This window comes from Carboxydothermus islandicus (assembly GCF_001950325.1).
Classification (GTDB): Bacteria; Bacillota; Z-2901; order Carboxydothermales; family Carboxydothermaceae; genus Carboxydothermus; species Carboxydothermus islandicus.
Map to the genome: position 1 here is coordinate 1 of NZ_BDJL01000049.1, position 43,719 is coordinate 43,719.

Consider the following 43,719-nt stretch of genomic DNA (forward strand, 5'->3'; position numbering starts at 1 on the left):
CTTCATTCCCGAAAAGACAGGTGACTCTTCAATTTTCCAGCGCAGATACAACGATACAAAAACCAAAATTAAAGAAAGAATAAACGGTATCCGCCAGCCCCAGGCCGCCATAGCTTCCTTGCCCAACATAAAATTCAAAAGAAGTATGACAGCATTTGCTACAACCACAGCTAATGGTGCCGCTGCCGAAGTCCAGCTACCATAATAACCTCTTTTTTCTTGAGGAACATATTCAGCAACCAATGAAGCTGCACCACCCCAGGCACCACCTATAGATAACCCTTGAATTACTCGCATTAAAAAGACTAAGACTGATGCTGTAACCCCAATTTGAGCATATCCTGGAAAAATACCTATCAAAGCCGTTGCTGAGCCCATTAAGAGTATAGCTGTCATAAACGTTGCCTTACGCCCAATACGATCACCCATGGCTCCAAATAGTATAGCCCCAAGCGGTCGAATAAAAAGACCTACGGCAAACGCCATAAATGCTGTTAATGTCTGGGCTATTGGATCTCCTTTGGGAAAATAAACAGCTGCCAAATACGTTGCCATAAAACCGTAAATAAAGAAATCGTACCATTCAATCATAGTACCAATTGTGGAAGTAGCTACTACTCGGTTAATCAAACTTTGCGTAATTGCCGGTGGGCTAATAATTTCATTTTTTGCTTCCAAGGCCATTTTTCAATCCCCCCAAAAAATATTTTAGGTTTAATTCTGATGAGGTGATAATTTTACTCTTTAAACCCACACCCCCTTTTTTAAGACTTCTGACTAAGATTTTAAAAAATATTTTAAATTAAAGGCATTTTTTCCGTTAAATATCGAAATTCACCATCGAAGTGCTTTTTTTATGATTTTATTATGTATTTTCAATGCTGGTAATTTTAGGTTAACGGTTTAACGCTGTTTTTAACCGTTGACCAAAAAAAAAATAAACCCTCTGATTAACGCAGAGAGTTTACAGGTTTAGAATACCTACTCTTTGTAGTTATTCCAAAATTTTATGCATTATATTAAAGGAATTTATCGGTTTTTGGCGTATATATTTTAGCGAATAAAAATTTAAAAAAGGAGGAGGAATATGCAGAAAAAGTACTACTGGCTTACTTTTTTGGGAGGCTTGATAATTGGAGGGCTTGCTTTACTGCTTTCCAAGTACGGCAACCCGGCCAACATGGGAGTTTGTGTTGCGTGTTTCCTCCGGGATTTTACCGGTGCCCTTGGATTGCACGCCAACGCTAAAACCCAGTACTTGCGTCCGGAAATTTTAGGTTTTGTGCTGGGATCTTTCCTTCTTGCAAAGACTAACCGGGAGTTTAATCCTGTGGGCGGCTCCGCTCCGGTAATCCGGCTTTTGCTCGGTATTATTGCTATGTGGGGCATGCTCGTTTTCCTGGGCTGCCCCTTAAGGGCAGCTATTCGTCTGGGAGCCGGTGACTTTAACGCCATCCCCGGTATCTTAGGACTTATCGCCGGAGTTTGGACCGGCACCTTATTTATCAGGCAAAACTTTACCCTCGGACGGGCAACTAAAGTTCCCCGAACCCAGGGTTATGCCTTTCCCTTGTTGTTCCTGGCTTTAACTGTACTTGTTCTCACATTCCCCACCTTGTTTTTGGCAAGTAAAGAAGGCCCAGGAGCCTCCCATGCTCCGGTACTAATCTCCCTCATTGCCGGATTAGCGATTGGTGGGCTTGCTCAAAAATTCAGGCTCTGCATGGTTGGAGGAATCCGGGATTTTATCTTGTTTAAAAATTACCGTCTCCTCCTATCCTTTGCGGGAGTTGTGTTATCAGTATTTGCAGGTAGCCTTTACTTGGGTACCTTTAAACCCGGATTTACCAATCAACCGTTAGCCCACACCGAAACCTTATGGAACTTCCTCGGTTTGTATGTGGCCGGCTGGGCCGCAGTGCTTTTAGGGGGCTGCCCATTGCGGCAGTTAATTTTAACCGGTGAAGGCAATACCGATGCGGCCATAACAGTAGTAGGTCTTATGCTGGGAGCGGCTTTAGCCCATAATTTTGGTATCGCCGCTTCCCCCAAAGGGGTTACTGCTGCCGGAGTTACCGGGATTATTATTGCTCTGGCGGTACTATTAACGGTAAGCATAGCTTTTAGCGAAAAACTACGCACCGTCTTTGGCTTTTCCAAATCCAGTACCAAAACCGCCTAAAAAGGAGGGATTCAATGAAAACGGTGGATGTCCGGGGACTTTTATGTCCGGAACCGGTTTATATCGTCCGGGAACATTTAAGTTCAGGTACCGACCCGGTAACGGTTCTTTGCGAAAAACATTCCCGGGAAAATCTTTTATGGCTTGGAGAAAACTTAGGCTGGCAAGCCGAAGTAGAGGATCTTTTAGATGAGGTTCGGATTATTTTCCGCAAGGGTTAGCCATGACTTACTCAGTAATCCTTTTTGATAACCTCTACCAGGTTTTATGTACAAAAAAGCTTTTAGAAAACCTGGGAATTAAATACGAAATACTGCCGGTTCCCTTCGAGTTAAAAGCCGATTGCGGTAGCTGTATTTTTGTAAAAAACTTAACGATAAATGAACTTGAAGTACTTCTTAACAGTCACAATATCATTTATAGCAGCATTGAAACTTATCATGTTAAAAAAGAAATTTTTTAAGGGCGAGAATTTTCGCCCTTTTTTTATTAAAATAGAAAATAAATGCCAGGAGGTTTTAAAATGTTAAAATTTCCGCCGTTCGCCACTACCGCCATGGGAATTATGCCCCATACTAATATTGATGAGGCAATTTCTCTTGCCTTATCACTGGACATTCCCTTTTTCCCGGAACTGCCCAAATTAAGCTTTTACGAAGACATGTACGCTCAAGCCTCGCAAAATTTTCCCGGAATTATCATTGACATGGAAAAAGAAAAAATTTTCCTGGACACCGAGGTATTTTTCGCCGAATTATTAAACTTTCTCGAAAAAGCCGAAGAAAATCCCGAAGTTTTTGACCTTACTCATCCCTACTCCTTAACCTACGAAAAATTTTTAGAAAAAGATTTAAAAGCTTATCCCGGAGTACGCGGCCAGTTAATCGGCCCCATTAGCTACGGCTTGAAAATTGCCGATAAAAACCTCACCCCCATCCTTTATAATGATGAGGTAAAAGAGTTTCTCTTTTACTTTTTAGCCAGAAAAGCCAACATTATGTACCAAAAGTTACGGCAAAAAAACAACCAGGCGTTCATCTGGTTTGATGAGCCTGGCCTCGATGCCGATACCCTGGTAACCCGCACCTTCTAAATCACAATGAAGTAAGAGATAAGCTAAGAAATTACTTTTTGTGATAAAATACCCATTAGGGAGGGAGAAGGAGAGATGGCTTTCATCCTTTTTGACCTGGACGGAACCTTGCTTCCTTTAAATCTTGACTATTTTTTAAAGCTTTATATTCAGGAAGTAAAAAGTTACGTCAAGGGTAAGTTTGACCCCGATCTTACTGTTAAGGCTATTTTAAAAGCTACCGAAGAAATGGTGAGGAACACCGGAGAAAAGCTAAATAGCGAAGTTTTCTGGGAGTCTTTTGACCGAATTTACCCGGGTACCGCCAATCTTCGCTGTGTTTTTGAAGATTTTTACCGCACATCTTTTAAAAACATTGGCAATTATTTTAAACCCCACCCCCTGGCAAGACCCATGATACGCTATCTTTATAAAAAGGGCCATACATTAGTTCTGGCTACCAACGCCCTTTTCCCTAAAAGTGCCATCATCGAAAGGCTTTACTGGGCAAATTTATCCCCTAAATATTTCCGTTTTATTACCCATTACGACAATATGCACTACTGCAAGCCAAATCCCAACTACTACAAGGAAATTTTAGAAAAAATTAAAGCCCGGCCCGCTGACTGCCTGATGGTAGGTAACGACTCTACCGAAGATTTAGTAGCAAAAGAGCTGGGAATTAAAACTTTTCTTTTAAAAGATTACGAGGTAAAAAGAGAAAATCCCCGCATGCCCGATTACGCCGGGGATTTTTACGAGTTGTACCGGTTTATAAGAGAAAATTTTTAATTCGGGTAACTCCCTTTTTGGAGGTTTGGAAAATTAGAAGTTGGATTTGGTTATTTAAGAATGTATTTGGGGTCTTTTTGGACCTTCAAGACTTCCTGCCGTTTTTCTTCAAACCCTTCCCGACCTAAAAGGGCATAGGTAGCCTTCTTCCCTTCCTCCACCCCGGGCTGGTCAAAAGCATTAATGTCAAGATATTCTCCCATAAAGGCAATTTTAGCCTCTAAGAAATAGAGAAACTCGCCCACCGTATAGGGATTTACCTCCGGGAAAATTACGGTATAGTTTGGTCTTCTCGCTTTCAAGAGAGCAAATTCGGTGGCTTTTTTCTCCGCTATAATCAGCTCGTTTAAAGTATGCCCACCCAAAAACTTTAGTTCAGCATACTGCGGAAAATCCGGAGGAATCACCACCGTATTCCGGTAACGTTCTACTTCCAAGAAAATCAGGAGTTTATCAAAGGGCCCTTCGGTATAAAGCTGGACCTGAGAATGCTGGTCAGTAACCCCCAGGGCTTTAACCGGGGTTTGTCCTACAAAAACCTCTTCTCCCCGGCGGTTTAACCTTTTCCCGATACTCTCCCCGAGTAATTGAGCATACCAGTCGGCCATATATTTTAAGCTGTCGGCATACGGCATCATTACCGCCATATTTTTTCCCCGCTCCAAGAGTAAAACGTGAATGGCAGCCGCCAGACCCGCCGGGTTTTCCCAGAGGTTTTCCCGTTCGCACCTTTCCGCCATCTCCCGGGCTCCTGCTAAAAGTTCCCGGATATTAATACCCGTAACCGCTGCCGGCAAAAGTCCTACAGGGGTGAGTTCGGAAAAACGTCCGCCTACATTAGAAGGAATGGCAAAGGTTTTTACCCCAAGTTCCCGGGCCAAAGCCCGCAAGTTACCTTTTTCCGGGTCGGTGGTAAAAATAAGATGGTCGGTAAAACGTTCCCCAACTTTTTTCTTTAAAAGCTCCGTAACTATTAATAACTGGGATAAGGTTTCGGCTGTAGCCCCCGATTTGGTAATAACGTTAAATACGGTCTTTTCCGGTTCAATTACTTTTAAAAGCGAAGCCATCCGCTCGGGATCAATGTTATCTTCCACGTAAAATTTAGGTCCTCCCCGAAGCTCCTCAGGAAGCTCATTATAGCGTAAATTGTTTAAAGCGGTATGTACCGCCAGCGGCCCTAAAGCCGAACCGCCAATCCCCAGGACTACAAAGTACTTAAACTTTTCCCGGATCTCCCGGGCAGTTTTTTCAATTTCGGCTACTTCTTCTTCCGGAAGGTATGGCAGGTGAAAAAAGCCAAGTTCATTTTTTTCTTTTTTTTCGCGCAAGTTTAAAAAGGCTTTTGTAAACTTATCTTCAAAATTATCTATGTCCCGTTCAACTAATTTTTCATTTTGCAAAAGGGGATGAAAAACGTTATTAAAATCAATTTTTAGTGCCAAATCTTACCCCTCCATTAATTATTAATGTTACACCAAGATTATTTTACCCCAATTATTTGGCATTTTAAAGAAATTACATGCTAAAATAGTGATAGGAAAAGAGGGATTTAAATGGCCAAAGATTTATCAATTAAACTTGGAACTTTTTCCGCTCTTTCCCACAAAAATTACCGATTGTTTTTTTTCGGTCAGGCTTTATCTTTAATCGGTACCTGGATGCAGTCGGTAGCCTTATCCTGGCTTACCTTAGAGCTTACCCGCTCCCCCTTTCTTCTGGGGATACTGTCCGCCATGCAGTTTGCACCGATGACTTTTTTGTCGGTAGTTGGTGGGGTGGTTGCCGACCGTTTTCCAAAAAGGTCCATCCTTTTAATCACCCAATCCTTTATGATGGTTCTCTCCGGGCTTTTAGCCGGCCTCACCTACTTAAATTTAGTAAGTTACTGGCATCTTTTACTTATCGCTTTTGGCCTGGGAGTTGCCAACAGTTTTGATATGCCCACCCGGCAGTCCTTTGTTATCGATTTAGTCGGATCCGAAGACTTAACCAACGCCATCGCCTTAAACTCAACCATATTTAACTTAGCCCGGCTTTTGGGTCCGGGATTGGCCGGTTTAGTCTTAGCCAAATACGGTTCCGCTACCTGTTTCTTTATCAATACTTTAAGCTTTTTAGCTGTTCTTACCGGACTATTTTTGATGGATAATCTGCCAGTACAAAGAAAAAGCTCTTCTTTTTCCCTTAAAGAAGATTTACAGGAAGGGTTTCGCTACCTTATTAAACATAAGACTTTACTCAAGGCTATTTTAACTGTTTCCGCATTAAGCATTTTTGCTATGAATTTTAGCGTTTTAATTCCCATTTTAGCCAGAATTGATTTAAAGCTTCCCGCAGAGATGTTTGGCTTTATGATGTCGTCCTTTGGCTTTGGAGCTCTTATGGGTGCCCTGTCGATGGCAACTTTCTCCAAAAGGCTCAATTTGGATAAAGTAATTAAAATTAGTGCTTTCTTAATGGCTTTCTTTCAACTGGCAATGCCCTTAGCCAAAAAACCCCTACCGGCAATGGTATTGTTATTTTTAACAGGCTATTTTACCATCGCTTTTAATTCCGGTAGCAACTCTTATCTGCAAAAAAATGTAAGTGACGCCTACCGCGGCCGGGTTATGAGTATTTATACCACCGTTTTCGCCGGCTTTGCTCCCCTGGGAAGCCTTTTTGCCGGAAGTGTCAGCCAGTATTTAAGTGCCTCCGGAACTTTTGCTGCCGGCGCAATAATAGCTTTAATTCTTATCCTGCTGATTAATTTAAGTCCGAAAAGGAAACCATAAATCCGAAAAGGATATTATGGTTTCTTTTTTTAATATTTTATTATTGACATATGTTCATTATTCCGTTATACTTAATAATGAAATTATGTTCATAAAGGAGGTGCGGCATGCCGCGTCCAACAAAATGCCGCCATGTAGGTTATTTATCACCGGTCAAGTATTTTAAGCCTGCAGGTATACCCACAACGGAACTTGCCGAAATTACCCTGACCCAGGAAGAAATGGAGGCGATAAGGCTAAAAGATCTTTTAGGCCTGGAGCAAATAGAGGCCGCAGAAAAGATGGGAATTTCCCGGCCGACTTTTCACCGGATTTTAAAAACGGCCCGGGAAAAAATCGCCCGAGCTCTTATTCTCGGCTATGCTTTAAAAATTGAAGGAGGAAGCTTTACCTATAAAAATCCAGAGGAGGAGAAAAACATGAAAATTGCTGTAGCGTCGGTTACCGGAAAGGATGTCAGCGCTCATTTTGGTAGCGCTCCCAAATTTGTTATTTTTACCGTGGAAGACGGAAAAATTGTGGGAAGTGAAATCTTGGAAAACACCTTCCACGGCCCCCATCACCATCATCCACCCCATCACCACCACGAACACGGCCACGGCCACGGTGGAAGCCACGCCCGGATTCTCGAAGCTTTTGCCGGGGTAAAGGTGGTAATTTCGGGCGGTATGGGCTGGCGGATGCAGGAAGACTTAAAAGCCCACGGCATAACCCCGGTTTTAACTACGGAAAAGGATGCCCAGAGGGCCGTGGAAAAATATTTAGAAGGTACCCTCGAGACCTTTGAGGGGAGCTGTTAAAAAGTTTTTCGCGATGGACGGGAATGGCAAATATAACAAAAGTTTGAAACATTATTCCAAAATGTTATTTCCTATTTTCTGTTGCTTTATATATAATAATGTATAGAACCAAGAACAAGAAGGGGTATTAATGCGTGAGCTGGTCTTTTTAACTTTCCCGTCCATCCATCATCTCCTGCAATTGGAAGATATTTTGAAAGAAAAATCTTTTAAATTCCAGATGATTCCTCTACCGCGGGAAATTCGTTCCGACTGCGGAACATGCCTCTTAATTGAAAAAGAAGCAGTGGAAAACATCCTTATTTTGGCCCAAAAGCAAGGAATTCCGGTAGAAGGAGTTTATCCGGTTACCGATGAAAAAAAAATCCGATTTTACCAAAGACTTTTATCTTTGATGTAAAAGGGGCTTACTCCAACCAGAGGAGTAAGCCCCTTTTAACTTTTATTGATGGCACTTGCTACAGAACTTAGACCGGTCATGGCAGGTAACACACAGTTCAGAGCCATACTGTCCCACTGCTAATCCATGACGTGTTAACCAATTTTCTGTATGTCCAATCTTGCTATGGCAACTGTTGCAGGTGGTTTTATTAGTATGACAGGTGTTGCATTTTGCCGGATTTTTGGCGTATTCGCTGCTGTGTTTGGCAAAAAATCCCGAAGCATGGGTGTAATTATTATGGCAACTGCTACATTCGGTTTTGCTGTGGCAGGTATAGCAAGTAGTGCTTCCCCTGGTTAAAGCTGTAGCTCCATGGGTTGTAGTCTTAAAGCTACTGCTATGGGGCATCGGTACCTTATGGCAGCTGTCGCAGGTTGATTTAGTATGACAGGATCCATAACAGCTACTTGTTCCTTTTGCCAGCACCGTCTTACCATGGGTTGAAAGCCACTTCGCCGGGTGAGGCATCTCTACTTTATGACAATTGCTGCATTCGGTCTTGGTATGGCAGGAGTAACAATCGACGTTTTTATTTTGCAGGGTAAACTTACCGTGATCCTTAGTCCATGTAGTAGGATGGGGGATTTCCACCTTGTGGCAACTAATACAGGTTTGTGCCTTACCACCTTCCACCGGTTTTTCGTGACAAGTATTGCATACCTTTACATCGGAAACCTTATGGTTTTGGGCCCAGCCTGTCGGGTGCGGCATTGCTACACCATTGTGGCAGGCATTACAGTATTTTTCCTGTCCCAAATCCCCGGTATGACAGGTAGTACAAGAAGCCAAATCTTTTTTGGCTTCCGTCCCATGAGCTGCAATCCACTTAGCATCATGGGTCTGCGGCTTCATAGTTGCCCTATCCTGATGGCAGCTTTCACATTTGGTTGGGCCCTTTTTCTCCTGGTGGCAATCAAGGCAATCCTGCATTTTCAGGGTCTTGGGAGTACCATGTACTAAATCGCCATGACAGGTTACACATTCTAAATCATTTTTACCAGCGTGCAACTCATGGCTAAAAGTAATAGCTGTCGGCCCGGAAAGCTCATTTAATTTATGGCAGGATTCACACCGCCTATTTGGAACTTCCCCCTTGCCTTTAATTTCTTCGGGTTCAGGTTTTTGGGTTAGTTCCACTGCTACCTGTTTAAGCCCGCCAAGTTTTACTTTCATAAGTCCCACAAAGCCCGGATCCCGGTGGCAGGCCATACAGTCGCTTTCAGCATGATTTGACTTCTCCCAGGCCGCTACATACGGCTTCATCGAATGGCAGGTGTTGCAAAACTCCGGCTTACTGGTTTCGTGAATGGCAACCGGAGTTACCACCGCTAAAATTACCGCCGCAATAACTATTATCCAGACTAACCTCTTTTGCATCGTCTCACCCCCTTTCTCCCATTTAATTCGACATTTCTTGGCAAAAATCCTTTAATGCCAACTCATTTTCAGGGGTTTAACGTAAAATGCACCCAAAGAAAAGAGGGGCTGTTAACCCCTCTCTTTATCCTTCTCTATCTGCCGGACTTACTTGAGATAAGACTTTAAGACATAGCCGGTATAAGTTTTGGACCCGACCTTTACCTGGACTTTATAGTAGCTGCCCGACGCACTTACATAAGTTACTTTAGTGCCCGCCTTCAGGGTAGTTAATTTCTTGGCTTTGGTAGATGCTGTCTGGTAGAGATAAGTGGTCTTGGTTACCGTATAGGTCTTAACCGCCGGAGTTGTGGCAATTTTTCTGGCCCCGTAGAGGATCGGGTCCCCTTTGTAACCAAGAGCTTTCCAATCAAGGATGCCCCGGTTGCTGTGGCAGCTGGTACAGGAGAGCGCCTGGCTTGCGGGCTTTACTTCATGGTACAAGCCCATGTACCGCTCGGCATATACCCACTTAACCGGACTTACCAAATCCACGCCAAACCATTCTTTATAACCCCTTGTAATTCCACCCAAGGCATCACCGGTCATAAAGACGTAGCCAGCTTTAGCCGGGAAGAACTTTCCGGTGACCGGGTCGAGGGGCAGCTTAGCGTAATGGTAGCGGAAGGGATAAATCTTGGCCTTGGGATCGTTTATTGAGCCAACCGGTGCAAATAAAGTTACGTAATCGGGTTTGGTTGTTTTATTAGGAGCATACTTGTTATCTTTATTAAATACCGCCGGTACATCGGTTTGCTGGCCATAGGAAATGCCGTTCCACCACAGGTAAACCGGCTTTAAGTTTTGTCCCCGTTCAATCTTGGGTTCATAAAGGGCTTTGGCTGCCGAATATTCCGCTTCCGACCAATCCCGGAAAATATCTGTCGATTTGGTAATAGCGTATTCAGTAACGTGACAGGTGGTGCAGTCAATGCTCTTTACGTGGTTATTCAAGGTAGCCCCCAGGGGACCTTTATGAACCGAAGCAGTATGGCAGTTTTCACACCGGACGTTGTAGTTTAACTCGTTGGTCCGTAAATCCACTCCCCTACCGGCAATCTTATGGTTTTCGGTCTTATGGCAGCTAATGCATTTTACCCCCTTGCCCATGTGAACATCAACTTTCGCCGGATCGGTCATGTGGGTCGATTCCAGATCCCCGCGTTTATTATTATCGCCTCCACCGGCAAAGGCATGGCACTGGAGGCAGTTTTTATTATCCGGGGTTTTGGTAATCGTTTTTAAGGCAGCAGTAATATCAACTGTTCCTGCTGGAACGTTCGCTTTTTTCACATAGGCAATATCAATTACCGCCGTATTGGGAAGGAAGTAGAACTTGCCATCCTGCCCGTAAACTACAGCCTTTAAGTTTCTGTTGTACTTGGAATAATCGGCGTGGCAGAGCAAGCAATCCACATTTTCCTTATCTTTTTCCTCATCAATTTTGTCCGGACGAGCCCCCATACCAATATGGCACTGAACACAGCCCCCGTTTACATCAACTCCGTTTTTATTGGTTAAAATACCAATAAAGTTAATGTCCGGGGTAATGCAGAAATCGTTTAAACCCCCGAGTTTCCCTACCGGCTTATCGGCGGGCCAGGGTTTACCGGCAGCATCAATCAGGTTTACCGGTTTGCTCTGCCAGGTATAGTGGTCCGAGTGAATCACATCGTTTACCTGCTTGGGGTGGCAGGGTAAACAGGACTTGGACCCCTCATACTTTTGAATAAACATCGAGTGGTCCATGGCTGCCAGGGCGGTACCGCTAAAAAGAAGTACAAACGCCGCCAGCAAGATAAAGATTAAGCTTTTCCTCCTCATCACATCACCTCTCCTTTGGTTTTTATTAATACCGGAGAGGGCAAGGCGATAAATAAGCCTTACTTATCGCCCAGCACCTCCCGGGATTAATCGCTGTAAGAGGTCTTTAACTTGCACCATTTTTCTTTTATATGCTTTTTTCGACTTTTTTTTGTATTTCCCTGCTTATAGTGGTATAAATTTTATTTATATTCATAAAATGTTTAAAACTCTTTTTCTCTTGACATTACGCTATTTTTAGTAGATATTTTTTAGAAAAATTACTTTCCTTTTTAATAAAAAGCCTTAATAAAAAAACTTACCATTAGCCGGTAAGTTTTTTTATAATAATCGTTTATAATTAGCTTAGACCAATTCCCGCCTCAATTTTTTTCTTTAGCGTACATTTGCAGAACAATTAACTTTCCCTTCTCCCAAAAAACTTTAACCGTTTCAGTTAGAAACTCATTGGAAATTCCCAGAGTAGTCCCCCCGGATAACTTAGCTCCCACAATGGAATATTTGGCCCCTTCAATGGTCAGACCGGTAACTTCTCCGGTAAGGGAAATAACCGAAAATAACTGTCCCGGTTTCCCTCTTAAAGTAAGGGGATTTTTATTTAGATAACCGATAAAATCGTGACCATACCAGGTAACGGGGCAGCTACATCTACCAAGGAGCATTAAATTGGCAAAAAAATGGTCGCTTCGTCCCCCGGAGCCTCCTACCACTACAATCCCGGAAGCATCCAGCTCCTGAGCTTTTTGCACCGCTGCTTCCAAATCGGTAAAATCTTTTTCGGCAGGGTAAATGTTAAGCCTAACCCCTTTTCTTTTAAACTCCTCTAACAGGCTTTTCGGTAGCGAGTCCATATCCCCCAGTAAAAGATCGGGTATGACCTCCGGGGGCAAAAGCCTTGCCCCACCATCAGCCACTATTAAATAATCCTCCGGGGTTAAATCCGGTAAAAAACCGGGGGCCTCACCCCCGGCAAAAATTATAACCCGCATTTACGTCACCTTCCGCAAGCGCTCAAAGATTTTCAGGAAATAAACCGCCCCCAGGGTTAAAATTAATTCCGGCAGCAGGTAACTACCGTTATAAATCGCCGAATAAACCCAGGGGTTCTGGCCTTCTGGGGCATAACTTGCAAAAAACACCGCCCCGGATATGAGGTGAGCCAAAAACCGCCCGGCAATTGCCAGTACTACACCGGGATAAGGCGACTTTTTGGCAAAAAGTCCCGCCAGGCCAAGGGCCCCAAAAGCCACCGGATAATCCAAAAGAAACTGCACCGGATGGACGAAATACGGTTCAATTAAATACTGTAACAAACCGTACAAGACCCCCACCAGTACCCCCGGTAAAAACCCTTCGGTATAAGCAAAATAAACTACCGGCAGCATGGATAAGAGCGTTACCGAACCACCCTGGGGCATTTGCCAGATTTTAATGAAGCTTAAAACCACGGCAAGAGCTAAAGCAAGTCCCCCGCGGGTCACCACCCGCAAGTCTAAACCTTTCATTGAACACCCTCCTTTTCCCCGGCCACCAGACAAAAAAGCCCGCCTCCGGCAAAGCGGAAAACGGGCTTATCTTTCCTTTTCCCCACTTTCCCTACGCCGGTATTACCCGGATCAGGTTCAAAGGGTTGGGAGAACTCTCCCTCTCAGCCGGCTTTACCCGGCACCCCCAGTGGCCGTTAGTATTTTTTTACAATTATAACCGCTAAAAATCATTCTGTAAAGACTGATTTTCTAAAAGAAACAAAGTTGCCCCTAAAAGCTGGTCCGACTCGTCCTCTTCTAAAAGCTTGGCCGCCATTTCCAGATAGGAAGCCGGTACCCCTTTGTTAATGGTATCCCGAATTTTTTTCGCAATTTTTTTAAACCGGGCTTCTTCCAGATCCACCGGCTCCGGCAGTCTTTCCCGCTTTAAACGTTTATTGATGGCTTCTTCTATGGCTTTTAAAAGCTTTTTTTCCCGGTAGGTAATCAGGGTAATGGCCTTTCCTTCCCTGCCCGCCCGGCCGGTGCGCCCAATGCGGTGGATATAGCTTTCCGGGTTCTGGGGAATGTCGAAATTGATCACGTGGGAAACATCGGGAATGTCAAGCCCCCGGGCGGCCACGTCGGTAGCCACCAGAAGTTCGGTTTTCCCGGCTTTAAAGCTTTTAATGGTCTGAGTGCGTTCCCGCTGGCTCATATCCCCGTGCAATCCTTTAGCGGCATAACCCCGGAAATTTAATTGTTCTACCACTTCGTCCACCCGTTTTTTTGTCCGGCAGAAAACTATAGCCTGGGTGGGCAACTCGCTGTTTAAGATCCGGGCAAGTCCCTCGATTTTTTCCGCTTCCGGAAGCTCGTAATATACCTGGCGAATCGCCGGTACGGTTTTTTCCTTGCCCACCAGTTTAACCGTTTTATACTCCCCTAAAAACTTTTTAATTATGGTTTTTATCGGAGCCGGCAACGTGGCCGAGAAAAGCAAGGTTTGCTGGCGGTTGGTTAGATTGTTTAAAATAGCTTCAATATCATCGATAAAGCCCATATCCAGCATTTCATCGGCTTCGTCCAGGATAACGGTTTTGATCTCGGTCATCGGAAAAGTCTTCCGGCCGATGTGGTCTAAGATTCGTCCCGGGGTTCCCACAATCACTTCTACCCCCTGGCGAAGTCCCCGGATTTGCCTTTCAATAGCCTGGCCGCCGTAAACCGCCAGCGCCCGGACTTTAAGGTATTTTCCGAGTTTGGCCACTTCATCGGCCACCTGCAGGGCGAGCTCCCGGGTCGGAGTAACGATTAACACCTGCCCTTTCTTCCCCCGCTGAATTCTTTGTAACACCGGTAAGAGATAAGCGGCGGTTTTTCCGGTTCCGGTAGGAGCCTGACCCACCAGGTTATGTCCTTCTAAAATAAGGGGAATGGCCTCCTTTTGAATGGGAGTAGGCTGCTCATATCCCAGTTCATCTACCGCCTTTAAAAGCGGTAAGTTTAATCCCAATTTTTTAAATTCTTCCATAAAAACTCTCCTTTTTTCTTTCCTTTTTTTATTTATAATCTGGGCAAAATTGCTGGAATTATGCTTATAAAACATAAAAAGCCTTTCTGCAGGTTGGCAGAAAGGCTTGCCTTTTCTTGCCTCATGTATTATAAACCATTTTTTTCCGCAATGCAAGGATTATTTTTATTTGTGAGAATTGTCACGGAAAAGTTTTTACCTTTATTTTATAATGCAAAGAAAAGGAGGGGCTTAGCTTTGCTGCGAAAGTTTAGCCAGTATTACTATCTTTTCTTTTTTTCTGCAGCCGGTTTTTTCTTTTACAGGGCAGTCACTTTATTCCCCACCGAAGGGGTTTCGGCGTTAAAATACCGTTTTCCTTCAATTGAAGGCTTCCTTCCTATTTCCGCCCTGGTAGCTTTAAAAAGCTATTTATTTACCGGAATTTTTGACCCGGTTCACCCGGCAGGCCTTACGATTTTAATTTTAATTATTCTGAGCGCTTTTCTCTTTAAGCGCGGATTTTGCAGCCATATCTGTCCTATCGGTACCGTCTCGGAACTTCTGTACCGTTTGCGGAAAAAAATAATCCCCGGAGATTTAATAATCCCCACCTGGCTCGGTTATTTCCTCGCCAGCACTAAGTATCTTATCGCTTTGTTCTTTATTAAAGTAATTTTAATTGACATGCCTTATGATGCCGCCTGGCAGTTTGTCCATTCACCCTACAATGCGGTTGCCGATATCAAAATGCTGAAATTCTTTTTAAATCCTTCCGCCTTAACCGTAAAAGTACTTTTAGTTTTAATAATTTTATCCCTTACTTTTCCTCAATTCTGGTGCCGGTTTCTCTGTCCTTATGGAGCATTCATGAATATTTTTGCTTTTTTCTCGCCCCTGACTTTAAAAAGAAATAACGAAAGCTGTATTTCCTGTAAAAAATGCGATAAAATATGTCCCGGTAATTTAAAGATTTCGACCCAAAATGCCATCACCTCTCCCGAATGTACGTTATGCTATAGCTGCGTTGAAGTCTGTCCGGTAAAAAACACCTTGTCTATTGGCAGTAGAATTGGAAAATTTACCTTAACCCCTTTTCAGTATTCGTTACTGCTTTTGGGCTTTTTTATTGGCGGCATGATTATTGCCAAGCTTACCGGACACTGGCATTCCACAGTATTACCGGAACTCTGGCAGGCTTATTACCCTCTGGTCGATATGCTTTCCCACTGAGGAGGAAGGATGGATGGGTTTTTCGCTATTAAACCGGTATTACGACCTCTTGTTTCCGGCTAATATAACGGTAGTAAATAGTTTAGAAAAGCTTTTTACCCCGGCAAAAAAACTTCTGGACGCGGGCTGCGGTACCGGTAATTACGCCCTCTCTTTGGCCGAAAGAGGTTTTGAAGTAACGGGGATAGACATAAACCCGGAATTTATCATGCAGGCACAGGAAAAAGCCAGGGGTAAAAACAATGTTAAATTTTTAATTTCCGACCTTACTGCTTTTCACTTAGAGAAATCTTTTGAAGGTATTTTTTGTATCGGCAACACTTTACCAGTTTTAGGAGAAGAAGGAATTAAAAAAGCCCTGGCAAACTTTTTTAAACATTTACTACCCGGAGGTCTTTTAGCAGGTCAAACGGTTAACTTTGCCTTATTTTTAAAAACCGGAACTTTTCCCTTCCCCGAAAAAAAGCTTTTGGACCTGGATTTAATTTTCCGCCGGCGGTACGAACTTTTTGGCGAGTTGGTGCGGTTCACTCTTGAACTTGTTTTCCTGCAAAAAGGAGAAATTTACACCGAGCAGATGTTTTTATATCCGGTTACGGTGGAAAAGTTAAAAACCTTTTTGGAAGATGCCGGCTTTCGGGAAATCGGCTTTTACCGGGATTTCTCCCTTATACCCTATGATCCCGAAGGTCGGGATTTAGTGTTTACTGCGCGAAAATAGCCAAAAACCCCGCCTTCTCGGGCGGGGTTTTCTTGATTTTCTATTGCTGATTTAACGCTTCCTTTTGCGCCTGGTGCATTTCTTTCATGGCCTTGATCTGGTCTTTGATCTGGGTAAGCTGTTCAGGGGTTAAATTAGCATCGGCAAAGCTTTCCATTGCCATCGCCTCATCGGTTTTTAAGATAAGATCTAAAATATCCTCATAAACGTTTTCTATTTCACTGGGCACCCGAACGATTTCCCAGCCCTTTGTTTCCGGGTTTTGGCGTAAGATGGCAATACCAACAACAGCCATTTCGTTGGGCTGGTTTTCCAGTTGGATGACCCGCACATGGCCAACGGCCGCAAACTCGCCTTTCCTTTCCGCCGGAAATACTTTCACAAGACGCGACTTGGCAATCTTGACCTGCTTAACCATATCTTCCATGTCTTTTTCGGAAATAGCAGCTTTCGATGCCGGAGTCATAAGTTGATACGCCGGCTGCCAGCGGCCTTTCTCCAAAAGGGCATAAAAGGAAACAGCCGTATCTTCCGGAGTTGCGGTTTTAACCAGTATTCCCGTTTCTTTATCCACAAACGCCCCGGGTCCGGCGCCAATCGCCCCTCCCAGAGTCACTAACAGTATAAACTGTAATAAAAACGCTACCACTAAAAAACGCTGCATTTCTTTCCCTCCCGCAGTAGTTTATGGATATTTTCTCTCATGTCATATATTCTCTTTAAATCCCCTTTTTCCTTCTTTTAAAATTTCATCTTTAAACTCTGCGGGAATATATTATAAGATATTTCACCTCATTTCTTCCGGAGTTAAATTTTATAATTTGGCATCAAGTTTAAAAATGCAGGTCTACTACCTTCCATTTTTCCTCTTCTTTTTTCAATTTTACAAAAACAATCAAACTATCTTTCCCTAAAAATTGTACCAGTATGTACTCCCCTTCTTTTTTAACTGCTCTGGCTTTTATATCAACTATCGCTTCTCCAAATCCTTTTAACCTCTCGGGAGCAAAGGTTCCCGGATCATCAGGTATACCGGTATACTGCAATGCTTTTTTAATATGACCGTTTTTTAAGTTTTTTATAAACCTTTCGGAAACCTCCCTGGGCTCTTTGGGATAGGTAACGACAAAAACTTTTTGAATTAATACATTGGAAAATTTATCTATGTGTTCGAAAGGGGTTGCTGAAACCAAAGAACACCCCCCAGTAAACATTAATAAAAAAAATATTACCAAAAAACTGAGCTTGCGCACCAGTCATCCTCCTTAAAATAACCGGGGGAGCTGCTCTCCCCCGGTTTTAAACTTATCTTAAACCCGGAACGTTATTGGTAATGGAGTACGGATAACTAAAGCTTGCTCTAAAGGCGTGGGAGCGGATATCATAATTGCCCGCACTTTTTGCCGTATACGGCATGTATTTTGCCAGGTCAAGGGCACTGTCGTGGCACTGGGCGCAGGTTGCCCCGGCCGAAAGTTTTAACATATTGTTGGCATTGGGTTTACTGTGACTGCTGTGGCAGGTAATGCAGGATACGGTGTCAAACATCTTGGTTTGGTAAAAATCGATATACTGCTGGTGGTGTCCAGAACTGGTGTTGTCCGCCCAGAAGTTGCTGCTGCCGCCGGTTTGAATATCCCATCTTTCATTTGTTCCGCGTTTATAGTAATAAGTTCCGCTGGATACTGAACCATAATAATAGGTTAAACTTAAGTTTCCTTCATAACCGAACATTTTGTAGTATACCATTAAAGATACTCCAGGTTTATAACCGTAAATATAATCTTTACCGTTGTATCTGGCATCGGTAAATCCATAAGATTTCCCCCGGCCGTGGCAGCTGCCGCAGAGATCGTTTTGCTGCCGGATAGTTAATCGCGCCGGATTTTTAATGTTATCCTGGCTGGGAGCTTTAACGTGGTTGCTACCCGGACCATGGCAGGCTTCACAGGTAACCCCGGGGTCGGCAAATTGAGCCTGGGCATCAAATTCGCCATTCCACCCTGTAGTATGGCAGCCGATACAGGACGAAGAAAAGTTTTTGGACCCTAATGTATCCGAGTCATATTTTACCCATCCCTGTGCAATTCCCCGGTATCCAGCGTTAAACTGGGTCTTTGGTCCTGTCACTACTTTAAGGGTACCGCTTTCGCTGTATACATATCTCTGCTTCCACTTGGACCCCATGGCATACTTGAAGTCCCAGGGGAACTTATTAAGACCATTTGTTCCGCTACTGTACATTGTAGACTGCTCCCATTTTTCGATGGCTTCGGGCAGGATGTTATATACGACCCAGCGGTTGGTACCTAAGTATATTGCATTTACCGGCATGATCTTCTTGGGATGGAGGATTTGTTCTTTCCATTTGGCATATTTGACCGGATCATAAGTAACCGTGAAGGTCGAACCATCGTATCTCACTTCCACTTCTAACGGCTGGTAGTCTGCCGTTCCCGGTAATGCTTTTTTCATCGCCGCCGACTGGCTCGGGTGGCAGTCAAAGCACTTTGCGGCTCCTACGTATTGGGCAGTGGTGCTGGTGAACAGCCCATCGCCGGTCCCGGGATTTACCCCCACATTTTGGGCAGTATTGCTGTTGTACCCTTCCGCAGCAAAACCTTTCCGGTGGCAGGTTTCACAGGTCCCCATATTGGGAGCTCGCTTCAGGGCTGACGAGCCGGCAATTTCTGTAAGGCTCTGGCCGCTCCAGTAGCTATTGGTTAAAGTCCTGCTCCAGTAGTTTTCGGAGGTACCGTGAGCCACGTGGCAGGTAAGGCAGGTCATAATTTTCCGGGTACTGCTTTGTTCTTCATAAACCATGTTGGTTAACGGCAGGTACTGCTCAAACTCGTCAATCTTAAACCCTACCTGGTGGCGGTACGCTTCGGTGTACTGGCCGTTTAAATTATCCGAAGAACCATTGGGCTCACCATCACCATCGGCATCAAAGTTTTCGGTATTGTAGTCGGTATGGCAGGCCCCGCAAAAGCTGTTTATTCCGCTCTTGTGCTGAACTTTTTCATCCCCAGTTATTCCAAGGTAATTTTCAATTGACATGGTAACTTTTAATGCGGGATAAAAGTAAACTTTTATCTGGCTTGTATCGGCATTAGCCGGAAAGTCGGCAGAATTTAAGGAAACAATATAGGTAAAACCTTGAGTTCCATTTAATTCATAATCTTTGCCTTCCACTAGCTTCTTATTGTTGTACCAGACCTGCGTGCCCTTATTATAGGGATAACTCCTGAGCCACTGGTATTTGTTATTCTGTGCATCTCTGGTATACCAGTAGTGGTTGTTTTCATCATAAACCACGTTCATGCTGCTTTTATAATTTACAAAGCTGTAGTTATTAACGTTAGGATTTAAAATCCGGGCATTGCCCGCAAGTCCGTGAGGACTGTGGCAGGATTCGCAGCCAAAGGTAATATCCCAGGCTTTGACATTGGTCTTGTCTTCGGTGCTGTTCCCTTCATAGTTGCCGGTAATATTACCGCCCGGTGCTGCAAACACGTTGACCGCGCCGGTTACGTTGTGATTGGACAGGGAGCCTTCACTGCCGGTCCCAAACATTCCGCCAAAAGTGGGTTTACCGGTGGTACCGATGTAACCCTCTTCGACGTTATAGGTTGTTCCAATGGTACCATCGTGGCAGGCCATGCAGGTGTCGTAGACACTACCCCACTGCAAAAGGGTCTGCCCTACGGCAGTGTGGGTAGCGTGGCACGCGGCACAGGCATCGGTATTTCTGGAGTAATTGCTGTGAATGCGGTAATTGGCAGGATTGGTTTCATTGGGGAGATAAATTTCATTGGGATAATAAGTCTTATTGGCATCGCTGCCTTCATATAAAAATTTTTTTACCGTTGGGGCATAGTGGCCTTTAGAATCACTGCCGGTGGCCCCGGCCAAAAGTTGAGCCGCCAGCGCTGACGCGGTAGATGCTAATAGGAAAAGCGCCACCAGCATCAGGATCAATAATGTTCTACGCATACCTTCCCTCCTTTGCTTTTTCCGGCGCCCTTATTAACCCAACCCTCCTTTCCCGGGCTAATTGCCGGAATAGTTTATACCTATTATTTATATTTATTCCAATATTTCCATTTTCCTCCTTTTTGCAGATTAAAATTTTTCGCAAGTTTCGCTATAAATATACAGTGTAATTTGCGAAATGTCGAAACTCCGCGAAAGCAAAAAGGCTGCCCCTTGGGACAGCCTCACGTCTTCTTGACACTGTTGTTCTTTTTTACATTGATGCCAATTTACCGGACACTTACCACTTTCCACCCGCCCCATTCCCGGACCAAACCTATTTCTACCGTATAGACTACGTCTCCCTGGGAAACTCCCCGCTTGAACTCCCGATAAAAGAAGTTCCTGCAAAATTCTGGGAAAGTAGGCTTAAAGGCAAATCCTTTTCTTTCCATCTCATGGACAAAGCTATCCAGAGAAGTTAATTTTTCCTGAGGTATTTCCGCTTTTATCGTCCGGGAAAGAAAGGTATAAGCAGTTTTCGTATCCCCCTTAGATAGTGCCCCTTCAAATCTGGAAAATACCACATCGGGCTTTTCCCAGACCCGAAAGCCGTAGGCAAGGACTCCCAAAATAATTAATAAAATTAAAATCACTGCTCCAATTTTTTTGGCCAATAAAAATCCCTCCCCGGATATATTTTCGACCCAGAGGAGGGATTTTCCTGCTTCTATGAAAAAAGCCAAAAGGCTTTTTATTCGGTTTCGGGTGCACTTGGATCATAAGGACTTATAGAAACAACAACAAATTTACCCTCATTTTTTATAATACATATAGCAAATTTTTCGTTTTTGTCGTTTATATTTTCTAACAAGTAATAACTTTCGTTAACATCACTTTTTAACTTACTTATCTTAAAAGTTTTACCTCCCCCCATATTAAGGACTGCCTTTGCGTAATTTTCATCTTCTCCTAAAAGATATTTTTTTACTTTCAAAATACTATTGTCTTTAAGTGCTTTTGCAAAAGCTTTAGCTAACTCTTCTTCAGAAGTAGGATATGAATTAGTTAGCTTTTTAATTTCACTTGACATTTTGTTTATAAAACCGTTATTAATAATTTTTTCCATGGGTGTATTTTCTAAGAGTGAACACCCATTTATAAGTCCGGCTATTATAACAATTAATACTACGTATATAAAACGCTTCAATTTTTACACTCCCTTGCTTCACAAATTTAGAGAAAGGCAAGGCCAAGACATTGGCCTTGCCTTTTAAAGAATTCATTACGGCAGTAAGGTATTATTTTTAGCATAAGTTGATTCATTAACAGTACCCATATCATCAAACAGGTGATACGCGGTTGAGTAATAACCAATAAACTTCCCAGCATCTTCTCTGGTAAATACCGGAACATTGCCAGTAGCCGTTGCAGCATCGTGACAACTCATACATAGTGAGTTAACCGGTAGTTTAAGCTGCCATTCATACTTGTCACTGTGTGGATCATGACAGACCATGCAGTCCATCTGACCATTTCTAAAGTGCTTGGACTTAATATAGTAGCCTTGGTGTGTATTATTTGTATGACAGCTCATACAAGATTGTGCTAAGGTTGGTAGAGTTATACCCTGGACATTATCTTTTCCGCCTGAAGTATAAATTCTATATGGTCCACCAGTTCTTACGCCATAATCGTACTGTTTCCATCCGGTTATGTTCTTGCTACTTGGAGCTGCTACGTGTAAGCTTCCAGGACCATGGCAGGCTTCGCACTTGATTTGGAGCTCAACTTTTCCAGTATTGTCCGGTGCATCGAGTATATTACCTGGCGCTAACAGTAACTGCCGTAAACTTGTACTAATTTTTTCACCACCGCTATTATAATAGAACGAAGACACTGAAGCAGGTTTTTGAATTGGAGGTACTCCTAAATTAACGCTAGGATCATAGTTGGGTGCTGAAATTTCTGTAAAGTAGTAGTTGTTAACAGTGTGGCACGATGGAGCACATAGTGCTGAACCCGTATATGATACATAAACAAGTTCATATACTCCGCTTTCACTTTTCTCAAGTTCAACATACCTATAATACTTACCATCTGTATAATTATATACAGCAACATATGCAGCTTCGTCTGGTTTACCCCATAAGAGAACATCCAGAGTCGAAGTAACATCTGGAGTTCCATCATTATCAGTATCAAGCTTACTCCAAATGTTGCTATAAGGTGCTGTAGTCTTTAAGCTCGGATTTTCCATAAATACCCTTAATAATGCATCTGAACCTCTATAGGCTCTTTCGGTTACTACAGTATTTTTATCAATGTTGTAGTAAGTTGCCATATTGTTGTGATAAGTTTCTTTAATGCCTTCTGCATAAGAAGCGTGACATTCAACGCACTTAGCCGAACCTACGAACTTGGCACCAGCCTGTCCGTTATCGGTTTGAGTGGTTACGCCATGGACATCAGTTTGACCGGTATTGGCGCTGTAACCTTCAGCACCTTCTTTCTTGCCGTGGCAGGCTTCACAGGTACCCATGTTGGGAGCCCGCTTCAAGGCTGAAGAACCAGCAAGCTCGACAAACGGGTCAGTTCCCCAGAAGGAAGTATCGGTTAAAGTTGCATCCCACAAATCTTTCGAAGTACCGTGAGCATAGTGGCAGGTTAGACAGGTCATGTTACCGTTTTCAAACTTCATATTTGCCTTTGAGGCGTTGGTAAAATAGCCTGCATACATTCCTACCTGGTGCCGGTAGGCTTCGGTGTACTTACCGGTTAATTCTTCAGCTGATCCACCGGTTCTTTCTTCACCGGTATTGTAATCCAGGTTGGTGTTGTAATCGGTGTGGCAAGCGCCGCAGAAGAAGTTCAATCCACCTTTATGGGTTACTCCTTCATTGGCCTGGAGATAGTTGCTGATATTCATTTTGACGCGGACACCGGGGAAGAAGTATACTTTTAAGGTCGAGCTTGGAGCAGAGCTCAGTTTCAAAATTGTATAACCGTTGCTGTTATCAATTACATAATTAGTTAACTTGGTAGAACCATCATATACCAAGGTACCGCCGGAATACGGATATCCCTTAATCCAGGTAATCTCGTAACCAGAAGCAACTTTACCCTGATAGGTTACATAATAAACAGCATCGGCAATGTTAAGACGTACCATGTAAACTTTCTGGTTGGTGAACTTCAAAGTATAGATCGGATCGCCATTATCGTTATATACCGCGCCGTTTACATAGTTTACCCGGGCAATTTTGTTGGGATCCGGGCTTAAAATCCGGGCGTTACCACCCTGACCGTGCGGGCTGTGGCAGGATTCGCAACCAAACTCCACATCCCACATCTTGGTTGCAGAAGTTTCATGGCCAACAGCTTGAGCATCTTCATAGCTACCGGTGCTGTTGCCACCAGGAGCAGCAAAGATTTGTAAGGATCCTACCACATTGTGGCGGGATAAGGAGGTTTCAGTTCCGGTACCAAACATACCACCATAGGTCCGGGTTTGGGTGTTACCGATAAATCCTTCTTCTACGTTATAGGTGGTGCTGATGGTACCGTCGTGGCAAGCCATACAGGTGTCATACACCGAACCCCACTGCAACAAGCTTTCCCCTACAGCAGTGTGGGTAGCGTGGCAGGCTGCACAGGCATCGGTGTTCTTGCTGTAATTGCTGTGGATACGGTAGTTAGCAGGGTTTTGCTCATTGGGTAAATAAATCTCCTGTGGATAATTGGTAATACCATCGGCCTTAAAAGCCGCTGGCGAGTTCTGATAATTATACACCGTCTTGGACGTGGGTGTTGGCAGGTAGCCGCCTTTTTCACTCAGGCTGTCCGACGGTGCAATGATTTGTGCCGCCATAGCGGATGCACTGAAGGCTATTACCAGCGCCATGGTCAGCACAACGACCCATAAACCTCGCTTCATCCTCTCCTCCTCCTGTATTTACTTTATTTCTACCGGCTTAGCCTCCCCTTTTTGCCTTTCCTCCCTCCTTTCCGGGGATTAATTGCCGCCGGATGGCAGCATGTGATAAGCAATATTTTCACAAAAACATTTTAAATTTTACTACATTAAATCATAATTTATATGACTATTTATTATATTTATACACAATTTGCAAAATTCCTTCTTCATTTTTTATATTTTGCAAAAAAATTTTTAAAATAATACCTTTTTCACCAATTTCACCAAATAATATCTTTTTCACCAATTTCACCAAACAAAAAAGCTATCCCGGTTCGGGATAGCTTTTAAAGCTAAACTACCTTAACTTTGATACACCACCACCCGCTGGTTAACGGTATCGGTAATGTATACCCTCCCCTGGTCATCGACGTAAAGCCCGTTGGGCAGAATAAACTGATTTAACTCAGCGCCTTTGCTGCCAAAGGTAAAGAGAAAATTACCGTTCTGGTCAAAGGCACAAATCCGGCTATTAAGGTTATCCACCACGTACAGTACTCCCCGGCCATCTACTCCCACTCCCCGGGGGTTAACAAAGGAAAAGGTTTCACCGTTGTTATTGCCGCCGGTTAAGGTGTAGGCATAGCCACCGAGGAGGTTAAAGACCTGGACCCGGTCGTTGCCGGAGTCGGCCACATAAATCTTACCGTTGGCAACCCAGACGCAGTTTGGAGCCCTGAATTCACCGTTGGCAGTACCCATCTTACCAAACTCTAATACCTTCTTACCATCTAAGGTAAACGCCATTACTTTATTTTTCCCGACATCCGCCACATAAAGGCGGTTACCGGAAATGAACAGGCCAGCAGGACGGCTGATATCTGACGGACTACCAAAATAGTACTGGAAAATTCCTTCACTGTTAAAGACGGAAATCTTACCGTTATACATATCGGCCACATAAACCTTGCCGTCTCCGTCCACCGCAATACCGTAGGGAAATTTAAACTGCCCCTTATCGGTACCGGGTTTCCCAAAGGTAAATAAGGGGTTGCCGTCATAGTCAAAGACCTGAACCCGCTGATTGCCGGTATCGGTTACATAAATCCGGTTGCCGGATACCGCCACCGCCATAGGCTTTTTAAAGGGATTCTGGTCGGTACCGTAAATCGCATAAAGGAAAGCCGGCGGTCCAGGAGGCCCGATTTGCGGTACGATCTTTGGTACCGGGTTACGGTTTAAGAAATAAAAGATTAGAAAGAATATTAATTCTATTATAAAAATCCATTTCAGGGTTCTTTTAAGCTTTTCCTGGTCCCAGCGCCAGAAGATATCTTTTAATCTGACTGCTAAAGTATTCTGGCTACTCATTATTTCCCTCCTTTACTTTTATTGAGCCGTTCTAAGGCTTTTTTCGCATCTTCAAATTTCGGGTCAAACTCTAATGCTGATTGGTATTGATACTTTGCCTCTTCTATTTTCCCCATTTTCTCATAGGCAACACCAATTTCATATATTATCTGGGTCGAACCCGGAGCCAGGTCATAAGCTTGCTTTAATTCCTTTAAAGCCTCATTATATTTGCCCAGCTTATTATAAGCAATTCCCAGATTTAAATGGGCATTGGAGCTTTTGGGCTGCAGGGCTACCGCCTGCTTTAAGGTGTTAACCGCTAAATCGTACTTACCGGTTTCAATATAAAGAATCCCCAGGTTTAAATATGCAGGGTAGTATTTTTTATCAAGATCAATTGCTTTTTTGTACTGAGCCAAAGCATTGTTATAATCTTTTTTCTTGAAATACCCCCACCCCAAATCCACATAATTTTTCGGGTTTTTGGGATCCTGAGCCACCTTCTGCTTGGCCACTTCTATAATCCGGTCCGCTATCGGAGTGGTGTCGTAATTTTCCCAGAAAAAGGCTTTACCTATAATTACCCCGATGACAAACATCGTTGCCGTAAAAGCAATTATTATTAAATACGCTACTACCGGATGCACCGGTTTGGATGGTTTGCTCGGTTTAACTTCCGTACTCAAGGTTTATCCCCCTTTTCTTAATTTTTATGACAACCAGTACAATACTTTTGGTTATGACAGCGATAGCAACTGCTGTCCCGTTTGGTCCCGGCACTTAAGGGAACCGGGTGATTTTGCGCACCATTTTTAAAATATTTCTGGTGCGGATTTAAAAGCTTTTCAGAAGCACCAGCCTTATTTCTCCCTTCCTGGAATTCTTTAAACAGGGCTTCCGCATTCTTATGACACTGCTGACACTGGCGAACATTATGACAGCCAAAACAAAATCCCTGAAGCTTGGTTCCCGGAGGTAGATATACCGGGTGATTTTGTACCTGGTATGCAAAGAAATTATTATGCTGGCCCCGGTGGCACTGGAGACAGTAGGTTTTCTTTTCTCCTAAAACCTGCCCGCCGGGTACCTGAAGCGTTTGCCTCTCTCCGGCAACAATGCTCTGTCCGGCGGTTTGAATCGGTGAACGCTGACCCCAGTCGTGACAGGTAAGACAGCTTGGAATATCAGCTTTGGTGCGAGTCAGTCCATGAGATGAGATCCAGTCTATCGGGTGAGTTACCGGTCGCTTGGAGTGGCAGTCGCTACAGAAACAATTACCTTTTATATATGCCCGCACCGGATCTTTTTCGTTGTATTCCAAACCGGTATTGGAATAAGAGTGGCACATATCGCAATATTTTAAATCCTTGCGGGCAAGTTTACCGTGAGTGGAAAGCCAGTCCGGCGCCTGATGGTCTTTAGGAGGCCGAATTTGCCGGTGGCACGCCTCACACTTTCGGGTTACGTTTCGTTGTTCATGACAGCTCATGCACAAAGTCATTTTGGTTTTGACGTTTTCGGGAATCATCTGGGACCGGGCGTAAGTTAAATTCCAGCGGCTAAAATCGCCATCAATCGTTTCCTGCCGGTCCAGGATGTTTCCGTGGGCAATTCCTTTATGGCATTCCAGACACTGCACTCCGGCAGATTTATGCTTATCATGGGGAACAATGATATCCCCGGATGGTGTTATCGCTCGTTTTAAGCCGTGGCACCGGGTACAGTTACGCTGGGGAATGCTTTCTTTAAGGGATATAGGTAATAAATATTTTTTGGTAAAGTGAAGATAGGCAAAGTTCAGCATTTCTCCCTTAAATCTAAATAAATTCCCGATTCCCGGCTCCACGTGGCATTTTAAACAGTTAACCTGGCTATGGGTGGAAGCTTTCCAGGTGTAATATTCGGGGCGCATTTCATGGCAGCTTTTACAGGTTATGGGCAAAGAAGTTATCTCAATTAAGCTAAGAAAAATTATCAAAAGTAGTAATAATACCCCGCCGATAATTAGCAGTATTTTCGTACGCTTTTCCGCCGGTGTTGGTGCCCGAACAGTCATTACTTATTGCCCCCTATTAAAGGCTATTCGACAGGGGATAAAAAATTCCTGCTGTAACAAATTCATTATTAGCTAAGCTTATCCGGAAAATCATGGCACTTATTGCAGTAAATTGGATTTTTATTTATTCCTTCACCTTTGTCAACATCATGACAGGCATAGCAGGTAATTTCCCCTTTTAAGGCAACAGCATCATCATGGTTTGGTATCCAGTTATCTAAATGAAATTCCGGTTTTCTTAAGTGGCAATCCCGGCAAAAGGAGTTCTGGCGAGTATACCAGTAAAGTTTTTTCTGACCCTGTAACCCTTCCAAAAATTCTTTTCCAGTATGGCAGGAAGCGCAATAACCCACATTATTTAGAGCAGTAGAACCATGGTTATTTCCCCAGGAGGGTTTTTGGTGGTCGGGAGGAGCCGCAATTTTTAAATGACAGGTTTTACATTCGGTCGAAACTTCCCTTTCATTGTGACAGGTAATGCATCCGTTCATTAAAAGCTTCTGGTTAACGCTTTGCCGTTCTGCCAGAGCCTTGTTTACACTCCAGCTCTCATAATTTCCCCGGGTTTCGCCTCTTTCGGCAATTTGATAATGCACCACCCCAAAGTGACAGGTCACACAGGCCACGCCCCGGGCAAGATGTTTATCATGCGGAATAATTATATCTCCCCCGGGAGTTACCGACTCCAAAATATGGCAGGAAAGACACCGCTTATTGTCTATGGAGTAGGTAATTCTTATAGGTTTTTCATAAAAGCCGGTCAGGTGCTTCACAAGATTGGCCCCGCCATTTAAGCTAACCCAGAAGGGGAACCAGGGACCGGTATTAATATGGCAGCGCCAGCACTCGATTTTGTTGTGACTTGAGGTTTCCCAGGTATAGTATTCGGGACGCATTTCATGGCAGGAAAAACAAAAGCGGCTATTAAGCGCCGCTTTTGTTCCCGAAATAAAGACCAAAAACAATATTACCTGAAAGATAACGGTAAACAGCAACCAAACGAAAATGCCGATTGTTTTTTGTTTTTCCATTACCCCCACCCTATAAAAGCGGCAATTTTAAAAATTCATCAATTTTATTAAGAAGTTCGCTTCCCCCTACTGTTTTTTCTAATTCTTCTTTGTATTTCTCGGCAAGCTCTAAATTTCCTGCTCTGGTTTCCAAAACCGTAAGCCACAGAAGACTTTCCGCCGCTAAATCGGTTTTCTCTTTGGCAACCAAAAGATTTTCCCGGGCCTTAGTAAAATCTTTTAAGAAATAATAAGCAATCCCCACATTTAATTTTACCTCCGGTGATACCTCAAGTACCGGGGCGACCACCTGAAGTTTTCGGGTTTCGGGAGTGTACCTGGTAATTTGTTTTTCCTCTCTTTCCAAAACTTTAATTACCTTATTAAAGTACTCCCGCGCCTTTGGTAGATCCCCACTTCTTACCGCTGCCAAACCGCACATCATATTCATCCGCGCTGCGGCATCATAAACCACTGCCATGAATGGCGCATCGCTAATAAATTTATCGGTTAAGTCCGCCGCTTTCTCTATCTGCCCGGTCTGGTAATAGAGGTAAGAAAGTTCAATTTTTTTGTAGGGATCATATTTGCTTTTAGCTACCGCCTTTTCGCCCTGGTCAATGGCGTTATTGATATCCCCAAAGGATTTATAGATTTCCCTGAGCTTCTCGTTGTAAGAGGCATTAAAAGGATTATAACGGGCAGCATTTTCCATGACATTTTTTAACCCCTGCATATCCTGGGCCTGATAATAAGCATAAGCGGAATATTCATAGTGGCTGCCGGTAGCAAGCATTCCTACAAAAATAAGAAGGCCAAGGGCAACCACCGACATAAGGGTAAAGTAAGGAACGCTGTTAAATTGAACTTTTTTCCTGTTTTTCTCGGGTACAGGTTTAACTGCAGCGGTAAAATAAATTGACCGGATAAAGCCAAGGGTTAAAAATAAGACCAAGGTAAGGGCTGCTAAAGATAAATCAAAATCGATAGCCGCATGTCCGCCAATATTTAATACTACCGCTCCCAGAGTGACTATTTCAAAGGAAAGCCAGTAATCTTTAATGTTACGCATAAGATAGACAAGATATTTAAAAAACAACCAGATAACCGCAGAAATGGTCAATACTCCCAGGATTCCCGTTTCCACAAAGAGCTGGAGATAGTAACTGTGGACCTGGGTAGAGATGTAAAAGTAACTTTGAAACGCCCGGTAGGCTTCCCCCCAGCCCCCGCCGCCCCAGCCAATGAGCGGACTTTGGGCAAACATTTTTAGAGAATCAAGATAAAAATATCCCCGTTCGCTGGCATTTCGGATTCTAAGCAAACTATAAAGCTTTTCCCTCGTCGCTTCATTGGTAAAAACAAGAACTATACCGCCAATTATAGCTAACCCTATTAAAGCAAAACCAAGGTACATTAAAATTTTCTTATATTTTTTTAAAGTTGCAATCACCGTTTCATCCAGGACCACGTATTGAATGAAAACCTCAATAAATCCTGCTAAAATTACTCCTATAAAAAACCAAAGCCAGGAGTTGCCGGTCTGCCCGGTTACATCCACATGGTAAATAAAGCGCTTCATAACCACAAAAGCCAGTGCCAGGTTTAAAAACAGGTGAAAGAAAATAGCAAACCTTCTCCCCGGTGGCTGAAAGATAAAATATAAAACCATCACCACCAAAAACACCATTAAGCCACCGTTGGATTTTGTCCCTAAAAGCACCGTGAGGATAGCAAAGTTCCCGATATTGTAAAGGTAGCGTAAATTTTTATTAGAACTTACCCAGAGATAAATTCCGATCAACGTTGCTGCCGCCAAATAACTTGCTAAAGCATTGGGGTACTGGAAAGAAGAGTAAATTCGCCCTCCTAAATAACCATCCCGGATATTAATCACACCGGTAGCGGTCATTAACCCCGCCAGGGAAACTCCCACAGCCGCAAGATAAACGGCATGGAGCAACACCCGCCGGGCATTTTGATCTGTTCCAAAACGGGTTGCCAGCCAGTAAACAAAAAAATATAAAATATTTTGCACCAATTCATCCACCGCAAAGCCGATATTCGCCGCATTAAGAAGGGAAACAAGGTAAATTACCGGAAAAGCAAGCACCGCATAATCGAGAGCAAGCTGTAAAAACTTCGTTTTTCTTTCGCCAAGTTCCAGGGTATAAACAAACCAGGCTAAAATTACCGCCCACAGGGTAGCGATTTCCTGTTCGTATTCAAAAAATAACCCCCGGTAAAAGGGCGGCAGTAAAAATAACAGGGAAAATCCAAAAAGTAAGATTAACCAAAAAGTTTGGTAAGGCTTGTCCCCGCTCAAGTAAGGAATATTAAATTTAAAGGCTTTTTCCCTTTCCACAGTTAATACCTCCCTTAAATTTCTTATTCGTTTAACAAAAGAAAATTCCTGCCTGATAATAGCTCTCGCTGAAAAATATTCTCTATTGCTATAACCTTATACTTAGAAGGATTTTAATTTTTTTTAACGAAGATATTAAAAAAGCAAGAAGATATTAAAAAAGCAAAAAGTTTTTTATAACAGGTGACAATTATGAAAAAGTTATATTTATACATTTTCATATTTACATTTATATCATTAATTTTTATACCGGTAAGCGCCAGGGCTAACTTATTGCCAGTTCCTGGCAATAACGGACAAAAAGGAAGTTATCTTCCGGTTCAAACAAAAGTTTATGACAACGTCTACGGTATGGTCTCAACCTTTAATCCCGATAATGTTTCGAATTTTCCTTACGAAGTTTATCTGCCAAACGAAGGTAGCCCTGCTTCTTACCGGATTCACAGTAACTTTACCAAAAATACCGACAGTTGCGCTTCCTGCCATTCTATCCATACATCCGTAGGTCCCGGACTCCTGCAATGGTATACCGATTACGCTACCTGTATGGCCTGTCACGATGGTACCGTTACCACTACCTACAACGTCTTAGACGGCAAAATCCAGAACAGTAGTCTTTTAACCAATAGCGGGGTTTTCGGCCGGGGCAATGAAGAGTTTTTATCGGCTCATAATGCTTCGGGCATTATCGAAGTTTCTTCGGTGCCCGGAGAAGTTTATATTGATACTTCCCAAACCGATTTAAACGGCGATGGCATAAACGACCGCTGGAAAATTCCTTTTACCTGTACCAGCTGCCATGACCCCCACGGAGCCGGGGGCAATGCCCGGCTTTTATCGCCAAACCCCAACGGACAGGCTTACTTAAACAAAAAAGAAGGGCTTTTAATGGCCGCCCTCTCCAGTACCGAATTTACTGTCTATGGTAATGCTACTCCTGAATCGGTAGGAGATGACACCTACACTCCCTACCGCTGGCTTACAGGCTATGAATATGAGCCTTTTACCAGAATTGTTTCCGGTCAAGGTGTTATTGACCCTACTTACTATACTTTTGATAATTCCCGGGGTTATACCATAGTTAAATTTATCTATGAGCCATCGGTACCTCTATATGCATATTTTGTCCCGGCAATCCGGGTAGTTATGGATATAGAAAATTATCTTTCCACCGACCCGGCTAAACCGGAAAAAGTAACGTATATTAGCGGTATTTCGGTATTTTGCGCCTCCTGTCACCCTTCGTATTATACTACTACAGTGGAAGCACAAACATATTATTATGAAAATTACCGCCACCCGGTAGACTTAACGGTCTATCCGGAACTGGCCTCAACTTTAAGTGCCACCTATAATATTAAGTTTGAGTACGACCCTGTTACCGGTACTTTTTCCAAAATAAACTGCCTGACCTGCCACACTGCTCACGGAGTTGATCAGGATTACTGGCTGAAAACCGGCACCGTACCGGATGAAGCCTACGAAAACACTGGCTCCTCGGCTTTAAAACGGCTTCCCAATATGAAAAGTTGCGTCCTGTGCCATCGGGATAAAACCGGCTACTTTATGGAATCCCCTACTCCCACCAACTATTATCAGGGCAGCAGCCAGTATGTGGGAAGCCTTGCCTGCAAAAGCTGTCACCAAAATTTCTTTGACGGCTGGCAAAAGACAGCCCACGCCAAAACTATTGGCTTTGGTTTTAACAGTATAGTAAAAGATGCGGTTTATCCTTTAGACCAGTCGGTAAACGGCTTTACCTACCGCTTTACCTACAGCGGACTAAATGATTTTATCGCCAGCCCCGGCAACCTTCTGTACCGGCTGATTGATTCGGCCCGGACGGATGTTTACCCCGAGCAGGTCACCTTAACCGTTGGTTTCAAGTGGCTCCAAAGTTATGCCGTTTATGATTCAACCTATAATCTCTTATCCGGAAGCTTCAATATTCCGGAGAAAAAGTTTACTGTGTTTTCCGGGGTTTATGATTTAAATTCCTGCCTTGGCTGCCACGGTACCGGTTTTAAAGTTACTTCCGTAAATAGCGAAACCTATGAAGTTACAGGTTATGAGCTGGTCGAAATGGGGGTTGGCTGTGAAGCCTGTCATGGACCTGGTAAAAATCATACGGAAAATCCCAACCACTATAATATCTACAACCCCAAGTACCAGACGCCAGAGCTTAGGTCCAGTTTATGCGGCCAGTGCCATAGTAAAGGTGTAAGCCTTTTATACCGGCAGCAGACGGTAGTGGGACTAACTTACCGGGAAGATTTCTTACCACCGGTGGGGCAAAGGGTTTATCCCTGGAGTGTGAAGTGGTATACCTACGGAATTATCCCCGGAGTATATGATCCGGTTTACGGGGCCAATTACTACGAACCGTATCTAATCGGAAGTCAAAATCCAACTCCTATTCTGTCGCTCCAGAACCTGTTCTATCCGGAAGTAAACGGTATTTACCGGGATGCTCGCGCTCAAAACGAGTATCCGGCTTTTCGGCAAAGCCTCCATTATAAAACCGGAGTCCTGGCCTGCAACGACTGCCACAACAGTCACGGACTAAATACTCTGGGACAGCCTTTAAAAACCACCGAAGGGCAGCTCTGTTCATCCTGTCACAAGGAAACAAGGTTACCTGCAGTCGACATGCCAAAAACAGTTTCCCTGCTCGACAGTATTTATCTGAGTTCCCACACCTTCGGCGGATATTAAAAAAGCCATGGTTTTGCACCATGGCTTTTTTTATAAAATATGACTTGCCACATGTTGTTTTAATGCTTCATTGATTTCCGTTAATTTCTTTGAGGTAGCAGCAATTTCCTGGGTACTGGCGGATATCTCCTCGATAACAGCAGCAATGGTCTGGGCTGCCCCCGATACTTCCTCGCTGGCAGCAACCTGGATTTCGGTTTTTTCGGAAACTTGAGCCATATATCCGGTCATTTCCTGGACTTGAGCATTTATTTCATTAAACGCCTGGTTTAAATTAGCAATTGCTGCAACACCGTTTTTGGTATTGTTTACTGCCACTTTAGTCTTGGCCTGCACATCTTTAATGATTTCCTCAATCTTCTTAACCGATTCCCGGGATTTATCGGCAAGTTTTCTTACTTCGTCCGCCACCACCGCAAAACCCCGTCCCGCCTCTCCCGCGCGGGCCGCTTCAATTGCGGCGTTTAAAGCCAGGAGGGAAGTTTGGTCGGCAATTTCGTTGATTACTTCTAAAATAGCAGCAATGTTGGCAGAGTTTTCTTCTAACTCGTTAATACTCTGACTTATACTTTCCATCTCCTGTCCGGCAACTTCACTTTGTCTTACCCCGCTCTGAGTAAACTCCCTTGCTTTCCGGGCCAGTTGCTCGGTGCTGGCCGCTAACTTAGCCACTTCATTAATCTCCTGGGCTAGTTTTTCTAAAGATAGAGTTAAGTTTTGAATTTGCCCTACCTGGTGCTGGGTACCGGTAGCCACCTGATCTAAAGCCGTGGTCAGGCTTTCAATAATTTCCGACTGGGTCTCGGCATCCTCTCCGGCATATTTCACTGCATTGTAGATTTGTTCCCCTAAAAACCGGATCGTTTCCCCTATATCTTTTAAAATTCCCTTTTCGGGGGGACGATAATTAATGAGTTCTCGTAAGTTTTTACTTATTACCGCATCTTTTAGTTTAAAGATTTTTAACAGCTCTTTTTTCTCTTTAACGTAAATAAAATAATAACCCCACAGGTTAACCAGAACTAAAACAACACCAATTACAAGTGCTGGTAAATTCCTGTATCCAATACCGTAGATTATGCCAGCAAAACCACCCAAAACGATGTTAAACCAGTAAAACCAGCCGGTATGGTTCATTTTTTCACCCCAATGATAAAAATAGTATAGTACTTTTCTGCTTAACTTTTATTTTATTATTTTCGAAAATTACTGTAAATTAGAAAAAGCTTTTTACAAGGTTTTGAGCATGAAAAAACCCCGCCGAATTTTGGCGGGGTTTTTGGTATTATTCGTAAATCCAGGTATCGAGAGTTTTGTCGTAACTAAGAAGTTCTTCTTCCTTAAAGAACAGGGCTATTTCCCTTTGGGCCGATTCCGGTGAATCGGAGCCGTGAATTACATTTCTGCCCACGTCGATTCCGTAGGTTCCCCGGATTGTTCCCGGCTGGGCTTTAAGAGGATTGGTAGCCCCCATCATTTCCCGGGCAGTAGCTATTACTTCTTTTCCTTCCCAAACCATGGCCACCACCGGGCCCGAGGTAATAAAGTTCACCAGTCCCTCAAAAAACGGCTTACCCTTATGTTCACCGTAGTGGGTTTCCGCCAGCTCCCGGCTGATTTGCATAAGTTTTAAACCCACTAATTTAAACCCCCGCTTTTCAAAACGGCTGATGATTTCCCCGACCAATCCTCTTTGCACTCCATCGGGTTTTACCATGATAAAGGTTCGTTCCATTGAAATTTTCTCCCCCTTTTTCTGTATTTGGAAAAGCCTCCCGGAAACGGGAGGCTTTTTAACTACTGGAGAGGATTTGCAGGTGAATCGTTATTTCCATTTATCCTGGGTTTGGTTAACCCATTTTCATTCATTAACCTTTCAAACTCTTCCCCTTCCATCGTTTCCACTTCCATAAGTTTTGTCGCTACAAGGTGGAGCACATTAATATTTTTCTTTAAAATTTCCTCCGCCCGACTATAGCAGTTATCAATAATTTTTCTTACTTCTTTATCAATGGCATAAGCTATTTCTTCGGAATAATTTCTATCCCGGGCTAAATCCCGGCCCAAAAATACCGCTTCGGTACCTTTACCAAAGGTTAGAGGGCCTAATTCTTCGCTCATTCCGTATTCCATTACCATGCGCCGGGCCGTTTCGGTAGCCCGCTCTAAGTCGTTTCTGGCACCGGTACTGATATCTTCCAAAACCAGCGCCTCCGCTACCCTTCCTCCCAAAAGCATGGTGATTTCATCGAGAAGCTGGGATTTAGTCATGTACGAACGGTCTTCTTCGGGTAACAGTAAAGTATAGCCCCCTGCCCGCCCCCGGGGTATAATGGAAATCTTGTGTACCGGGTCGGTATTGGGTAGGAGATAACCGACCATGGCATGGCCCGCCTCATGATAAGCAACAAGCCGCTTTTCCCGTTCGGAAATGACCTTGCTTTTCTTTTCCGGACCGGCAATGACCCTTTCAATTGCTTCTTCCATCTCTTCCATGTTAATAACTTTCTTATTGCGGCGAGCCGCAAGAAGCGCTGCTTCATTAACCATATTTGCTAAATCAGCACCGGTAAAACCGGGAGTACGCCGTGCTAAAACATCCAGATCCACATCATCCCCCAGCGGTTTCCCTTTAACGTGAACTTTTAAGATTTCCTTGCGACCGTTAATATCCGGTGCATCCACCACTATATGCCGGTCGAAACGTCCCGGCCGCAAAAGGGCTGGATCTAAAATATCCGGTCGGTTGGTAGCGGCAATAATGATAATTCCTTCGTTGGAATTAAAACCGTCCATCTCCACTAACAGCTGGTTTAAAGTTTGCTCCCGTTCGTCGTGACCGCCACCTAACCCTGCTCCCCGCTGCCGGCCAACAGCATCAATCTCATCAATAAAGACAATACAGGGAGCATTTTTCTTGGCTTGCTCAAAAAGATCCCTTACCCGGGAAGCACCAACCCCTACAAACATCTCCACAAAATCGGAGCCGCTAATGCTAAAAAACGGCACTCCCGCCTCCCCGGCTATTGCCCGGGCTAATAAAGTTTTCCCGGTTCCCGGTTGGCCAAAAAGGAGAACGCCCTTGGGAATTCGGGCTCCTAATTCGTTATACTTCCGGGGGTTCTTCAAAAACTCGACAATTTCCGCCAATTCTTCCTTTACTTCATCAATCCCCGCCACATCGGCAAAGGTAACCCGCTTTTTCTCATCGGTATGAAGCTTGGCCCGGCTTTTGCCGAAGGACATCACCCGGTTACCCCCGCCCTGGGCCTGTTGCATAAAGAAAAAGAATAACCCCACCATTAAAAGGACCGGTAACAGGGAACTTAAAAGGTTGGCCCAGAAAGCCGGTTCTTTCGGCGGCATAATTTCTACCGTAACATTCATCGCCTTCAGGTCTTTATAAAGTTCAGCATCTTCCAGTGGCCCCCGGGTTTTAAACCTGGTTCCATCCCTTAAAACCCCTGAAATTTCATTGATCGTCCGGTCCGCCTGAATCGCTACCGACGCTATCTGCCCTTTTTCCAAAAGGCTATAAAACTCATCGTACTTTAAATCTCGAATGGAAGTTGCCGACGGCCGGGAATAGTTGATAAGCATTACTGCAACCAGAACAATCAGCAAATAAATTGCTAAATTTTTTAATACTTTATTCAAAGTTGAGCACTCCTCTCACAGCTTTCCATCATTATGCTACAAAATTTTATCATAATTTCAACAACTTTTCAATAATTCAAGGTCTACCGCAAAGGGAATGAGGTCTGAATCCTTACCGCTTTTAAATAAATCCCCGGCCCCCAATCCTTCCACCCAGGCAATTTGACCGTTTACTTCAACAATCAGTAACCGCTCCCTTATATCCCTGGGTATTTTTTGATCTATCAACCATTCTTTTAATTTTTTCGTGTGCCCCCTGAAGGTAAATCGATCTCCAGGACGGCGATTTCTGACGATTACACTGCTGTCTCTGGCAAGAAATAAATCACCTTTTCCTGCAAAAACCGGAATTAAGGTGATCCTTTTACCCACCTCGGAAATTTCCACACTGCCGGGAGGATTCATTTCATAAGCAAAACTAATCTTCGTCGGAGAAATATTTTTTTCAAGATATAGTTTTCCATAAGAAAGCCTGGCCCGCATCCCCCGGGGCAGGAGAAAGTAGCGGGTCCCTTTTATATTGTTACAAAAGGCAAGTAAATTTTCAATGTGCTCCTGGTATAAATCCCTTTTACTGCCTGTTGCCTGCTCCCAAAATCTCCTGAGCAAAAGTTTAGCTTCCTCCCGGGAAAGGTTTTGCAGCACCGATACCTTTAAGTACTGACCTTCTTTAACAAAAACTTCCTGCCACAGTTTATTTAAATAATTATCAAGCACCTGGTTTTCTTCCTGTTTAATCAGGGCAAGATTAAAAAGCCGCTCTTCGATATCGGTGGCAAACTCTTCCTTAATGAACGGAAAAAGCTTTAAACGTACTTTATTACGCAAATACCTGGGCACGAGGTTGGAAGAATCAACCCGGTAGGGTATATTTTCCCGTTCAACAAAACTCATCACTTCCCGGCGAAAAATCGTATATAACGGTCTAATAATTCTATCCCGCACCGGCCAAATTCCACAGAGCCCCTCCGTTCCCGCTCCCCGCAAAATATTCATCATCACCGTCTCCGCTACATCCGAAGCGGTATGAGCTAACGCTATTTTTTCTGCCCCCGTTTTTTCCAATACTTCATAAAAAAATTCATACCTTTTTTCCCGGGCTATCGCTTGTAAATTTTCCCCCAAATCTTTTAAACCATCAAGCCTTTTGACATGAAAATTTATACCGTATTTTCGGCTAAAATCCCGCACCAACTCCTCGTCTAAATCGCTTTCCCTTCCCCTTAAGCCGTGATTAACATGAGCTACCTCAAGGAAAAAATCCATTTCTTCCCGGTATTTGAGCAAACAAAAAAGGAGAGCCATGGAGTCGGGGCCTCCCGAAACCCCTACCACCACTTTCTCTCCGGGATTAATCATCTTATATTTCCTTACGGTTTCAACAAACTCAGCGTACAATCTGTTCACTCCTTGTCTTTTCAAAGAAACGAACCACAATTACTGTCTGGTCATCGGTAATTACATTCTGGTGGCGTAATTTGGCATGGGCCAGAAAATATTCGGCTAAAATTTCAGGCGATAAATCGTTGTCTTCCAGAAGAACTTTCACCACCCGTTCTTCTCCCCCTAAAGCATCTAAAAGCCCATCGCTCATCAGCACTAAAACATCTCCGGGAAATAATATTTGCCGTTTTTCCCTGGGCTTAAGCTCAATCCCACTCCCCAGGGGTAAATTTCCCCCGGTAATTTTTTCAACCGCCGCACCTCTTTTTAAAAAGGAGGTAACCGCTCCCCGTTTATAAAAAGTTACCTGACGGCTTATTAAATCAATCAAAGCAAGATCTAATGTTAAATACCGTTCCTGGCGGTTTTTTAAACGGATCAGGGCATCTACCGCTTCTAAAGCTTTCTGCGGACTTAAACCAAAGGATAAAAGTCTTTCGACCATTAACAGGCAGGCATTGCTCTCTCTGCGAGCAAGCTCCCCGCTACCCATACCATCGGACAGCATTACCGCTAATTTCCCCGGAGAGTAACGCACCACCCGGTAACTGTCGCCCGACACCTTTTCCCCGGTTTTCCCCGCCATTCCTATACCAATTCTACCCTCTAAATCTTCCATTGGCAAGTAATTTAAATGACATTCTCCTCCATCGGCCTGGCCACACCGTTTTTGTTGCAGAACAAACTCTCCTCCGGTTTCTTCCGCTATGATTACCGGAATTTTGTTCAGACAGGGCCTGGTTCCTGAACACCTGGCAGATTTAACTTCTACGACCATCCCCCTTCCCCCGGCGGGTTTGGCAAGAACCGTTTCCACCGGTAGATTTTCTTCCCAAAGTCGTTTAAAAATTTTTACCGTATTTTTTTGGTCATAAACAAAATCTAAATCCAAAGCCTTATTTAATTCCAGAAAGATTTCTCCCACGCCCTTGAGCTGACTTTTGGTCAACTGCTCTTCTTCATAAAGTTTTTTCTGCCAGCGACTTTTTTCTTTTTCCATAAGAAAGGTAAAAAGAAGCTCGTTTAAAAATTCCTTGATTCTAAGACAGCGCTTGTAAAAAAAGCCCGGAACATCCGATTTAAATAATTGCCCCTTATTTTCCAGGATCGTTAACATTTCCAATAGCGCATGGTAAGTTCCGAAAAACTCTCTCTCCCAGCAAAGCCGGATAAAAGTGCAATTCTGGCAGGTCTCTTTGGGAAAACGCTCCACAACCTCTTCTATCCTGAACTCCGGAATTACTTCCGGCCCTAACGTTGCCGAAAGTTCCAAAAAAGAATTTCCGAGGTCCAAAAACAGTTCCCGGCATTCATTCATTCTTTCCCGGGCAATTTCCCGGGGCTGGTCCATAAACAACTGAAATTTCCTGGTCACACTGTCTAACATTTCTTTTAATCCGTCAAGGTTCCGGTTGGGTATCAGTAAAAATATTCCGGAAGCAACCAGCATCTGGTAGGCAAGCCCTTTGGCCGCTGAAAGGCTTTGCAGGTAAAAAGCCAGCACCACATCGGCTAACAAAAAACCTATTAAAGCCCCAATTTTACCAAACTGGCGAAAGATTCCGGAAAGTAAACCGGCAAAGGTGTAAATCCCTATATTTTCTAAAGGCAGGCCGTTGCCAAAACATAATATTACCCCTAAAACCGCCCCGCCGGCCGCTCCAAGGCCCGGACCACCGGAAAAGGCGGTAAGAAGTACTGTAAGATGAATAATGGTTTGCTTAACTTCCAATGGTCCAAGGAAAAACCCGGGAAAGCCTATCAAAGCCGAACCAATTACAAACATTAAAGGTAACAGTTCTTCCCCGGTTACGATTCTTCCCGGTCCGCCCTTTAAAGCCGGAAAAGCGAGGAAAAATACCACACTTAAAATTGCAGAAAAAGACGCCTCAAGGCCAATTTTGATAAAATCCAGAGGGGTTCCGGAAAAGGTTTTATCAAAATATACACCAAAAAAAGCAACAACGCCAAAAACCACCAGCGGTAGAACAACGGTCTTTTTCTTAAAATTTAAGTTTTTAAGAAGGATTCCCGCTAAAATAAACAGTACTAAAAGCTGCGAAAACTTATAAATTAAATAACGCTCGGGTAAAACAAAGATATGCCCTAATAAAAGAAAGACAAAGAGGAAAAAAGCTTCCCCCGGTCCCAGATAAGCGACCGCCGCTCCTAAAAACGCCGGCCCAAAGGGATAAAGGTCTCCCGCCAGCGATGCCCTTCCCAAAGAAAAGGCTAAAACCGGAAAAATTATGTCACCAGGCTTTAATTTTTTAAGCGGCCTTTTAACCTCCCGGGCTTTTACATTACTCTTTCTACGGGCAAAGGGATAGATTTTGGTTTCCAAAAAAAATCCTCCTTTTTCAAGGCTCCTAATGGTTATTATAGCCCTGTAAGGAGGAAATTTTTGTCAATTTAAAGTTTTGCTCCGTTATTTTCTTTCGACACCGTCATTTCTTTAAGTCTTCCTAAAAGCAGGTCCCCTTCGCCCACAATTAGCCTGGAAAGCCGGGCAGTGGTGAGAACTTCAATTAATATTTTACAACCATAAACGATAATATCCGCTCGTTCGGGTAAAAGTCCCGGTACCTTTTGACGTTCAGGTAAAGGTAACTTTTCCAAATAATCGTGGATCTCTCTAAGCCGCAGTAAATCTAAAGTATGTCCCTCCACTTTACGGGGGTCGTATTTTTCCAACTGCAGGTCAATTGCCGCTAAAGTTGTAGCGGTACCACCAACAGCTACCACCGGTTCATGAAAATAGGGGGTTATTTTCCCGACAAATTCCCGTAAAAGTTTTAGCAAACCCTCCTTGTCCGTGGCCTCCATTAATCTTACGGCTCCTACGGGAATGCTCTGAAATAAGGTTTTCCCCCGTTCCTGCCAGATAAATTCAATACTCCCGCCGCCCAGGTCGATAACCGCAGGTTCGTTTAAATAAGGTAGTGATAGCTTTACCCCCAGATAAGAATAATAGGCTTCCTCCTCGCCCGTTAAAACCTCGATGTTTACACCGGTTGCGCTTTTTATTTTGTCCACAAACTCCTTTTGATTTTTGGCCTCGCGCACCGCACTGGTGGCAAAAATCACTATCTCATCGGTAAATTCCCGGGCTTTTCCCATAAATTCTACAACCACCCGCAAGGTTCTCTCCATCGCTTCTTCTTTTAAATATCCCGCGTTTATCCCTTCACCAATTCGGGTGGTCTTCAGGTCCCGGTACTGTTCGTAAAATTTACCATTTTTAAAATAACCAGCTAAAACCCGTACCGAATTTGTTCCGATATCAATCACCGCTGGCATCGGCTTCCTGTCCTTTCTTTTCAATTACAATTACTTTTTCTCCCGGTTTTACAAACCCCATCTCCCGGGCGCGAGCTTCAAAGTACGAGTTATTTCTTAGCCTCTTAATATCTTCTAACAGCTTCTCGTTATCCGCTTTTAGCTTATACACCTCTGCCGATAGAGCTTTAACTTCCCGGTGCATAATGTAAAGCTTGTAAACCTCAAAACCAAAGCTCACCATTATGTATAAAAGAAACGCTAAAAATACCGTCGACCAAAAGTTTTTTTTCTTTTTTCTTTTATTGTAACCGGCATAATACCGCGGCATTATTCTTCCTCCCCATCATCTCCGGGACCAAAAAGTCCCAGATGGTCACCAGGAATTACTATCACCACCTGGTAACCCTTGCTTTTAGCACGATTATAAAGGGTAGCAACGGAGCTTACATTAATTTTTAATTTTTTGGCAACCTGTTCGTTGGTGTAACCCATTTCTTTTAGCACTACCACCTGTCGTTCGCGAAAGCTTAATTTTTCTGCTCCCCGAATTTCAATCTGCATTTATCTTCACCTTATTTACAACTTATCCACAGTTTATAAACAATTGTGGACAAATTTTGGACAAGTTATGGACAAAATGTGGACAAAATCTTACTAAATTTATTCGTGCTAATTTACGTTTTTCCTTTCGAACTGGTGTTTTTGTTTAAAATAAAATAATATAAAACTATTCCGGTAATTATTCCCAGAAAGCCGTAACCCCTCACCTCTCCCTGGTTAAAAAAGAGAAAATACCCCAAAATTAAGCCTCCTATTACGGTAAAATAGAGGATATCCGCAACAAAGTAGGGAAAAAGTTTTTTTTTGCGCCCGTATTTCCGCCTTAAAATAAAGTTTTCCAAAAAATAAAGGCCGCAAAGGAAAAAGCCCAGGACCACGGCCAACAAAAACAAAATAACTTCTCTAATTTGTCCTGTTAACGAAATAGGCGCTCCCACGCCTTCTTACCCCTTTCTTTAGACTTTACACCCTCTTCCTGATAGCTAAATTCTCTTAAATAACCTTCGACTACCAGAGTTCCTGCCTCCAGGTTAAGTCCGGTAATAAAAAGGCCTTCTCCTTTAAGAACCACAAATCCCTGAATACTTTCTACCAGGATCTCCTGGTCATTAAAACTCAAAACCTGCTTTATCCCTGAAAGCTTAACGGTCTTGCGGTCATAAATTTCTACTTTATGCAGAGTAGCCTCGTCCATACTTTCCCTCCTTTCGACCTTACAAAATAATTATGCGGGCCTAAAAGGAATTATGCCCGCATAACTTCCTACCGCCAGAGTTTTTTAATTTCAATATCCTTAAAATAAAACCTGATGATTTCTTCCGGTGACTTACCTTCCCGGGCCATTTTATTGGCCCCCCACTGGCAAAGGCCCACCCCGTGGCCAAAGCCTTTTCCCTCCATGATTAGCTTACCGTTTTCCACAAAAATTTTTGTTAACAATGTAGAGCGCATTTTTTCAGGCCCAAGGGCCAATCTCAAAGCCGGCGCTCCAATGGTAGCCGCTCCAACCCGCAGGGTTAACACTCGCCCGCTTTTACCCCGGGCTAATACCTTTACCGCAGGGTTAGGTCCCGGATCGGTTTTGTAATTTGTTTTTAACGCCGCTCGCATCTCCTCCCAGGGTATCTCTACCCGCCAGTGGCGGTTTT

At 43.6% G+C, this 43,719-nt stretch carries 40 protein-coding genes and 1 riboswitch; of the genes, 11 read left to right on the forward strand and 29 right to left on the reverse strand.

The window, feature by feature from the left end:
• A partial coding sequence (locus tag ciss_RS07605) for an MFS transporter (RefSeq protein WP_143298510.1) occupies positions 1 to 684 on the reverse strand: 684 nt, incomplete at its 3' end.
• Positions 685 to 1,087: 403 nt separating this feature from the next.
• On the opposite strand from ciss_RS07605, the gene yedE reads away from it, so the two are divergent.
• The 5 genes from yedE (at position 1,088) to ciss_RS07630 (ending at position 4,046) form a co-directional block, all read left to right on the forward strand.
• Complete coding sequence (gene yedE / locus ciss_RS07610) at positions 1,088 to 2,182, forward strand: YedE family putative selenium transporter (protein WP_075865680.1); 1,095 nt, start codon at positions 1,088 to 1,090, stop codon at positions 2,180 to 2,182.
• 14 nt (positions 2,183 to 2,196) lie between these two features.
• Positions 2,197 to 2,403: a sulfurtransferase TusA family protein gene (locus tag ciss_RS07615; protein WP_075865681.1), complete on the forward strand. Its 207-nt coding sequence runs from the start codon at positions 2,197 to 2,199 to the stop codon at positions 2,401 to 2,403.
• Positions 2,404 to 2,405: 2 nt separating this feature from the next.
• Positions 2,406 to 2,645, forward strand: a complete 240-nt coding sequence (locus ciss_RS07620) for a putative Se/S carrier protein (RefSeq protein ID WP_075865682.1) — start codon at positions 2,406 to 2,408, stop codon at positions 2,643 to 2,645.
• Between the two features lie 60 nt (positions 2,646 to 2,705).
• Positions 2,706 to 3,275, forward strand: coding sequence for a uroporphyrinogen decarboxylase/cobalamine-independent methonine synthase family protein (locus ciss_RS07625; protein WP_075865683.1), 570 nt, complete (start codon positions 2,706 to 2,708; stop codon positions 3,273 to 3,275).
• 75 nt (positions 3,276 to 3,350) lie between these two features.
• Positions 3,351 to 4,046: an HAD family hydrolase gene (locus ciss_RS07630; RefSeq protein WP_075865684.1), complete on the forward strand. Its 696-nt coding sequence runs from the start codon at positions 3,351 to 3,353 to the stop codon at positions 4,044 to 4,046.
• A 50-nt stretch (positions 4,047 to 4,096) separates the two neighbouring features.
• On the opposite strand, the gene ciss_RS07635 is transcribed toward ciss_RS07630, so the two are convergent.
• Positions 4,097 to 5,491: a glucose-6-phosphate isomerase gene (locus ciss_RS07635; RefSeq protein ID WP_075865685.1), complete on the reverse strand. Its 1,395-nt coding sequence runs from the start codon at positions 5,489 to 5,491 to the stop codon at positions 4,097 to 4,099.
• Between the two features lie 111 nt (positions 5,492 to 5,602).
• On the opposite strand from ciss_RS07635, the gene ciss_RS07640 reads away from it, so the two are divergent.
• The 3 genes from ciss_RS07640 to ciss_RS07650 all read left to right on the forward strand — a co-directional run bounded on the left by ciss_RS07640 (position 5,603) and on the right by ciss_RS07650 (position 8,023).
• Positions 5,603 to 6,823, forward strand: a complete 1,221-nt coding sequence (locus tag ciss_RS07640; RefSeq protein ID WP_075865686.1) for an MFS transporter — start codon at positions 5,603 to 5,605, stop codon at positions 6,821 to 6,823.
• 107 nt (positions 6,824 to 6,930) lie between these two features.
• Positions 6,931 to 7,623, forward strand: a complete 693-nt coding sequence (locus ciss_RS13330; RefSeq protein ID WP_075865687.1) for a DUF134 domain-containing protein — start codon at positions 6,931 to 6,933, stop codon at positions 7,621 to 7,623.
• A gap of 130 nt (positions 7,624 to 7,753) precedes the next feature.
• On the forward strand, positions 7,754 to 8,023 hold the full coding sequence (locus ciss_RS07650; protein ID WP_075865688.1) for a putative Se/S carrier protein: 270 nt from the start codon (positions 7,754 to 7,756) through the stop codon (positions 8,021 to 8,023).
• A 42-nt stretch (positions 8,024 to 8,065) separates the two neighbouring features.
• Here the strand turns inward: ciss_RS07650 and ciss_RS07655 are convergent, their stop codons facing one another.
• The 5 genes from ciss_RS07655 to ciss_RS07675 form a co-directional block, all read right to left on the reverse strand.
• Positions 8,066 to 9,442, reverse strand: coding sequence for a NapC/NirT family cytochrome c (locus tag ciss_RS07655; protein ID WP_075865689.1), 1,377 nt, complete (start codon positions 9,440 to 9,442; stop codon positions 8,066 to 8,068).
• Positions 9,443 to 9,589: 147 nt separating this feature from the next.
• Positions 9,590 to 11,305, reverse strand: a complete 1,716-nt coding sequence (locus ciss_RS07660) for an SH3 domain-containing protein (RefSeq protein WP_075865690.1) — start codon at positions 11,303 to 11,305, stop codon at positions 9,590 to 9,592.
• 362 nt (positions 11,306 to 11,667) lie between these two features.
• Positions 11,668 to 12,294 (reverse strand): thiamine diphosphokinase, encoded by a 627-nt coding sequence (locus ciss_RS07665; protein WP_075865691.1) that lies wholly within the window; start codon positions 12,292 to 12,294, stop codon positions 11,668 to 11,670.
• Positions 12,295 to 12,810, reverse strand: a complete 516-nt coding sequence (gene thiT / locus ciss_RS07670) for an energy-coupled thiamine transporter ThiT (protein WP_075865692.1) — start codon at positions 12,808 to 12,810, stop codon at positions 12,295 to 12,297.
• A gap of 70 nt (positions 12,811 to 12,880) precedes the next feature.
• Positions 12,881 to 12,988, reverse strand: a riboswitch (TPP riboswitch).
• Between the two features lie 24 nt (positions 12,989 to 13,012).
• Positions 13,013 to 14,305 carry a DEAD/DEAH box helicase gene (locus ciss_RS07675; protein ID WP_075865739.1) on the reverse strand — a complete coding sequence of 431 codons (1,293 nt, stop codon included), beginning with the start codon at positions 14,303 to 14,305 and terminating at the stop codon, positions 13,013 to 13,015.
• 237 nt (positions 14,306 to 14,542) lie between these two features.
• On the opposite strand from ciss_RS07675, the gene ciss_RS07680 reads away from it, so the two are divergent.
• Both ciss_RS07680 and ciss_RS07685 read left to right on the forward strand, forming a co-directional pair.
• Positions 14,543 to 15,517, forward strand: a complete 975-nt coding sequence (locus ciss_RS07680; protein WP_166504003.1) for a 4Fe-4S binding protein — start codon at positions 14,543 to 14,545, stop codon at positions 15,515 to 15,517.
• 13 nt (positions 15,518 to 15,530) lie between these two features.
• Positions 15,531 to 16,238 carry a class I SAM-dependent methyltransferase gene (locus ciss_RS07685; RefSeq protein ID WP_075865693.1) on the forward strand — a complete coding sequence of 236 codons (708 nt, stop codon included), beginning with the start codon at positions 15,531 to 15,533 and terminating at the stop codon, positions 16,236 to 16,238.
• Positions 16,239 to 16,278: 40 nt separating this feature from the next.
• Here the strand turns inward: ciss_RS07685 and ciss_RS07690 are convergent, their stop codons facing one another.
• The 11 genes from ciss_RS07690 to ciss_RS07740 form a co-directional block, all read right to left on the reverse strand.
• The gene (locus ciss_RS07690) at positions 16,279 to 16,902 is read right to left on the reverse strand and encodes a hypothetical protein (RefSeq protein ID WP_075865694.1); all 624 of its coding nucleotides are present in this window, start codon (positions 16,900 to 16,902) and stop codon (positions 16,279 to 16,281) included.
• Between the two features lie 169 nt (positions 16,903 to 17,071).
• Entirely contained in the window at positions 17,072 to 17,431 is a 360-nt protein-coding gene (locus ciss_RS07695) for a hypothetical protein (RefSeq protein WP_143298514.1), read from the reverse strand.
• A gap of 112 nt (positions 17,432 to 17,543) precedes the next feature.
• Complete coding sequence (locus ciss_RS07700) at positions 17,544 to 20,234, reverse strand: cytochrome c3 family protein (protein ID WP_075865696.1); 2,691 nt, start codon at positions 20,232 to 20,234, stop codon at positions 17,544 to 17,546.
• Between the two features lie 269 nt (positions 20,235 to 20,503).
• Positions 20,504 to 20,890, reverse strand: a complete 387-nt coding sequence (locus ciss_RS07705; protein WP_075865697.1) for a hypothetical protein — start codon at positions 20,888 to 20,890, stop codon at positions 20,504 to 20,506.
• Positions 20,891 to 20,967: 77 nt separating this feature from the next.
• Complete coding sequence (locus ciss_RS07710; RefSeq protein WP_075865698.1) at positions 20,968 to 21,423, reverse strand: hypothetical protein; 456 nt, start codon at positions 21,421 to 21,423, stop codon at positions 20,968 to 20,970.
• A 75-nt stretch (positions 21,424 to 21,498) separates the two neighbouring features.
• On the reverse strand, positions 21,499 to 24,150 hold the full coding sequence (locus ciss_RS07715) for a cytochrome c3 family protein (RefSeq protein WP_075865699.1): 2,652 nt from the start codon (positions 24,148 to 24,150) through the stop codon (positions 21,499 to 21,501).
• Between the two features lie 342 nt (positions 24,151 to 24,492).
• The gene (locus ciss_RS07720; protein WP_077177508.1) at positions 24,493 to 25,500 is read right to left on the reverse strand and encodes a 6-bladed beta-propeller; all 1,008 of its coding nucleotides are present in this window, start codon (positions 25,498 to 25,500) and stop codon (positions 24,493 to 24,495) included.
• Positions 25,500 to 26,168, reverse strand: coding sequence for a tetratricopeptide repeat protein (locus ciss_RS07725; protein WP_075865700.1), 669 nt, complete (start codon positions 26,166 to 26,168; stop codon positions 25,500 to 25,502). The genes ciss_RS07720 and ciss_RS07725 overlap by 1 nt, the downstream gene beginning before the upstream one ends.
• 17 nt (positions 26,169 to 26,185) lie before the next feature.
• Positions 26,186 to 27,538 (reverse strand): cytochrome c3 family protein, encoded by a 1,353-nt coding sequence (locus ciss_RS07730; RefSeq protein ID WP_075865701.1) that lies wholly within the window; start codon positions 27,536 to 27,538, stop codon positions 26,186 to 26,188.
• A 68-nt stretch (positions 27,539 to 27,606) separates the two neighbouring features.
• Positions 27,607 to 28,569 (reverse strand): NapC/NirT family cytochrome c, encoded by a 963-nt coding sequence (locus ciss_RS07735; protein ID WP_075865702.1) that lies wholly within the window; start codon positions 28,567 to 28,569, stop codon positions 27,607 to 27,609.
• Positions 28,570 to 28,579: 10 nt separating this feature from the next.
• On the reverse strand, positions 28,580 to 30,913 hold the full coding sequence (locus ciss_RS07740; protein WP_075865703.1) for an O-antigen ligase family protein: 2,334 nt from the start codon (positions 30,911 to 30,913) through the stop codon (positions 28,580 to 28,582).
• Positions 30,914 to 31,186: 273 nt separating this feature from the next.
• On the opposite strand from ciss_RS07740, the gene ciss_RS07745 reads away from it, so the two are divergent.
• Positions 31,187 to 33,628, forward strand: a complete 2,442-nt coding sequence (locus ciss_RS07745) for a cytochrome c3 family protein (protein WP_166504004.1) — start codon at positions 31,187 to 31,189, stop codon at positions 33,626 to 33,628.
• A 30-nt stretch (positions 33,629 to 33,658) separates the two neighbouring features.
• On the opposite strand, the gene ciss_RS07750 is transcribed toward ciss_RS07745, so the two are convergent.
• The 11 genes from ciss_RS07750 to ciss_RS13565 all read right to left on the reverse strand — a co-directional run.
• A complete protein-coding gene (locus tag ciss_RS07750) occupies positions 33,659 to 34,765 on the reverse strand; it encodes a methyl-accepting chemotaxis protein (RefSeq protein WP_075865705.1) in 1,107 nt (368 codons plus the stop codon).
• A gap of 148 nt (positions 34,766 to 34,913) precedes the next feature.
• Positions 34,914 to 35,363: a nucleoside-diphosphate kinase gene (gene ndk, locus ciss_RS07755; RefSeq protein ID WP_075865706.1), complete on the reverse strand. Its 450-nt coding sequence runs from the start codon at positions 35,361 to 35,363 to the stop codon at positions 34,914 to 34,916.
• A 62-nt stretch (positions 35,364 to 35,425) separates the two neighbouring features.
• Positions 35,426 to 37,285, reverse strand: coding sequence for an ATP-dependent zinc metalloprotease FtsH (gene ftsH / locus ciss_RS07760; protein WP_075865707.1), 1,860 nt, complete (start codon positions 37,283 to 37,285; stop codon positions 35,426 to 35,428).
• Between the two features lie 57 nt (positions 37,286 to 37,342).
• Entirely contained in the window at positions 37,343 to 38,683 is a 1,341-nt protein-coding gene (tilS, locus tag ciss_RS07765) for a tRNA lysidine(34) synthetase TilS (protein WP_075865708.1), read from the reverse strand.
• Entirely contained in the window at positions 38,673 to 41,072 is a 2,400-nt protein-coding gene (spoIIE, locus tag ciss_RS07770; RefSeq protein ID WP_075865709.1) for a stage II sporulation protein E, read from the reverse strand. Before spoIIE ends, tilS begins: the two co-directional genes overlap by 11 nt.
• Before the next feature lie 68 nt (positions 41,073 to 41,140).
• Entirely contained in the window at positions 41,141 to 42,028 is an 888-nt protein-coding gene (locus ciss_RS07775) for a Ppx/GppA phosphatase family protein (protein WP_075865710.1), read from the reverse strand.
• The gene (locus ciss_RS07780; protein WP_075865711.1) at positions 42,012 to 42,338 is read right to left on the reverse strand and encodes an FtsB family cell division protein; all 327 of its coding nucleotides are present in this window, start codon (positions 42,336 to 42,338) and stop codon (positions 42,012 to 42,014) included. Before ciss_RS07780 ends, ciss_RS07775 begins: the two co-directional genes overlap by 17 nt.
• Positions 42,338 to 42,571 carry an RNA polymerase sigma factor gene (locus tag ciss_RS07785; RefSeq protein WP_075865712.1) on the reverse strand — a complete coding sequence of 78 codons (234 nt, stop codon included), beginning with the start codon at positions 42,569 to 42,571 and terminating at the stop codon, positions 42,338 to 42,340. Before ciss_RS07785 ends, ciss_RS07780 begins: the two co-directional genes overlap by 1 nt.
• Before the next feature lie 113 nt (positions 42,572 to 42,684).
• Entirely contained in the window at positions 42,685 to 43,008 is a 324-nt protein-coding gene (yabQ, locus tag ciss_RS07790) for a spore cortex biosynthesis protein YabQ (RefSeq protein ID WP_075865713.1), read from the reverse strand.
• Positions 42,987 to 43,265 carry a sporulation protein YabP gene (gene yabP / locus ciss_RS07795; protein WP_075865714.1) on the reverse strand — a complete coding sequence of 93 codons (279 nt, stop codon included), beginning with the start codon at positions 43,263 to 43,265 and terminating at the stop codon, positions 42,987 to 42,989. Before yabP ends, yabQ begins: the two co-directional genes overlap by 22 nt.
• A gap of 68 nt (positions 43,266 to 43,333) precedes the next feature.
• A partial coding sequence (locus tag ciss_RS13565) for a DUF8618 domain-containing protein (RefSeq protein WP_501161887.1) occupies positions 43,334 to 43,719 on the reverse strand: 386 nt, incomplete at its 5' end.

Coding starts and splice junctions, on each gene's coding strand:
- ciss_RS07785 (WP_075865712.1), bottom strand. CDS start 42,571: ATGCAGATTGAAATTCGGGGAGCAGAAAAATTAAGCTTTCGCGAACGA.
- ciss_RS07750 (WP_075865705.1), bottom strand. CDS start 34,765: ATGAACCATACCGGCTGGTTTTACTGGTTTAACATCGTTTTGGGTGGT.
- ciss_RS07775 (WP_075865710.1), bottom strand. CDS start 42,028: ATGCCAGCGGTGATTGATATCGGAACAAATTCGGTACGGGTTTTAGCT.
- ciss_RS07780 (WP_075865711.1), bottom strand. CDS start 42,338: ATGCCGCGGTATTATGCCGGTTACAATAAAAGAAAAAAGAAAAAAAAC.
- ciss_RS07720 (WP_077177508.1), bottom strand. CDS start 25,500: ATGAGTAGCCAGAATACTTTAGCAGTCAGATTAAAAGATATCTTCTGG.
- yabP (WP_075865714.1), bottom strand. CDS start 43,265: ATGGACGAGGCTACTCTGCATAAAGTAGAAATTTATGACCGCAAGACC.
- ciss_RS07660 (WP_075865690.1), bottom strand. CDS start 11,305: ATGAGGAGGAAAAGCTTAATCTTTATCTTGCTGGCGGCGTTTGTACTT.
- ciss_RS07685 (WP_075865693.1), top strand. CDS start 15,531: ATGGGTTTTTCGCTATTAAACCGGTATTACGACCTCTTGTTTCCGGCT.
- ndk (WP_075865706.1), bottom strand. CDS start 35,363: ATGGAACGAACCTTTATCATGGTAAAACCCGATGGAGTGCAAAGAGGA.
- ciss_RS07620 (WP_075865682.1), top strand. CDS start 2,406: ATGACTTACTCAGTAATCCTTTTTGATAACCTCTACCAGGTTTTATGT.
- ciss_RS13330 (WP_075865687.1), top strand. CDS start 6,931: ATGCCGCGTCCAACAAAATGCCGCCATGTAGGTTATTTATCACCGGTC.
- yedE (WP_075865680.1), top strand. CDS start 1,088: ATGCAGAAAAAGTACTACTGGCTTACTTTTTTGGGAGGCTTGATAATT.
- ciss_RS07735 (WP_075865702.1), bottom strand. CDS start 28,569: ATGGAAAAACAAAAAACAATCGGCATTTTCGTTTGGTTGCTGTTTACC.
- ciss_RS07690 (WP_075865694.1), bottom strand. CDS start 16,902: ATGCAGCGTTTTTTAGTGGTAGCGTTTTTATTACAGTTTATACTGTTA.
- ciss_RS07675 (WP_075865739.1), bottom strand. CDS start 14,305: ATGGAAGAATTTAAAAAATTGGGATTAAACTTACCGCTTTTAAAGGCG.
- ciss_RS07650 (WP_075865688.1), top strand. CDS start 7,754: ATGCGTGAGCTGGTCTTTTTAACTTTCCCGTCCATCCATCATCTCCTG.
- ciss_RS07665 (WP_075865691.1), bottom strand. CDS start 12,294: ATGCGGGTTATAATTTTTGCCGGGGGTGAGGCCCCCGGTTTTTTACCG.
- ciss_RS07655 (WP_075865689.1), bottom strand. CDS start 9,442: ATGCAAAAGAGGTTAGTCTGGATAATAGTTATTGCGGCGGTAATTTTA.
- ciss_RS07730 (WP_075865701.1), bottom strand. CDS start 27,538: ATGACTGTTCGGGCACCAACACCGGCGGAAAAGCGTACGAAAATACTG.
- ciss_RS07715 (WP_075865699.1), bottom strand. CDS start 24,150: ATGAAGCGAGGTTTATGGGTCGTTGTGCTGACCATGGCGCTGGTAATA.
- ciss_RS07640 (WP_075865686.1), top strand. CDS start 5,603: ATGGCCAAAGATTTATCAATTAAACTTGGAACTTTTTCCGCTCTTTCC.
- thiT (WP_075865692.1), bottom strand. CDS start 12,810: ATGAAAGGTTTAGACTTGCGGGTGGTGACCCGCGGGGGACTTGCTTTA.
- ciss_RS07630 (WP_075865684.1), top strand. CDS start 3,351: ATGGCTTTCATCCTTTTTGACCTGGACGGAACCTTGCTTCCTTTAAAT.
- ciss_RS07615 (WP_075865681.1), top strand. CDS start 2,197: ATGAAAACGGTGGATGTCCGGGGACTTTTATGTCCGGAACCGGTTTAT.
- ciss_RS07625 (WP_075865683.1), top strand. CDS start 2,706: ATGTTAAAATTTCCGCCGTTCGCCACTACCGCCATGGGAATTATGCCC.
- ciss_RS07700 (WP_075865696.1), bottom strand. CDS start 20,234: ATGCGTAGAACATTATTGATCCTGATGCTGGTGGCGCTTTTCCTATTA.